This is a genomic window from Paraburkholderia sp. RL18-101-BIB-B (assembly GCF_046026985.1).
Taxonomy (GTDB): domain Bacteria; phylum Pseudomonadota; class Gammaproteobacteria; order Burkholderiales; family Burkholderiaceae; genus Paraburkholderia.
Genome location: NZ_JARESV010000002.1, coordinates 514,289 through 571,959, shown reverse-complemented (window position 1 = coordinate 571,959; position 57,671 = coordinate 514,289). Strand labels below are relative to the sequence as shown.

Sequence of the window (57,671 nt, the reverse complement as noted above, 5' to 3'; positions counted from 1 at the left end):
CCGACGTTCTCCTGAACGCATCGGCCTTGGGTTCATTGAACGAACCGCGTGCATCCACGCCTGGAGAAAAGCAGATGAAGAAGAAATTCATATCGGCGGCACTGGTCGCCGCCGTGTCGGTCGGATTCGCCATGCATTCGCTGACGGCCTCGGCGACCCTCAAGCCGGGCGACGTGGCGCCGGCATTCACCGCGCAGGCTTCGCTGGGCGGCAAGACCTACACCTATTCGCTGGCCGACGAACTGAAGAAAGGGCCGGTGGTCGTGTATTTCTATCCGGCGGCCTTCACCAAGGGCTGCACGATCGAGGCCCACGAGTTTGCCGAAGCCGTCGATGAGTACAAGAAATATGGCGCGACGGTGATCGGCGTGTCACACGACAACATCGACACCCTGACGAAGTTTTCGGTGAGCGAGTGCCGCAGCAAATTCCCGGTCGCGGCCGATGCCGATTCGAAGGTGATCGGCGAGTATGACGCGGGCTTGCCGATGCACGCGTCGATGGCCAATCGCGTGTCGTATGTGATCGCGCCGGATGGCAAGATCATCTACGAGTACACGAGCCTGTCGCCGGAGAAGCATGTCGAGAATACGCTGAAGGCGGTGAAGGATTGGGCTGCGACGCATAAGCAGCCTTAATGCTCAAGCTGGGCGCCGCGTGATTTTCGCAATGGTTTCTTGCGGTGCTCTTGCGGCGAGAGGTGGGCGTCGCTCGTGCTAGGCTGAGTTTTTTGCCTTGTGAGCTTGCGATGCCGATTATCGTTGCGTTGATTGCGCTTATCGCGCTGGGGTATGGCGCGGTGCGGGCGTTTTATGCCTTGCAGGCGGCTTTTGGGCTGGGTGTTGCTATTGGCGTTGCGGTGCTGGCTGCCCTGCTCGTGGTAGCCGCCCTGGCTTATTGGTGGCGTCGTCGGAAAGAAGTCGCAGCGAATGTTCGGGATGGAGACTGGACTCACGAACTCAAGGGGAGTTGGGGGGCGGTGCGGCTCGCTGCCGACAAGCGGCTTTGTGAGATTCGTTTGGGCGAAGAGCAGGGTGCTTATATTTTTGCTGACTTGCTTGGGGCAGAGGTGCAGCGGCCCGGTGCCCAGTGGCAGGTTGTTTTGAAGGTCAAGGATCCTAAGCATCAGGTTTGGGTTTTGCCTATGCGAGATGAGCGGCAGGCTAAACAATGGGCGCGGATTTTGGTGCTTGCTATGGAGCAGAGGCTTTAGGGTTGGGTTTTTTTGGTTGTTTGCTTTGCCGTGTTGGCCATTGGCGGGTTCAACCGGTCGATGCAACACCTAACATTTCCGTCAGTTTTTCGGCGGGGTTCATACATTGCAAGGTCTGATGCGGTCTGCCATTCAGGCGCGCGGCAAGCTTGTTCCCACGGCAGCGAGGCAGCAATGAGAACGCGAATGGTCTTCTGCGACAGTTATCGGTGATGGCAATCGGCGCATGGCTCGCCATTCATACCAGACTCGAAATCAGGCTGCATCCACACTTTGCGCGATGCCCTTGTCGCGCGACGGGAATCCCGCGATCCGTGATCCTCCTGTCGCCTTCGATAATGATATTCGGCTGGACTTCAGGATGCAGCAGGCACTCGACGAGGTCACCCTCGCGGGCCACGCCATGGTTTGGGAGGCTGTGATGACTTCGCCGCCGTGGTCGGTGGTGTCGCCGAGTCGGATAAGGTCAATCATGGGTTTGCACCGTTAGGAGCAGACGGAGCATCGACGAATTGACGCAGTGAAGAACCCGAATAATCAAGGGTTGATCACGCAGTCATCGCCGCAACGTTAGCGACGAACAGGTGCGCGACGCCGCCAATGTCGCTCTGCCATCTTGCTGTATGACACAAACCGGGCTTTTTGCGCTTGCCTTAATCGTCGACCCAGCACACGGAAGATTCGTTTTCACGGTTCCACTGCGCTCTACACATACTGTTCCCGACTGCACAAGGAGCAACTCTTGAGCAACATTCAATTTGTGGTTCTTGAAAGCGTATGTGCGCTCCCACTCTCCATAGGCGTCGGCGCCGACAACCCGAAACTGGCCGGGCGTCAACGTATCAGCCGCCACTGGCAAATATCCAGAAAACTCAACGCCGTCTTTGTCGGCGTAGTACACCAGCATCTGTGCATTGAGGCCTAACTGTCCTGGGTTGGCCATGACGAGTTGGGCACCCGATTCACTGGCTGGCTGCGTTGTCCACGTCACTTGCGAACAATCGTCTGCGTCATCCAAGCGCTGCGGCCCGACTAGCCGCTGATCACCCCCGTGCGCCTCCAACAGTGACACTGCAATGGATTGAGCACCGGAGGCACCGTTGCAGGAGAAAACATACTTCGCGTTTTCAACGGCTACGGTTATAGAAGTTCCTTGAACATCCTGCGCAGATACCGGCAACAAGGGTCCGCAAGCAATCAAAATGCCAATCCATATCTTTTTCATAACAGAATCCCTTTGATTCTCAATGTTTCTGATTGACGCTGATCAAAATGCGCATCTGCCGGAAAGTCGGAAGGCGACTGCGCGTGGTCCCGGCGCACTTTGTTCGTTAGTTGGATTACGTTGTCGCTGTCCGCGATTGGTAAAAGTCGATTGTTGGCCCAGAAAAAACCAGCCGTATCAATTGACGTCAGGGGCTCGTCCGCTACGACCTCTGGGTTGTCAATAACTGGCGGCTTTAGAGATGCGACGAGAGACGCGATCGTGGTCGTGTCGTGAATTGGCAGCAGGTTTGCATGCTGCCCGGACGAGTACGGCGGATTGAATCCCCACCATCGAGGGTCGTGCCACCATCTAGCCCCGACGCTCTGCGGAGCGACCCACCCGCGGTAAGAGAAGTACATCCCATAGTTCGCGCGACCGGTAAGTTGTTTGAATCCTCGCCCCCTGAATTTTCCGCCGTCGTTCCATTCGACGTTACCCAACCAGCCAACATAATTCTTCGCGCGTTCATACCGCCGAAAATACTCAAATGGATCACCGTTATATAGTTCGCTCATGTAGTGGAGTTGGCCGGATTCTACCGACGAATGCGCGAGGAAATGTGCCTGACGCAATCCGCTGCTGATGCGGTACTTGCGGAATGTCTTGTTGATGCTGACAAGATATTTTGCGATCGCGGGAGCATTGGCGGCAGTGTAGATTTTGCCGAACTCGGATTTGCTGAACCATCCGCAGGTTCTGAAATGGCGGATAAACGCCGTCGGTGGAAAATGCCAGATTTCGCTTTCGTGCGGCAGATCGGGATCGCTGCCAGACTGCTGTCCGTAAAGCGCCCGTGGAGGCTAGTGGCCCGCCGGTACAAGTTGTACTCTGCCTCGCTTTCCGCAGGCGTTGCGCCGCAAACGGCCCAACTCCCATCCATATTCTGCCGGTAGGTCGTCAGCGTGCAGTCCTTCTCGTAATGCATGCGGATAACCAGATCGCGACTGGTTCCAGCCGGAACGAGAGGCGCCTGAGGATGCAGCGTCGCAATAGCCGGAAAGCTATCGTCCTCACGATACGGGTGAGGCTCATTCGCAAAGAGCTTTGTGCCGCGAGGGACGAAGAACCACACGTCGCCGTAGACCGCGTCCGTGCGCGCGGGACTGTTGCCCAGCGATCCAGGGGCGCGCCCGATCATCTTCCTCAGATTTGCCTCGTCACAGACGATTTCGAAATGGATCTGTGGAAACTGCCCGTAAATCTGGCCGGGGGTGCCGATAAGGTCCTTGCGGTAAATTTTCTTGCCCACGGCAAGGGACGAAAGCACCTGCTGCATGTGCATGTATACCGAGTAGTAGGTAATCTTCGCGTGATCGCCTTCGCCGATTTCCGTGTCGTGCCGGATGACGACACAGCCATCATCCGTAAAGGTCGATCATAAAGTTGATCCTTGCTTAAATATCGAATGCACGATACTTTGCGACTAGCGGCCGAGGGGCGGGAGAGGGTTTTTCAGATCGGCTGATCGTATCCATCCGGTAATAACGGGATCGCGGGACGACGAAACGGTATTGGGGTTCGCAAACCGGACATAGGTATAGTCCCCGTGCTTCGAAATTATTAGCGCAATATCTCCTCTCAACAGAAATCGATTCTCTTTTCCTGCACCTGGCTTGCGATAGAAAAAGGTTTTTTTATTCGCAATTCCAATCCCGATAACGTCAATTTGCTTCTCGACTGAGAATTGCGTCACAGCGGGATCGTCGGGAGCTTTCCCGAAATCGGCTCCGATGCCGTTGCATGCACCCTGAGGCTTTTTCGTTCTAATAACCCATTTTCCAGACCTAATAAATAAATCTCCCGATACATCGAACAGCTTGTCCCTGTCCTTGTAAGCGAAAGAGGTTCGCTGAAAGTCGAAGCTATATGTTTCAATGTCTATTTGGTTAGAAAATCCTTCATTTATTTTTTTGATTTTACCAATTCCTGAAAAAAGAAATGAACACGAAAATCTTTCATCCCGAGAGTCATAGTATCCATAGATACTATTTCCAGAGTGCATTGCCACCAAGAAAGGGTTGTCGAAAATAAATGCCTCGGCAGATATAGCCGAACTGCAAGCAAGTGCAGCCAATGCCACCGAGCACAGGCGTCCAAATTTACTTATATTTGTCATAATTTTTCTTCATGGTTGCAGCGTAGGACGGGGGGCAATCCGCGCCATTATAGGCTTGCGCGAAACTTTGCCAATTCTTGTGTTTGAGCGCGTCTAGAGCTATTGGGCTGACATATGAAACATAAGCAAAGAATAAATCCAACTGTTCGTTGATGCCGGTCATTACACTATTTGCGAGAGCTTCCGGCGAAGAGTACCCGCACTCCTTGTAGAAGTATCCCATTACCTGAAATGCCCCCCACGAACATGCCATTAATGCGGCGTCGGAATTGAGATTCGCGGCTCTTATCATGCGCTCGTACTGATACATAACGTCTCTGTCGCTATGTGTCCAAGTCCCATCGTCTAAGGGCTCGCCGACGCTGTAGCCTCCTGATTTGGGCCAGGACAAATCAGGCACTTTTGGGAAAGGATTTTTTTGCTTCTGCCAAACGCCACTCGCCCTTTTATTCTCAGGCAATGACGCTCTTAAAAAGTAATGACGCTCGAATCGAATTTTTGGCAACCCATTATCGCAAAATCCTGATCCCGACGATTCAGTCTCGGCGACAGCCCTAACAGCAGCAACTTCACAATTTATTTTCCTCGCAATCTCGGCGTACTTCGCATCAGAAATATCCAAGGTCTTTGGGAAGTTTAACCTGGATGCAAGCAGATTTATGGCAATGGTGCGCGGCATTCCTGTATCGACTACGCGATAATGATGCTCAATCGTGATTGAGGTTTTGGGTCTTTCGGTCGCGGGATCGGTCTGTACTTCCTTTTTTTTCGTCGGAAAGTCCTTTTTCACCTTTCCCTGCTCCGTGACCTTTTGAGCGGACCCTATGTAAGGGCCGAACTCGTTAACCAGTCGATGCATCGTCATGATTTCGCCGTCTTTCATTACCGGAATCGTCAGGTCCTGTTCGAATGCATCCTTGGGCGTAAGTTGCGTTGCTGCCTCCAGGTGATATTCGGGACTAGTGATCGCGTAGGCCACTATGTCCTTCGTCGGCGTTACCGTGGCCTTGAGTACATATTGCCCGTGTCGGTTCCTGACCAGCACATCAAGCGGCTGGTCGCGCGCGGCGTTATGGATCGTTATCGCGTATCCGTCCCCGTCCGTCACTGCGTCGGTACTGTTGGTCACTGTAGCCACGGGTGCAGGGGTATCTGACTCAGGCGCGAACGGGACCGCCGGCTCGTCTGTTTCGGGTCCGATTGTCCAGGCTGCAGCCTGCGGTGCGCCGGTTCCGGCTGCGACCCGAACGGCCAGTCCCTCGATAGGGTGATTCAGTGCATCCCGGAAAACAATAATCACTTCGACAAACGGACTTGGCGGAGCTTTCGGATGCGTCGGCGCATTCCCTTTATGATGCGGTTTATTCACAGATTCCCTCCAGCGCGTTCAACGTTATCGCCCGATAGTTACGCTTCGTCCTGGTCGTCCAGTTCGATGCCGTCATAACCTTGCTCGACAACCCCCCAATCACCCGCGCCAATCTCGCATTTGACTCTTGTGGGCTTGGACGTCTGGACGGCTACCGTAGCGCCTTCCTTCAACATGCCCTGCTGCTGGATCGTGCCGTCTGACAGGTAGATGCGATAAGGCTGGCTCTCCAGCGACGAGCCGATGCTGGTGGCCGGAACGAGCGTGCTGATATCAAAGACCTGCTTATATTGATGATCAGCGGCTTGTGGCAAGGCGCTGAGCGGAAGGGGCGGCAATGGCATCCTCATCGTTGCAGGCCCGGGCACATCCCACGACGCGGCTTTCTCAAGAATCTGGCCAGGCGTGCCATTCTCGATACCATCCGCCGCAATCCGTATGTACGAGCCGCCAGCGCCGATCAACACTTCCTTCGCGGCGGTAATGACAACCCGGCCATCCGTGCTGGTGATCGTCACGTCTTTTAATGCAGTGAGCGCTATCTGGTCGCTTTGCGCCTGAATCTCCACCTTGCCTTTTGCCGCAATCAGTCTCATGCCAAGCTGATACGCGAACAGGGAAACGGCACCACGCACGGTAGCGAACAACGAACTGCCCGATGCAATGCTCACGTCGCGCCCGGTCGTGACCGCGAGGTCATACCTGCTTGCAAGATGGGTGCTCTGCGTCGCCGTCATACCGATCCCCGCCGCGCTCGCGAGCACCAAGTCGGGCCGCGCCAGTTCCGGGAATGGATTGCCGTCCGCTATCGCGTTGCCACGGATGGCATCGTTCTGCGCCTTGATGTTGCCAATGGCGTCGCGCTGGTCAGCGCCGTCCTGCTGGGCGTTGTGCTGCCGTGCGACGTCCGCCATATCCTCATGCAGTTCGCGCGCCTGCGTGAGTCGTTGCACCGTCTCGCCCATGTCCTTGACGGGGGCCGTTGCGCCCGCGCGCGTTTCGGTACTGATGACCATGCCCTGATTGGCGCGCAGCACGCCCCATGCGTCCGTCGCCAGTTCCCAGCCTTCACCCCGCGCTTCCTTGCGCCCCTTGTTGCCGTCGATGCGCGTGTTGTAGCCGACGATCAGCCGTGACTGCGCATGGTCGCTGCTGACCTGAACCTGAAGTTTGCCGGGCGTATCGTCGGCGACGATCTGGTTGGCCTGAAACCCTTTCAGGTCCTGCGTCCGCGTGCCGCTCAGTGCGTAGTTGGCTGGCAGTAACCACGGTGGCTGCCTGAACCGGTTGACCATCCGGTCGGCAATATAGGGCTTGTCAGGGTCGCCTTCGTGGTAGTTGATCGTCACTTCCTGCCCGATACGGGGCACGTAGATCGAGCCGAACGAATTGCCCTGCCACGGCGAGGACACGCGCACCCAGCAGCTCGCATTCTCGTCCTTCGGCCTGTCCACGTCCCACAGATAGCAGATCTTGACCCGGCCGTACGCATCGACCCAGGTCGTCTGGTCCTTGGGACCGACCACCACGGCTGTCTCGGCGTAACAGCGGGGCTTCTTCTTCGGCCTGTTCCTGAAGAACCGGTTAGGCGACTGCAGCACGAAGTCAGTCACGCACTCGAACTGGCCCGCGCCTGGTGTCTTGCCCGATATCGTCGTCTCGGTCACGTTGCGGATATCGAGTGTGGTCGACAGCACCAGGTACTCGGCATTGACATCTGACTCCGGGTGATCCGTGAGAAAGAACGTCCTGCCCGTCTTCAGGCCGAGCAGATTGCCCTGGCCCCTGAGACGTTCGTTGCGCGAGAAAAGCGCATGAGCGCGCACACCCGCAAGATAGTGTGCTTCCTCCAGATAGTTGTTCGGCTGGCCCGACAGACCCGTTGCGCCGGCAAGGGGCTGCGAGTAGTCGCCCCAGTGGCGTTCCTCGGCCTTGTGCAGTTCCCCGAACGCATCATGTTCCTCGACGAACTTCTGCGCTCCACGCGTATAGTCGTAATCGACTACGGTCACTCTGGCCGCCGTGACCCTGCGCGACGCCTTCAGCTTGTGGATATGTTCTTCGTCGATACACCCACCCTCGCGCGCGTGATAGCGGATCGAGTCATAGGCATTCCTGTGCGGCTCGTGGACGCCGGGTCCGTCGCATAACACCAGCCTGTTGTTATCCTCAAAGTAGTAAATGCCCCATTCTCGCCATAGCCGGGTCAGAAAATGGAAGTCGGATTCCCACATCTGCCGGACGAAATCGCGTTCCGGATAGCCGTCTTTCAGTCCGTGAGCGGACACCTTCACATCAAACAGGATCGGGTACTCGCGCAGCACGTCCCGCGTGATATCCAGTACGCTCCTGTTCTGGAATATGCGGCTGCGCGAGGTCTTTGTGGTCAGCCACAGGGCGGGACGCACGACAAGGCGGTAGTACGTGTGGCGATCATCGACACCGGTCATCTCGACTCTGGCGATGATCCCCGTAATCGTCCTGACGCCCGCTCCGACATTACCGGCGCCGCTATCGCCGGGCATCCCCGGAATGAATGTTCCCTTCCCGTCGAACTCGATTGAGATGGTGATGTCCTTGCCGACCAGCCTGGCGGGGACGATCTGAAACCTGGTGTTGTACTGGGAAAGCCCCGGCGAGTACGTTGTCGCCATGTCCAGCGTGTATCTGTACAGCTTGCCGAGCGCCTCCGTACCCCGTAGCCGCACGGGAGACAGGACCGGCACACCGCGATCAACCGGGAACGCCTCGCACGACACGCTCAGGGTGCGTGACTGGCTGGGGCTATACATGGCCCCTCCCTGGACTGACCTGATACAACCGGCTTCCGCATGACTTCATACGCCGCCCCCGTTCAAAAATTCACTTTCTCCATTATCAAAGTGACTTTTATGATGCGTATATAAGACGACTGTAAAATCTGGTCAAACCGATTAAATAGATAGGTACTTCGCATAATCAGGTGACTGGTTGACGGACAGCACGAGTATGGAGAACTATTTAATGTATGACGCGTCGCATACTGACCGGCTGGCGCGGCGGATTCAAGAAAGCATTGGATGAGCGCAGAACAGAAGAACGAAATCTGGAAGATGTGGCGCGAGGGTGAGACGCTGAGTGCCATTGCACGCATGCTCGAGCGGCAGCCGAGTTCGGTTTATCGTGTTGCGAATAGGACCAGCGGCATTGCCCGGCTACCCGCACGATCTGCGGACGGGCTCGGACAACACCTACATTGCCACGCTGATGGAGCGGCACTCGCGCTATGCGATGCTGGTCAAGGTGGCACGCAAGGACACGGCAAGCGTGGTGTCTGCGCTGATAAAGCAGGTCAACAAACTGCCGGCAAAACTACTTCGGTCGTGACATGGGGCCGCGGCACCGAGATGGCGAGCCACAGGAACTTCTCGATTGCCACGGACGTGCAGGTGTATTTCTGTGATCCGCACAGCCCACGGCAGCGAGTCAGCAATGAGAACACGAATGGCCTTTTGCGACAGTACTCCCCGAAAGGCGTACCCGTGGACGGCTATTCTCAGACAGAGTTGAACAAGGTTGCCGCACGCCTGAATGGCCGCTCGCGTCAGACCTTGCAATTTACGAACCCGCCGAAAAACTGGCGGAAACTTTGGGTGTTGCATCAACCGGTTGAATCCATTGGCGCCGCCCCACACAGGGGCGACGCTAATAGACCACTATGATCTCAAGGAAAGGCCAACCTCACACCCAAAAAACCAGCCGCGTAAAAAAACCATCAAGTAGCAGCCGGACCTGCACGCCGCGCCTTCCTCGACTCCCACCTCACCCGAATCCGATCCATATAAAGATACACAACCGGCGTCGTATAAAGGGTAAGCATCTGACTGACAATCAACCCACCAACAATCGCAATCCCGAGCGGCGCGCGAAGCTCAGCGCCTTCACCGCGTCCAAAGGCAAGCGGCAGCGCCCCCAGCAACGCAGCAAAAGTCGTCATCATGATTGGCCGGAACCGCAGCAAACAGGCCTGATGGATCGCATCCCGCGACGACAAACCATGCCGTGACGCTTCAATTGCGAAATCCACCATCATGATCGCGTTCTTCTTCACGATACCGATCAGCAAAATCACGCCGATCAACGCGATGATGCTGAACTCCGTCTTGAACAGCAGCAACGCCAGCAACGCGCCCACACCCGCCGAAGGCAGCGTCGACAGAATCGTCAGCGGATGGATATAGCTCTCGTACAGCATCCCCAGCACGATATACACGGCGGCCAAAGCGGCCAGAATCAAAATCGGCTGGTCGGACATCGACTGCTGGAACGCCTGCGCCGTCCCCTGGAAACTGCCGTGGATAGTCCCCGGCATGCCGATCTGCGCCATCGTGTCGTAAATCGCCTGAGTCGCCGTCGACAGCGAAACGCCCGGCGGCAGATTGAACGAAATCGTCGAGGCCACGAACTGGCTCTGGTGATTCACGGAGAGCGGGGTACTGCCCGGTCCGAAGCTCGCGATCGCCGACAGCGGCACCATGGTTTCCTTCGCAGTCGACACCGCCGCGCCCGACGAAGCGCTCGACTTGCCGCTCGCCGCGATCGAATTGATCGCCTGGTTGCGCGCGGAGTCGGCGGCAATGCTCGCCGCGCTCGATGCGGTCGTGCCCGCCGTGCCGCCTGTCGTTGCGCTCGTGGACGAGGTCGTCGCGGCGGCGGTCGCCGCTGTCACCGTGCCCGCCGGCGCGTTGGTGGTCTGCGCGCCGCTCGCGCTGCCGCCCGACGTGCTGATGTAAATCTGCTTCAGCATGTCCGGACTCTGCCAGTACTTTGGCGCGACTTCCATCACAACGTGATACTGATTCAACGGGTTATAGATCGTCGACACCTGGCGTTGGCCGAACGCGTCGTACAAGGTGTTGTCGATCTGCGCCGGCTTGATGCCGAGGCGCGCGGCGGTAGCGCGGTCGATCGTCACCATCGCTTCGAGGCCGCCTTGCTGCTGGTCGGAATTCACATCCGCGAGTTCGGGGCGCGCCTGCAGCGCCTCAGTGAGTTTGGGTCCCCACAGGTACAAGTCGGGCGTCGAATCGGCCAGCAGCGTGAACTGGTACTGCGCATTCGATTGCCGGCCGCCGACGCGAATGTCTTGCACTGCCTGTAGAAAAGTCCGCGCGCCGGCGACGTCGCCGAGCGGCGCGCGCAGTTGCTGGATCACCTGATCTGCGGATGCCTTGCGCTCGGACTTCGACTTCAATGTCACGAACATGAAGCCGGAATTGGTCTGCCGCCCGCCGGTGAAACCGGCCACACTCTCCACCGCCGGATTCTTGCCGACGATCTCCATCATCTGCGCGAACTTGCCTTTCATGGACTGGAACGAGGTAGCCTGATCGGCCTGAATGCCGCCGATCAGCCGCCCCGTGTCCTGCTGCGGAAAGAAGCCCTTCGGCACGATGATGTACAGCCACACGTTCAGGCCGATGGTCAGCAGCAGAATCGTCACGATCAGGCGCGGATGCAGCAGCGCCCAGCCGAGCGTGCGCTCATAACCGCGCTGCATCGAAGCGAAGCCGCGTTCCAGCCAGCGGCCGAAACGTCCTTCTTCCTTCTGCTCGTGCGGCTCGCGCAGAAGGCGCGAGCACATCATCGGCGTGAGCGTGAGGGAGACGATCAGCGATACGCCGATCGCGAGCGAAAGCGTCAGCGCGAATTCGCGGAACAGGCGCCCGACAATGCCGCCCATCAGCAGAATCGGCAGGAACACGGCGACCAGCGAAATACTGATGGACAGCACGGTAAAGCCGACTTCGCGCGCGCCGAGAAAGGCCGCCTTCATGCGCGGCACGCCGTTCTCGATATGTCTCGAGATGTTCTCCAGCACCACGATCGCGTCGTCGACCACGAAGCCGGTCGCGATGGTCAAGGCCATCAGCGAGAGGTTGTCGATCGAGAAACCGAGCAGATACATCGCGCCGAACGTGCCGATGATGGAGATCGGCACGGCCACGCTCGGAATCAGCGTGGCGCGCCAGTTGCGCAGGAACAGAAACACCACCATCACCACCAGCGCGACCGCGACCACCAGCGTGCGCTCGGTGTCTTTCAGCGACGCGCGGATCGTGGTGGAGCGGTCGGCGGCCGGCGCGATGTCGACGTCCGCGGGCAGCGACGCGTGCAGTTGCGGCAGCATCGCCGTCACACGGTCGATGGTGTCGATGATGTTCGCGCCCGGCTGGCGATACAGAATCACCAGCACCGAACGCTTGCCATTGAAGAGGCCGAGGTTGCGCAGATCTTCGACCGAATCGACCACCTCGGCCACGTCGGAGAGCTTCACCGCCGCGCCGTTGCGATAGGCAATGACCAGGTCCCTGTATTGCGACGCCTTGCTGGCCTGGTCGTTGGTATAGATCTGCACGCGGTTCGGGCCGAATTCGATCGAGCCTTTCGGGCTGTTCGCGTTGGCCGCGGCGAGCGCCGCGCGCACGTCTTCGAGACCGATGCCGTAGTGCGAGAGCGCATTTGGCTCGAGTTCGACACGCACCGCCGGGTTGGCGGAGCCGCTCACATCCACTTCGCCGACGCCGTCCACCTGCGACAGAGACTGTTGCAGCACGGTGGCTGCGGAGTCGTACAACTGGCCGGCCGTGAGCGTTTTCGACGTGAGCGCCAGAATCAGGATCGGCGCATCGGCCGGATTGACCTTGTGGTACGTCGGATTGCTGCGCAAGCTTGCCGGCAAATCGGCGCGCGCCGCATTGATGGCGGCCTGCACGTCGCGCGCGGCGCCGTCGATGTCGCGGTTCAGGCCGAACTGCATGGTGATGCGCGTCGAGCCGACCGAGCTCGACGAGGTCATTTCGGTGACGTCGGCGATCGAGCCGAGATGCCGTTCAAGTGGACTGGCGACGCTGGTCGCCACGGTATCCGGACTCGCGCCCGGCAGCGTGGCCTGCACCGAAATGGTCGGGAAATCGACCTGTGGCAACGGCGCCACCGGCAACTTCGTGAACGCGAAAATACCGGCCAGCGCGATGCCGATCGCCAGCAGCGTGGTGGCGACCGGGCGGGAGATAAACGGACGCGACAGATTCATCGCTCAGTTCCCTGCATCGGTGACGGGCGGCGTAGGCTTGCCCCGATTGAATCGCTCACGCGCGCGACGGCCGAGCGAGTCGAACGCGAGGTAGATCACCGGCGTGGTGAACAGCGTCAGCAACTGGCTGACGATCAATCCGCCCGCAATCGCGATACCGAGCGGACGGCGCAATTCCGAACCGGCGCCGGTGCCGAGCATCAGCGGCAGCGCGCCGAGCAGGGCGGCGAGCGTGGTCATCAGAATCGGCCGGAAGCGCAGCAGACACGCCTGGTAAATCGCTTCGCGCGGCGGCTTGCCTTCCTCGCGCTCGGCATAGAGCGCGAAGTCGATCATCATGATCGCGTTCTTCTTCACGATACCGATCAGCAGCACGATACCGATGATGCCGATGATGTCGAGATCATGCCCGGTGATCAGCAGCGCCAGCAACGCGCCGACGCCGGCCGAGGGCAGCGTCGAGAGAATCGTGATCGGGTGGATGAAGCTCTCGTACAGCACGCCCAGCACGATGTACATCGTGACGATCGCCGCGAGAATCAGGAACAGCTCGTTCGACAGTGACGCCTGGAACGCCAGCGCCGCGCCCTGATAGCGGGTCTGGAACGACGCGGGCAAGCCGACGTCCTTCTCCGCCTGGTCGATCGCCTTGACCGCCGCGCCGAGCGACGAGCCCGGTGCGAGGTTGAACGACACGGTGGTGGCCGGGAACTGGCTCAGGTGTGTGACCAGCAGCGGCGCGGGCTTCTCGATGAAGCGCGCGATCGACGACAGCGGCACCTGGCCGCCCGTGGACGTGGAAGAGGGCAGATAGATCGACTTCAGCGATTCGGTGTAGTGCTGCATCTCCGGCTGCGCTTCCAGGATCACGCGATACTGGTTTGACTGCGTGAAGATGGTCGAGATGATGCGCTGGCCGAACGCGTCGTACAGCGCGCTATCCACGGTGGCCGGCGTGATGCCGTAACGCGACGCGGTGGCGCGGTCGATTTCGATGTAGACCGACTGGCCGTTGTCCTGCAGATCGGTGGCGACGTCGGCGAGTTCAGGCGACTGCCTCAATCGGTCGATCAGCTTCGGCACCCACGTGGTGAATTCGCTGATGTTCGGATCGGTCAGCATGAACTGATACTGCGTCGGACTCACGGTCGAGTCGATCGTCAGATCCTGCACAGGCTGCATGTACAGCGACGCGCCGGGAATGTGCGCCACGTCCCGCTGCAACTGGCGGATCACTTCACTCGCGGTGTTGCTGCGGTCGTCGCGCGGCTTCAGGTTGATCAGCATGCGGCCGCTGTTCAGCGTGATATTGCTGCCGTCCACGCCGATGAACGAGGTCAGGCTCTCCACATCCGGGTTCTTCAGGATCTGCGCGGCGAGTTCCTGCTGGCGCTCGGCCATCGACGCATACGACACGGACTGCGGCGCCTGTGTGATCGCCTGGATCACGCCGGTGTCCTGCACCGGAAAGAAGCCCTTCGGAATGAAGACGTACAGCACGCCGGTCAACACCAGCGTGAGCACCGCAACGACCAGCGTGGAGCGTTGCCGGTTCAGCACCCACGTAAGCGCGACCGCGTAACGCGCGATCACCCAGTCGATCGCGCGGTGCGCCTTGGCTTCGAAACGATGGCTCTCGTGCGGCGGCGTGTGGCGCAGCAGTTTGGCGCACATCATCGGCACGAGCGTGAGCGACACGACCGCCGAAATCACGATCGTCACGGCAAGCGTAATGGCGAATTCGTGGAACAGGCGGCCGACCACGTCGCCCATGAAGAGCAGCGGAATCAGCACGGCGATCAGCGACACCGTCAGCGAAATGATCGTGAAGCCGATCTGTTTCGAGCCCTTCAACGCGGCTTCGAGCGGCGCTTCGCCTTCCTCCACGTAACGCGCGATGTTCTCGATCATCACGATCGCGTCGTCCACCACGAAGCCGGTTGCGATGGTCAGCGCCATCAACGATAAGTTGTCGAGCGAAAAGCCGCACAGGTACATCACGGCGAGCGTGCCGATCAGCGACAGCGGCACCGAGAGACTCGGAATGATGGTCGCGTAGACGTTGGCGAGGAACAGGTACATGACCAGCACCACCAGCACGACCGACATGGCCAGTTCGAACTGCACGTCGCGCACGGAAGCGCGGATCGTGGTGGTGCGGTCGGTGACGATCTGCACCTCGAGCGCGGCGGGCAGCGCCTGCTGCAATTGCGGCAGCAGCTTCTTGATGCTGTCCACCACCTGGATCACGTTCGCGCCCGGCTGGCGCTGCACGTTCAGAATGATCGCGGGCGTGCCGTCGACCCACGCGCCGAGCTTGGTGTTCTCCGCACCCTGCACGATGGTGGCGACGTCGGTCAACATCACCGCGCGGCCGTTCTTGTACGCGACCACCGCGGTCTTGTACGCGTCGGCGTCGGTCAACTGGTCATTCGCGTTGATCGTGTAGTTGCGCGTGGGACCGTCGAAGTTGCCCTTCGGCGTGTTGACGTTCAGGTTCGAGATGGTGGTGCGCAAGTCGTCCAGATTCAGGCCGTACGCGGCGAGCGCGCGCGGGTTCGCCTGAATCCGCACGGCCGGACGCTGGCCGCCTGACAGGCTCACCAGACCCACGCCCGCCACCTGCGAGATTTTCTGCGCGAGACGCGTGTCGGCCAGATCCTGCACCTGGGTGAGCGGCAGCGTCTTCGAGGTGATCGCGAGCGTGATGATCGGCGCGTCGGCCGGATTGACCTTGGCGTAGATCGGCGGCGCGGGCAGGTCCGACGGCAGCAGGTTGCCGGCCGCGTTGATGGCGGCCTGGACTTCCTGCTCGGCGATGTCGAGCGGCAGGTCGAGGCTGAACTGCAGCGTGATGATCGACGAGCCGGCCGAACTTTGCGACGACATCTGATTGAGCGACGGCATCTGCCCGAACTGGCGCTCGAGCGGCGCGGTAACCGACGACGTCATCACGTCCGGGCTCGCGCCCGGATAGAAGGTCTGCACCTGGATGGTCGGATAGTCGACTTCGGGCAGCGCGGAGAGCGGCAAAAAGCGCAGCGCGACGAGACCGACCAGCATGATCGCCGCCATCAGCAGCGCGGTGCCGACGGGACGCAGAATAAAGGCGCGGGATGGATTCATGCGGTAAGTGCCGTGCCTTTATTGCGAGGCTTGCGCCGCGTGTTTGCCATGATGCGCGTGAGCGCCGGAGGCGCCCGACGCGGCGGCCGCGCCGCGGGCACCCGAGGCGCCGCGCGGCTTGTCGGCCGGAATCGTGATTTTCGCGCCTTCCTTGAGCCGGTCCGAACCGTCGATCACGACGCGCTCGCCCACGGTCAGGCCGGACTGGATGCTGGTGCGCTCGCCATCCACGGGGCCGACCTTGACCGGCCGCACGGTCACGGTGTTGTCCGCCTTCACGACGTACACGAACGGGCCCATCGAGCCGTTGAGCACGGCCGGTGTCGGCACGATCACGGCGTCCTTGATCGTATCGACCAGCAGGCGCGTGTTCACGAACTGATTCGGGAACAGCAGACTCTTGCTGTTCTGGAAGATCGCGCGCAGCTTGACCGTGCCGGTGGTGGTGTCGATCTGGTTGTCCAGTGTTTCGAGCATGCCGCCTTCGAGCGACGTGGTGTTGCTGCGGTCATACGCGGTGACCGAGAGCTTGGCGCCCGACTGGGTCTGCTGGATGATCTGCTGCAGATTGTCTTCGGAGGTGGTGAAGATCACGCTGATCGGCTGCAGCTGCGTAATCACGACGAGGCCGTTGGTCAAGCTCGGTGTCACGTAGTTGCCCGGATCGACCTGGCGCAGACCGACGCGTCCCGACACCGGCGCGGTGATGCGCGCATACACGAGGTCGAGCTTGAAGGTGTCGATATTGGCCTTGTCGGACTTCACCGTGCCTTCGTATTGCCGCACCAGCGAGGCTTGCGTATCCACTTGCTGGCTGGCGATGGAGTCCTGCGAGAGCAGCGTCTGATAGCGCTTCAGGTCGAGGCGGGCGGTTTGCAGCAGGGCCTCGTCGCGCGCGAGCGTGCCTTGCGCGTTGTCGAGCGAGATCTGATAGGGACGCGGGTCGATCTGGGCCAGCACGTCCCCCTTCTTGACCATCTGGCCCTCCTTGAAATACACGTCCTGCAACACGCCGCTCAACTGCGGCAGCACGGTGACGTTGGCGAGCGGCGTGACCGTGCCGAGCGCGGTGATCACCACCGGCATTTCGCCCTGCGTCGCGGCCGCCACGTGAACCGGCTGCGACATATTGGCCATGGCACCGCCGCGGCCCGCGCGCCCGGCCCGCGCGCCGCTCGCGTCGCTGGCGCCGGCCGCGCCGCTCGCGCCGCCGCCGGGACCGCCCCACGGATGCCAGCGCCACAGCACCACCCCGAGGATGACCAGCGCCGCGATGATCAACGCGATATTGCGGCCGCGGTGCCGCTTCACCATGCCTGGCGGCTGGTTCGGTGTGCCGGCGGGGCCGCCGCTGGAGGACGGTTGGGAAGCCGGAGGAACAGGGCGTGTGGTTTCCGAATGCTTTTGTTGTTCGTCCATCGGTTCGGTCAGGTGACTGGCTTGGATGTGAGCCGCTCGCGCGTTCGTGCCGTTTCGACAGTTCGGCGGACCGGCACGCGAATGGCATGACAGGCGGTTTCGACAACGGGTGCCCCGCGCTCGTTCAGCGCGATGCTACCCGAGGCGCGGGACAGAGATGTTAACGCAATGCGGCATCGAAACAGGCGGCCGGAACGTTATCAAAGGGGAAAACGGCAGGCCGGGCGTGCGTCCCGCGACAGGAAGGCATGATCCTACGTCGCGGGCTCTGTAACAGTCCACCCGCGTATTTTTCTTTTGATTACGAAGGTTACAGGATGCCTTGCAATAACCTTGGCCGCCGACCGGCGAAACCGCCGCCGGTTCAGGTATCCAGGCGGCGCCCCGGTGTGCCGCCGATTTCCAGCACGATTTTGGCGACGCACTCGAGCAGCGCCGGCGCCGCGCGCGAGATCAGCCAGTCGCGCGGGCACTGGTCGGCGGAGCCGCCGCAATTGACCGCATAGCGTTCGCCCGACGGTCCTGTGAAACCCAGCGCGATCGCGTTGAGTCCGTCGTACCATTCGCCCGTGGCAATCGCGAAGCCGCGCTCGATGGTTTCCTGTAACGCGCTCTCGAGCCGGCTGCTGACGTGGCCCCAGTCGTCGCCTTCAGCCGCCTGCAAGCCGATCAGCAATTTTTCCCGCTCCGGCGCTTCGAGCGCGGCCAGATAGGCGCGGCCGATGGCGGTGCGGCTCAGATTCATGCGCGAGCCGATCTCGAGGCGCGACACCAGCACCGCCGAACGCGGCCGGATCGCGTCGATCACCACCATATCGAGCCGGTCGCGCACGGCCAGATGCACGGACAGCGCCGTGCGTTCGGCGAGTTCGATCAGGAACGGCCGCGCGCGAGCGCGGATGTCGAAGTTGCGCAGAAAGCCGTTGCTCAGTTCCAGCACCGACGAGGTCAGCACGAAACGCTCGCTGTCGGGGAGGCGGAACAGGAAACCCGCGCTGACCAGCGTGGCGGTGATCCGCGACACGGTGGGCTTGGGTATGCCGGTGAGCTCGGTCAGTTCGCGGTTGCTGAGCGGCGCGTCGGCGGCGGCAATGGAGCGCAGCACGGTCAGGCCGCGCGCGAGGGCGGTCACTTCGTCGCCGGAGCCGTCTTTGTCTTTGACCGGGTCTGCGGCGGTTCGGGGGGGCGTGGGTCGGTTCATATGTTTTTCTGGAACTTTATTTCAATATTTTTCTTCGCAGCCTTGCTGGCACCGTCTCTCAAAGCGCCAGCGGCGGCCCCAAAATGGGGCATCAAAGTCATTTTTCATCAGAACATTCATTGTATCGGAATATTTTGCCGCAACGAATGGAGCCTCTTTAGATTTTGCTTGACTTAGTCAGCATAACCATAAAAAATGGAATCTCATTTCGAAAGACGGTTTCAGGTTCTGCATTTTGAAGTTTTCGAACCTGCCGTGGCCCGCACAATGTCTGTGTCGAGTGTCTTCTCATAGTCCACCGTAACAGTCCATGTCGCGCACCGTACAGGCGCCGCCTCGCAGGCCAAACTTTCGAATACCGTCTCTCAGGTTCTAGCACGGCCCTCGGAATGGCTAGAACTTTTTAAGGCGTCACGGCAACGTGACGCCTTTTTTTTCGGCTAATCAAGCACAACAAAGTTTGCTCCATACGGAAATGCCGGGATTTCCGCCCGCGACTTTCCCTCAGTCCTGGCTCTCCACAGACGCCGCCACGCGCACGGTCAACTGTGCATCAAGCTGTCGCAATCCAAGCCTGGCAACGATTTTCCTGGCCCCACGCTAGTTTTTCTACTCCGCTGCGCGAGTTCTTCTCATTTGTCCGACTTCGTTCCAAAAGCCATATTGCATCCATCGAGGACGCACAACGGTTCTCGTCACCTAACCCTCGAAGGAGAACGACATGAAGCTGCAAAACAAGGTTGCTTTTATCACCGGTGGCACCTCGGGCATTGGCATGGAAACCGCGAAGCTTTTCCAGGCTGAAGGCGCGAAAGTCATTGTCACGGGCACCAATCCGGGACGCCTTGAAGCTGCAGGAAAGGCTTTGGGCGACAATGCGCTCGTGCTCTCGGTCGACCTGCGCAAGCCCGCTGAAATCGAGCGTGCGGTCGAAGAGGTGCGTGCCAGATACGGTCGCATCGATGTCGTCTTCGCGAACGCCGGTGCTGGCACAGCCGCGCCGCTGGAATCCGTCACGCCGGAACAGATTGACGAGCAGTTTTCCCTGAATGTCAGTGGGCTCTTTTTCACGATTCAGAAGACCGTGCCTCTCATTCCGAAGGGAGGCAGCATCGTGGTGACAACGTCGTTTCTGAATGCTGTCGGCACACCGGGGCTGTCGATTCTGTCAGCGACAAAGGCAGCGATTCGCTCCCTCGTGCGCTCCCTCGGCGCTGAACTCGCGCCGCGCGGCATTCGGGTGAACGCTGTTAGCCCGGGCCCGATTGCGACTGCGTTCCACACCAAGCTCGGGCTGACCGACGCGCAATTGACGGAAACGGCGACTGCCATTCAGGCTCAGGTACCGCTGCAACGATTCGGCGAAGCTGTCGAAATCGCCAGGACGGCATTGTTCCTCGCGAGCGACGATTCGTCCTTCACGACGGGCGCAGAAATCGTGGTCGATGGAGGCTTAACGCAATTCTGATGTCATCAAAGCGCCAGACTGTGCGAGCCCTCGAAGCTGAAAACGGTGGTTACGAACTGGCGCTAACGCACACTTCCAGAAACGACGAAGCTTGGACTGTTTGCGTTCAGGAGCGCATGTTGATACGCCCACGATCGAGCGGTGATATCGCGCAACTTTAGTCCAAGCCACCGCAGTGTTGACGATAAATTGCAGCGCTGGGAAGATGGGTCAACCGGACTTGAGCCCATCAAGCAACATGCGTGCACCGAACAACCTGAATGCACTCCGTGCCTTTGAAGCAGTATCGCGTCATCTGAGCTATCCGTCGGCCGCCGAGGAGCTCAACGTTACGCCTGCTGCCGTTGGCCATTTGATACGCGGGCTCGAAGACACTCTCGACGTCGAGCTGTTTCATCGCGCGACGTCGGGGCCAACCCGGCTGACCCTGACCGACGCTGCACGGTCAGTCCTGCCAGCACTGCAGGCGGGATTTGACCTGTTGTCCGAAGCCGTTGAGCAATTGAAAGCGAGCAAATCGCGCATCGCTTTCACCGTGACGATACCCGGCGCATTCGCTGACAAGTGGTTGTTGAGACGCGTCGAGCGGTTTCAACAGAGGCATCCGTATTACGACCTTCGCATAGACACCAGCAACCGGCTTCTCGACTTCACCGCTGACAGGATCGATGTCGGCATTCGCTATGGCTCGGGCGTATGGCCAGGCCTGGTATCGACCTTTCTCATGCGAGACGAGTTCTTCCCGGTATGCAGTCCCGCGCTTCTAATGGGCAAACATCCGCTCAGGACGCCTGCCGACCTGGAGCATCATCTGCTCATTCACGATGTATCGATGCAAACATCCGGTGTCTTCCCGACATGGCGCTCCTGGTTGCAAAAAGCCGGCTGTCGCAACGAAGTCGATTGCAATCGCGGCATCCAGATTGACGACTCCGCGGCAGCACTCCAAACAGCGATTTCAGGGAACGGTATTGCGCTCGGCAGGACCACGCTGGTCGAACATGACCTCGAAGAGGGGCGGCTTGTGCGTCCATTCCAGGAATCACAAAGCTGCAAACTAGCGTACTACCTCGTCCACAAAAAAGAAGGCGAGAACTCTGCGCCAGTAGTCGCTTTCAAAGAATGGCTGATTTCAGAGGCAGGCGCCCGCTAGGGCTCACACGCGAACGCCTGTCTCAGGCTTCAGCGGATGGACGACGGGTGGCGCGCGAGCGCTTCCACCTTCATCGTCATATACGGAAACAGCGGCAGACCTGAGAGGATGGTGTGCAGTTCGTCGTGCGAGTCGACGTCGAAGACGCTGTAGTTCGCATACTCGCCCACAACGCGATGTAGTTGCTGCCACTTGCCTTGGCGCTGAAGCTCTTGTGAGTACGCCTTTTCTCGTGCCTTGATTTCGTCAGCCTGAGCCACGGGCATGTCGTGTGGCAGGTGTACATCCATTCTTACGAGATATAGCATGTGTTTCTCATTCGAAAAAGTAGGGGTCTCTCAGGTTCGCCAGCACAATAGTTGGAGTGGGTCGATATGCCCGGTGCCGGATTGACTGCGCTCAGCTATTTTTGTCGCGACGATAGAAAGCGAGCTTGTCCTCATCGATATGCAGGCCCAGGCCCGGCCCTTCCGGCAGGTGAAGGTCGAAGTCCTGATAATGGGGGCGAGCAGTGACGATGTCGTCTTTCAACAGGAGTGGTCCGAACAACTCCGTACCCCAGGCAAGTTGCGGGAGCGCGGCGAATCCGTGTGCCGATGCAATCGACCCGATGCTGCCTTCAAGCATCGTGCCGCCATAGAGGGACACGCCGGCTGCATCCGCAATGGCGGCCGTACGCATCATTCCGTAGATTCCGCCGGACTTCGCGATCTTCAGCGCAAAGACGTCCGCACATGCGCCGCGCACAAGTTCGAGGGCATCTTCCGGGCCTGTCACTGCCTCGTCGGCCATGATGGGCACGATGAAACGCGATGCAAGCCTGGCGAGTGCTCCGCGCTGCTCTCGCGGAGTCGGTTGCTCGATGAGGTCAATGCCAGCAGCTTCAAGCGCTTCGATTCCCAATGCGGCGTCAGCCTCGTTCCAGGCCTGATTTACGTCGACGGTGACTTTGGCGCGGTCGCCGAGCGCAGCTTTGATTTTCGATACATGCGCTACGTCATCGCGAACGCTACGCCGGCCAATCTTCAGCTTGAAAGTATTGTGGCGACGTTCGGCGAGCAGTGTTTCCGCTTCATCGATGTCGCGTTGGGTGTCGCCACTTGCGAGCGTCCACAGGACCGGAAGCGTCTTTCGCACAGCGCCGCCAAGAAGCGTTGAAACCGGAACGCCCAGGCGCTTGCCCTGAGCGTCCAGCAAAGCCGTCTCGATTGCGCACTTGGCAAACCGGTTCCCGCGAGCAACCTTGTTCAGCTTGAGCATTGCGTCGTTGATGTTGGTCGCGTCTTGCCCAACGATCGCAGGTGCAAGATAAGTGTCGATGGTCAGCTTGATGCCTTCGGGGCTTTCGTCGCCGTACGACAGACCGCCAATCGTAGTCGCTTCGCCAAGGCCCTCGATGCCATCGCTCGAGCGCAGACGGACGATCACTAAGGTTTGCTGCTGCATCGTCGCCATGGCTAGTTGATGCGCGCGAATGGTTGGGAGGTCAACCAGAATCGCTTCGACGGAGATGATTTGGGCGTTCATACCTGGAATGTTGGAGTTAAGGGGTTGATGAAGTATTGCGTGCCCAATAAGCCCCTGTCCAACACCGTCGACGTCTAGCCCCATACCTCATGGGTATAGAAAATATCACCGCCCAAAATCGTTGGGAGGTGCATGGGGTATCTTTTCCTCCTCGTACAGCCGATAGATGAGTTCGAGCATTTCCCGAATGTCCCGCGACTCGTCTAGTGCGCGCATGCTCATGATGATTGGCGAAACCAGAGTAGGGTCGTCCAGTTCCTTGTAACTCACATCGTCTCGCTTCAGGCCGTACACACTACTCGGGACGACAGAAATTCCTTCCCCCGCTGCTACGAGGCCCAGCGCGATCTGCAACTCTCGTACTTCATATATCCGGCGAGGCTTGAGACCGCGGTCTTCGAATGCCGACAGCACCTGGTCTGCATAACTAGGGCGCGGCGTCTTAGGAAAAATAATCAGGGTCTCGTTGACCAGGTCGCTGAGAGCGAGGACGGGCTTGGCCAGCGAGAGCGGATGGCCCTCTGGGAATGCAACGATCATCTTCTCCTCGCGAAGAATCACCCGACGGATGTTCGCGTCCTCATGCCGAATGCGACCGAACCCGACATCGATCTGACCGTCCTTCAGCGCTCGAATCTGGTCCATCGTCGACATCTCGTGGAGGCTGAGTTCGACTGTCGTGTTCTCATCGCGGAAGCGCCGGATGATTTTGGGCAGCATGCCGTACAACGTCGAGCCCACGAAACCGACAGAGAGACTGCGCTCGATGTTGCCTACGCGCCGCGTCATGGATTCGAGTTCCGACGTTTGAGCCAGCAACTGGACGGCATGAGCGTAGAAGAACTTACCCGTCTCGGTGAGCTTCAACGGGCGCGAGTCGCGCTGGAATAGCTGCACCTCAAGAATCTCTTCAAGCTGCTGTATCTGACGGCTCAAAGGCGGCTGGGCCATGTTCAGTCGCTGTGCCGCGCGCGTGAAATTGCGTTCCTCGGCTACGGCGACGAAATAGCGAAGATGCCGCAGTTCCATTTCAATACCTCGTGGATATAGACCGATACTAAATCAGTGTTGGACGAGGCCTTCTGACGTCCATTATTCTGCATTCACACTCTGTTTCAGCACCCATTATACCTCTCAGGCATATTCGAACGGGCGCTAAACCAAGGGTTTACCCCATCAGAAAATAGAGATTCAGGAGCAGACATGAGCGTCAAAGTGTTCGATACGAAGGAAGTGCAAGACCTGCTGAAGGCTGCGGCTAACGTGGGTAGCCAGGACGGCAATGCTCGCGCAAAGCAGATCGTCGATCGCCTTTTGGGCGACCTGTTCAAGGCGATCGACGACCTCGACATGACGCCCGATGAAATCTGGGCTGGCGTCCACTACTTCAACAAGCTCGGCCAGGACGGCGAAGCTGCGCTGCTTGCTGCTGGTCTCGGTCTGGAGAAATATCTCGACATCCGCATGGATGCCGAAGACAAGGCGGCTGAAATCACCGGCGGCACGCCGCGCACCATCGAAGGTCCGCTCTATGTCGCCGGCGTGCCCGTGCGCGATGGCGTTTCGAAGATCGATATCAACCCGGACGAGGATGCCGGCCCGTTGGTCATCCGCGGCACGGTAACCGGTCCAGATGGCAAGCCGGTTGCAGGGGCGCTGGTCGAATGCTGGCACGCCAACTCGAAGGGCTTCTATTCGCACTTCGACCCGACTGGCGCGCAGAGCGAGTTCAATCTTCGCGGCGCGGTCAGCACCGATGTCGATGGCAAGTACGAGTTCCGTACGCTCATGCCGGTCGGCTATGGCTGTCCGCCGCATGGTGCGACTCAACAGTTGTTGAATGTGCTTGCCCGCCATGGCAACCGTCCGGCACACGTGCACTTCTTCGTCACCACCGACAAGTACCGCAAGCTGACGACGCAAATCAACATCGAGGGCGACCCGTTGATTTGGGACGACTTTGCCTACGCCACCCGCGAGGATCTGATTCCCCGTGTGGTCGAAAAGACCGGCGGCACTGCGCTGGGAATGAAGGCCGACGCGTATAAGGAAATCGAGTTCGACATCGAGTTGACTCCGCTGATTCAGGGCAAGGATAACCAGGTCGTCCATCGCCTGCGTGCATCTGCTACCGCCTGACCGCTAAACGCGGCCGCTGCGTCGTACCCCTGCTGCCGCTCAATCCTTCGCAAGAATCTTTCGACACCGATGCGCGTGCCCCATAACCTGGAGCACGCGTAGGAGAGCACTCATGTCTGCAATTATCGACAAAGCCTCGCAACTTGATGAACTGCTGCACACGGCCGTTCAGGACGACAAGCAAAACGGTGTATTCCGTTGCCGCCGCGACATCTTCACGAACACGGATCTGTTCGAGCTCGAAATGAAGCACATTTTCGAGAGCAACTGGGTCTACCTCGCGCATGAAAGCCAGATTCCCGACAACAACGACTACTACACCACCTGGATTGGCCGCCAGCCTATCGTGATCACTCGCGACAAAAGCGGTGAACTGCATGCGGTCATCAATGCCTGCGCGCACAAGGGCGCGATGCTGTGCCGTAAAAAGCACGGCAACAAAGGCACTTTCACGTGTCCTTTCCACGGCTGGAGCTTCGCCAACACCGGCAAGCTGCTGAAAGTGAAAGACGTGAAGACCACCGAATACCCGGTGCAATTCAATACCAACGGCTCGCATGACCTGAAGAAGGTCGCACGCTTCCAGAGTTATCGCGGCTTCCTGTTCGGCAGCCTCAACGCGGACGCGATTGCACTGGAGGACTACCTCGGCGAGACCAAGGTCATCATCGACCAGATCGTCGACCAGGCCCCGGACGGGCTGGAAGTGTTGCGCGGCAATTCATCGTACATCTACGACGGTAACTGGAAGATGCAGATGGAGAACGGCTGCGACGGCTACCACGTCAGCACCGTGCACTGGAACTACGCTGCGACGATGGACCGGCGCAAGGTCGAGGGCACCAAGGCCGTGGATGCGAACAGCTGGAGCAAGTCGGTAGCCGGCGTGTACGGCTTCGACCACGGCCACATCCTGCTGTGGACCAAGACGATGAACCCGGAAGTGCGACCGGTCTATCAATACCGCGACGAAATCAAGGCACGCGTGGGCGAGGTGAAGGCGGACTTCATCGTCAACCAGACCCGCAATCTTTGTCTGTACCCGAACGTGTTCCTGATGGACCAGTTCAGCACGCAGATTCGCGTCGTGCGTCCAATCAGCGTGGACAAGACCGAAGTCAGCATCTTCTGTTTCGCTCCGAAGGGCGAGAGCGCCGCCGACCGGGCTACCCGCATCCGCCAGTACGAAGACTTCTTTAACGTCTCGGGTATGGGCACCGCGGATGATCTCGAAGAGTTTCGCGCCTGCCAGGCTGGCTATGCCGGCACCACTGCGTTGTGGAACGACCTTTCGCGCGGAGCGCCGTTGTGGGTCGAAGGTCCCGACGCAAATGCGAAAAGTATGGGCCTGAAGCCGCGCATCTCAGGCGAGCGCAGCGAAGACGAAGGCCTGTTTGTGTGTCAACACGAATACTGGGTGCACCAGATGCGCGACGCACTCAAAAAGGAACACGGGGAGGCCCTGGCATGAGCTTCGACTACCAGAAAATTTGCGCTGTACTGTTCCGCGAAGCGCGTCTGCTCGACGACCGAACATGGGACGGGTGGCTTGCCTGCTATACCGAGGACGTTACTTACTGGATGCCGGCGTGGGACGACGACGATCGGCTCACCGACGACCACGAGAGTCAGATCTCGCTGATGTACTACCCGGACCGTGGCGGCCTCGAAGACCGTGTGTTCCGCATCAAGACCGAACGCAGTAGTGCCTCGATGCCTGAACCGCGAACCAGTCACAACGTCACCAATGTGGAAGTGCTGGCCGAGCGCGAGAGCGAAGTGGACGTGCGCTACAACTTCAACACGCTCAGCCACCGTTACAAAACCACCGACCAGTTTTTCGGCACGATGTTCGTCACTCTGCGCAAAGTCAACGATGAACTGTTGATTTGCTATAAGCGCATCGTGTTGAAGGACGACTACATCCGCCAGGTGCTCGACGTCTATCACGTTTGAGTGCAAACATCCGCGGAAATGAGAAGTACAGGAGGCAAGATGTCCAGCTACAACATTGCACTGAATTTTGAAGACGGCGTGACCCGCTTCGTGACATGCAAGGCGGGCGAGAAGGTACTCGATGCCGCCTTTCGCGCAAAAATCAACCTGCCGATGGATTGCTCCGACGGCGTGTGCGGTACCTGCAAGTGCCGAGCCGAGAGCGGCAGCTACGACCTGGGCGACGATTACATCGAGGATGCGCTGACCGAGGATGAGAAGGACGGCGGTCTCGTACTCACCTGCCAGATGGTGCCGGAAAGCGATTGTGTCATTGCGGTGCCGGCATCTTCCACTGCATGCAAGACTGAGCAAAGCAAGTTCGCCGCGACCGTATCGAAGGTCGAAGCGCACAACGATGCGGCCATCGTGCTCGAACTGGATGTGTCGGCGAGCGTGCCGGTATTCCTGCCGGGCCAGTACGTCAACATTGACGTTCCTGGCAGCGGTCAGCACCGTTCATATTCTTTTTCGTCCGCACCGGGCGAATCGAAAATCAGTTTTCTGATCAAGAAGATTTCCGGCGGCGTGATGAGCACGTGGCTCGAATCCGCACAGGCAGGCAACAAGGTGGAATTGACCGGACCACTCGGCAGCTTCTATCTGCGCGCTGTTGAGCGGCCGTTGCTGTTCCTCGCCGGCGGTACGGGCCTGGCGCCGTTCCTGTCGATGCTTGAAGTGCTGGCTCGTGCGAATTCGCAGCAAAAAGTTCATCTGATTTACGGCGTAACGCGCGACCTCGACCTCGTGCAGGTCGATGCAATCGAAGCCTATGTGGCGAAGTTGCCGAATTTCACTTACAGCACCGTCGTGGCCGACACGGATTCGACTCATCCTCGCAAGGGGTGGGTAACGCAGCACATGCCGGCGGAGGCCGTCAACGATGGTGACGTGGACGTGTACCTGTGCGGGCCGCCGCCGATGGTCGATGCGGTGCGTAAGCATTTCGACGACAACGGTGTGAAGCCCAACAGCTTCCACTACGAGAAGTTCACACCTAACGCAGCGCCGAGGACGGCATGAGCACGCAACGATTCGCTGGCAAGGTCATGGTGGTCACCGGCGCCGCGCAGGGCATCGGGCGCGCGGTAGCGCTTCGCGCAGCCGCCGAAGGCGGCAGGGTGCTGTTCGTAGACCGCGCCGACTTCGTGTCGGAAGTCGCCGCCGAAGCGCACGGTGCGGACACAGCGGGGTTTGTCGCCGACCTCGAGACGTACGATGGCGCTGCGTCGGCGATGGCCTTCGCCGCGCGCACTTTTGGCGGCATCGACATTCTGGTCAATGGGGTGGGTGGCGCGATTCGCATGCGTCCCTTCGCCGAGTTCGAGCCTGCACAGATCGATGCGGAAATCCGTCGCTCTCTCATGCCGACGCTGTACGCCTGCCATGCAGTCTTGCCGTACCTGCTCAAGCGCGGAGGCGGGACTATCGTGAACGTGTCCTCGAATGCCACTCGCGGCATTCGCCGCGTTCCATATTCGGCGGCGAAGGGCGGTGTCAACGCGATTACGCAGTCGCTGGCGATGGAATACGCAGAGCACAACATCCGCGTGGTCGCCACCGCGCCGGGTGGGACCGATGCGCCGCCGCGACGCGTGCCGCGTAACTCTGTCGGTGATAGCGAGCAGGAAAAAGTCTGGATGGGTGAAGCGGTGAAGCAGGTCACTGAATCGACTTTCTTCAAACGCTACGGCAGCATCGACGAGCAGGCGGCGCCGATTCTGTTCCTCGCTTCGGACGAGGCAGGTTATATCACTGGCACTGTATTGCCGGTAGCCGGCGGTGACACGGGCTGATTCGTAACGCTGGAAGACCGGTGGCACGAAGAAACTCTCCACGCTATGCACCGGCGTGGGCAACCTATTGAGCTTTCCTCTTTCGTAGGAGACGTATGCATGAGCAAACGCGAAGCCATCATCCCTGCGGGGATGGAAGCGGTGTACGAGAAGATTCATTACGCTCCTGCGGTGAAGGTCGGCAACACGATTTACGTGTCCGGCCAGATTGGTCGAGATACGGCCATGCAACTGGTCGAAGGCCGCGAAGCGCAGATAGTCCGGGCATTCGAAAACCTCAAGCTGGTTCTGGCGGCTGCGGGTGCATCATTGAGCGATGTGGTTGACGTGACCACGTACCACACTGACATGCGCGACCTACCATTGTTCATGAAGGTGCGCGACCAATACCTGACTACGCATCCATTGCCGGCCTGGACGGCGGTCGGCGCGCACATGCTTGGCGGTGCGGCGGGTTACATTGTTGAGATCAAGGCGGTCGCTGTATTGCCTGATTAACTTTTGAAAAACCGACTAACGCTGACGGCGGATGGATGCTCGGCGCGGCCCGGTGACTGTCGAATGTCACACTTCGCTCAGCGTTCGTGTCATCGTGTCGCAGAACCATTGCTGAGCCGTTCGGACCGCTACCTCCACCGAATATCTGAATGACGCGATTAGGCCCCCGATCGCCTGGGGACATTTCGACTACGACTTGAACTCGACAGTTCGCTTGGCGCGCTCGTCGACGGACAGCGAGAACACGTCGGGCCGCGAGTAATGGCCCACCACGTCGAAGTCATATCGTGCGCGGACGAGCTCATCGGTGTCGATTTCAGCGACCACCAATCCGGTCTCGCCGCGGAGCGGACCTGCCAGAACTTCGCCCAAAGGGCCCACGATGAGGCTGCCACCGTTGATGAGCGGCCGGTTTTCATCCCACCCCGGCACTTCTATGCCGAGTTGTGCTGGCGAAGGTTGTACCTGACATGCGCTGATAACGAAGCACCTACCTTCGTGAGCGATATGCCGCATCGAGCACTGCCAGATGTCCCGCTCGTCCACCGTTGGCGCACACCAAACCTGCACACCCTTTGCATACATGGCCGTGCGCAGGAGCGGCATGTGATTTTCCCAGCAGATTGCCGTGCCCGCCACGCCGGCTTCGGTCTTCACGGCAGGCAAGGTCGAGCCGTCGCCTTGTCCCCAGATGAGTCGCTCCGTGCCCGTCGGCATCAGCTTGCGGTGTTTTGCCACCAGCCCGTCGTCTGGGTTGAAGAACAACGCCGTGCAGTAGAGGGTATTGCCCGCTCGTTCGATAACACCGATGACGATTGAAGCGCCGCACCTAGCCGAGAGGTCAGCGAGCGCTTGGGTTTCCTCGCCCGGCACGTCAATGGCGTTGTCGTAGTACCGCGCGAAAGCCTCGCGACCTTCCGGCAACCGGTAGCCAAGACGGGTGCCGAAAATTTCGCCCTTAGGGTAGCCGCCCAGCAACGCCTCAGGCATGACCACGAGCTTGGCGCCGGAGGCGCGAATCTGCTCTTCGAAAGAGAGGATGTGCTGCAGGGTCTGGGTTTTCCCTGCTGCAGAGGAACCGATTTGCAGCGCGGCGACTGTTGACTTGGACATGGCGTTTTCCTCGAGGAACGTTTGAGCCTGCATCTTTACCCGGATGTAAAATCGTGTGAATGCATATCGCCACTATTTGATATGAACAAGATTGATATCGATGCCGTCGACCTGAATCTCTTCAAGGTCTTTGAAGCTTTGTTCGAGGAAGGCGGAGCAAGCCGAGCTGCCATTCGGCTCAATCTGACCCAATCCGCGGTGAGCGCGGCGCTCGGACGGCTGCGCGAAGTGTTTTCCGACACCCTGTTCGTACGCACCGGACGAGGTCTTGCGCCGACATCGCGTGCAAAAGAGTTGAAACCACTGGTGAGCGAAGCGCTCGGCAAATGCCGTCAGACCGTCGCTATCGCCTGGCCCGATGCAACCTCGTTTCACGGCCGCTCGGTGTCGGTTGGGCTGTCCGATGACTTTGAGATTGCCGTGGGACGAGAGTTGATTGAACGCCTCGCGCAGAGCGCGCCGGGACTAAGGCTCATATTCCGGCAAACCCATAGTCAGATTGCCGGCGACGCGCTGGCAAATCGCGAAATGGACCTCGCATTGTTTGCGGGTGCATCGTCCGGCCGAGGGCTCAACCATTGGGTTGTGGGTGAAGGCGATTACGCATGTCTGCTGGATGAGAAGCGCCGCGCGGCGTCTACTTTGACGCTTGATGAATACGTGTCTCGCGGACACATTCTCGTCTCTTCGGGCGGGGTAGTGGGGATAGTGGATGAGGGGCTGTCGGCACTCGGTCGACGGCGTAACGTCATAGCCTCAACAACACATTTTGCTTCCTTGCCGCATCTGCTGAAGGGCTCGCGTGCAGTCGCGACCATTCCGAGGCATGCAGCGCTGGCGATTTCCAGACTGACCGGGCTGATGCTTATCGAGTGCCCTGTAAAACTCCCGATTTACCCCATCGTACTTGCATGGCGGAGCAGCTCGATGCGCGATTCCGCGGTGGTCAAGGTCCAGTCCGCGATTCAGGAAAGCTTTCCTCTCATCGTCTGATGGCAAGACGCGGTCAGAGTATTCGTCGAAGCCCGCGTCCTGGTTCCATCGGCATAAGCGCATCCGTCGGGCTAACGTGACTCGTGAGACGACGCCTCCTCGGGGCTCTCATAAATGTACGTGGCGACACTGCGCCGCTGCAGCGCGTCCCCCAATTTCATTCGAAGGAAGCTGCTTGTCGTGTATCGAGTCACGTCCGAGTAATATCGGGCGACCAGGCCAGTCACCATTTCGGAATAGGCATCGATGACTTCGGGCGCTATCGAGAAATTGTCGTAGTTGACGATTGCGTGAGGCCGGACCTTGAGGCCCGACACCGCCCGTTCGACCTCGGCTCTGACTGCTTCAACGTCGTCAACAGTCGTGACCTTGTGGCCTTCGAAGTTGATAAACAACATGTTTTTATCGGCGTCGTAGCTGAATCGCTCACTGAGTGTCAGCCTCAACAGCATTGCTCGCAAGCCCATAGGCTTATTGTCGAAAATGCGGGCGTCCATCAGGCGCGGCGGCGATTTGATGACAGGAGCGAAGCCCATCTGGGAAACGATGTCTCGCTGGAGATCGATCCCCGGTGCGATCTCGACGAGTTCGAGTCCGTCAGGCGTCAGGGTAAAGACGCAGCGCTCCGTAATGTAGAGCACGGGTTGCTGCCGTTCGTTGGCGTAGCGACCGCCGAAGGTGCGATGTTCCACTGCGTCCACGAATTTTTGACTGACGCCATCCTGAAGAATTTGCAGGCGCCCATCTTTGATATTCACTTCCAGCTTGCCGGCGTTGAACGTTCCGACAAACACAACCCTCTTCGCCGCCTGCGAGATGTTGATAAACCCACCCGCGCCCGCCAGCTTTGGCCCGAACTTGCTCACGTTGAGGTTGCCTTCCCGGTCGACTTGCGCGAGCCCGAGAAATGCAATGTCCAGGCCACCGCCGTCGTAAAAGTCGAACTGGTAGGGCTGGTCGATGATGGCGTCGGTATTGGTCGCGGCGCCGAAATTCAAGCCCCCGGCAGGGATACCCCCGATGACGCCCGGCTCGGTTGTCATCGTGAAGAGGTCGCAGACATTTTCTTCGTTCGCGACGCTGGCAATCCCTTCCGGCATGCCAATCCCAAGGTTGACGACGCTATTGGCCATCAGCTCGAACGAAGCGCGCCGTGCAATGACTTTCCGCTCAGTCAATGCCATGGTCGGAATCGAACTTGTCGCAATGCGAAGCTCGCTCGCAAAGCCGGGGCTGTACGACTCGGCGAAGGTTTGCCAGTGGTTTTCCTGTTTTGCGACCACCACGCAATCGACCAGAATCCCGGGTATCTTGACCTGTCGTGGATTCAAAGTCCCTGACTCGGCAATGCGCTCGACCTGAACGATCACGATGCCACCCGAGTTGCGTGCGGCCATTGCGATGGCAAGCGACTCGAGGGTCAGCGCTTCCTTTTCCATCGTCACATTACCGTTTGCATCGGCAGTGGTACCACGCACGATGGCTACGTCGACCGGAAATGTTTTGTACAGAAGGCAGTCAGCGCCGTTGACCGATATCAGGCTAACCAGGTCCTCGGTCGTGCGGGCGTTGAGCTTGCCGCCGCCGTTGCGCGGGTCGACGAACGTATCGAGTCCGACTGTGGACAAGTGACCTGGCCGATGCGCGGCGATGTCCCGAAACAGCTGGGAGATAACGCCTTGCGGGAGGTTATAGGCTTCGATGAGGCCTTCAACGGCCAGACGTTGAAGGCCCGGAACGAGTCCCCAATGACCACCAATTACCCGCCGAACCAGACCTTCGTGAGCCAGGTGATTCAGGCCCTTGCGGGCGCCGTCGCCCTGACCGCCCGCGTAGACTAGCGTCAGATTTCGGGGCGCGTCGCTATCCTCAGCCGTTGAGTCGAGGAACAACTGTTCAAGTGCGACGGCGATTTCTTCCGCAAAGCCAATGCCGACGAAGCCGCCCGTTGCCACCGTGTTGCCCGGACGAATCAGCCTGACGGCCTGCTGGGCACTGACGATTTTGCCTCGCTCGACGCTGTTCGCAGTGGCGAGAAACGGGTGTTGAAAGCCTGCGCTCATGATGTCTCCAAACCGCACCGTGGAGCCCGGCTCCGGCGCTATGTAGTTATTCGGACCTGCTGCAACTCGACTACGGGTTCTATGCGTTGGGTAGTGTGAAGGAGATTCATCGCCGGTGGGGAGCCGGCTTCGGGAATGAATTTGTGGCTCAATCGTAAGGGTACACGCCTCGCGCCGTCTATTTCGAACGTTGACGGAGGTACTGCGCGATGTACGCGTTAATCGTTGCCATCAAAGTCATCGATATCAAATGTAGCGTTTATGGAGCCAGCCGAAGCACTGGCAGATTACAGAAGCGGCAGACGCTGGCACGCGGCGCAGCACAGAACGGGTGCCGCGTTGTTCATTTTCGTGCATCCGACCCGCGCAACTGCCCCGACCAGAACCAATAGCAGGTGCAAAATGAGCAAAAGACCGGCTATCGGTCGTTTGCTCATCCGGCATGCAACTTGCCTCTCAATATGCGGTGTCGTCAGTAACCCTAGTTTTCGCCGCCGGCTCGACGGGTTGATGCAAACGTCCGGGCCATGTTCGTTTTCTTCGGGAGAGCTAGCACACGAGCATCCACTTTAGGCAATCGGAAACCGCAGGAGGGCTTTATGTTTCGATCCACGCCAGTAGTTGCCAGCAAAACTGTCGGCGGCGAAAAGATTCACGCTGAATTCCTCTGCGATACGGGACGACTGCGAATTATCGGCGGCGTAACAGTGCGGGCAGAATGGTTTCCGCCGCATTCCTGGTTCGCCATTGCATCTGTTGCGGGATATAGCCGTTGGGGCACGCGGCCGGACGAGACGGACTTGCTGCGGCTCATCGAGAACTTCATGCGGTTACCAGGGCGGTCAGCTCTATGAGCAGACGGGCCGCAGACTTCCGTACCTGACGTAGCGAGCGCTTGCGAACCTGTTGCCGGGCGCGCAGACCATGAGTCTTCTGGCGCCGGCAAACTTTCAAGCAGTTACTGCCCAGTTTTTTTAGACATACTGCTGTCGTCGGGCGTCATGCCGGGCATATCTCTATGAGCCGTGTCCGCGCTCTTGCTCATGTCGCCAGGAACCCGATTCCAGGGGCTCGAGATGGGTTCGCTGTGATACGTCATCCCTGCGGTTGCGGCACCGTGAGCGCCGCCGCTGCCATTTCCACCATTGCCATTCCCGCCGGCCTGCGCAAGCGTCGCGGCGCACGCGCAGAGTGACGCGACAGCGACACGCGCGAACAGAACTTTTGTCGTCAACTTTTCCATGGTATTTCTCCTTTGATGCAGGCGCGTGCGTCAGCCACGCCAAAGTCTCGTAAGCCGCTAAACGCTGACTGGTTGCGCAGCGGCATATCGCAAGCAGCCACTCCAATGCAAACAGGGCAGACATTTGCTGCGCCCAGATGCGAGGCATGCGAGTGAGTCGGAGCCCGGCACCGAAAATGACGGCGTTACGCTGAATTCCAGCGTCTGACGCTGAGCGCTTCTCTTATTACTTCGGCATCAGAACCTTGTCTACGACCATGATGACGCCGTTGCTCTGGGTGACGTCATAGGTGGAAATGTCGGCAGTGTGGCCACTGGCATCCATTACTACGATGTTGTGCGGACCGTTCTCCGTGAATGTCAGTTCTTCTCCATTGACTGTCTTCAGTTCCGCCTTGCCGCCGCCCGCCTTGATGGCCTGGTCGAGCTTGCGGAAGTCATAGCGCCCCGGAATGACGTGGTACGTCAGGATGCTGGTCAGCGTCGTCTTGTTTTCAGGCTTGACGAGCGTATCGACCGTACCGGCGGGCAACGCAGCAAAGGCCTCGTTCGTCGGTGCAAACACCGTGAACGGGCCCGCACTCTTTAACGTCTCGACGAGACCTGCGGCTTTGACCGCGGCAACGAGCGTGGTGTGGTCGGCCGAGTTGACCGCGTTGTCTACGATGTCTTTGCTCGGGTACATGGCCTGACCGCCGACCATGACCGTGTCACTGGCTGCAAAGGCGCCTGATACCGCGGCAGACAGCGCGATAGCGACGAATATAGTCTTGTATTTCATGGTGTACTCCTCCAGAGTCGCCACGCGTAATTGCGTGGGTCTGACCGCATATACGGGGAATACTCGCGACTGGATTCGAAAACGGGATCTCGCGACGACGCAGCCTGATGTGTCCCAGCCTTGATGCTGTCGGGAGGTCGGGCGCTGTTACTTCAACAAATCACGTCCAGTTGCAATCGGGGCGCGTCGCACCCGGAGCGTCCACGCGAGCCGAGTCGCATCATTGAATGGGCAACGCGATGCATTGTCACAATCAGTTGATATACAGGACGGGCGATCCGCGAAGGAGATTGATTTGAGCGTCCGAAAGTCAGCGTTACACGTCGAGAGCGCAACGAAACATCCATTTGAGAGCTGCTTCGTCGACCTTGGTGGGCACTCCGCGGAGCGAGCCCTCACTGTGCTCACTGCAGCGGGGCATGCTGCTCAACGTGAAATGAATGCCTTTGATTGGATTACAAGCGCACTTCCGGGTGCGACTCTCAAACCAGCTTTGGCATTCGGCACGGTGGGCGAACTGTATCGGTCATACACGAGACCTGCTGAGCTGGGACGCTTGAAATTAGTGCTGCGCTCCTGACCGCTGTCTGGCATCGAGGTCGCGGTAGCTCGCACGGACTGAGCGGTGCATGTCGCCGGTTTCTCGCTTGTTTTGTGGCTGACGGTTCAATCCATGGCTGCGACACGCTTCACATAAGCGTCAATTTGCATGTCAATTAGCGGTGTCACAGTCACTGCGACGGCTACGTCATCCGACGCAGGCAGTAACCCGGCAAATGCTGCGATGCCGGTCCCGCAGACCACCGCAACAGCGATAGAAGCGACGGCGACAAGTGAAGACGCACGCGCTGGAATGGAATTAGCGAAACCCTGCAAGCAGCTCATCATGGCAATCTCCCGTTGAGGCAGCCATAGTTGCAACGACCGTGCCGACGGAGATAGAAGTTTTCGGGCTGCCAATCCAGCCGGGCTGCCCGCCTTGTTGATGCCCGGCGTGAGCGTGCGAGCGGACGACTCGATGTTGGGTTCAGACAAACATTTCAGCTTATATGCCGTCTCCAAAGCCAACACTTCCGCGAAGCGGGCTAGGTTAGGTCAGTAATCGCCATTCATGCAGCGCGGAAGTACGATTTCGGGGACGTATGCAGGTCGGGTAGGGAAGAAAGGTTCGCTACGAGCGACCTGTGCACGCATTTCGAATGCGCTGGAGTTGTGCGGAGACAGTCACTCGTGCGCTCTAGCGTCGCCACCCCGGATGCCCGTAGTAGCCACGTCCATAATAACCACGTCCATAGTACCCACGGCCGTAGTACCCATGGCCGTAGTAACCGCGGCCGTAATAGCCTCGATATCCGCCGTACCAATAGGGATAACGATAGTACCCGGGCCAGGGGCGCGGTCCAAATATCACCGGCGGACCGTAGATGACGGGCGGCGGCGCATAGATAACCGGCGGACCGGCATACACGGGGCCCGCCACACCAATGCCGACGCCCACAGACACACCGCCCGCCTGCGCGAAGCCGGCCGCACCCGCGCCTAGCCCGACAGCGACCAGAAAACGAACGAACCTGTTCATTTGCGTTCTCCTCGCCTCGCGGCCCGTTCGAACGACTAGCGACGGCGCAACGAGGCATGGACAAATAGCGCTGAGTCCGCTTTCTATGGAGTTCAACACGCAGAGGCTCATACGTGAGGCCGGGTGGCCCCTTGTCTTTAGAGTCGACAGTTCCGAAGTCGTTCAAAGAGGACTGCAATGCGCGATTTTCCCGGATCGATGCGCGCATCACGTCGAAACGCCTGCGATGCTGCGCCCGGGCAAATCGGGAACGGCACCTTTCGCGACGCCGGCCAGATAAGTTACCGATGACGTTGTGCGAAGGCGTCCCAGTGACATCCCCGCGAGGTCACAACATAAACATGTAATTACGGCGTCGGCCCCGCCTTGCTACCATCGCTCCTCCGAAGAGCCATGTTCAACGCAATCAGGGCTGCATGAATGCCAGTCACGACAACCGAATCGAGCACTGCCTTGAACGGGGCGCGTCCTCACGGGGCCTCCGCCGATGTCGATTTTTCTTTGGTTCGCAACGTAGAATCGCGCCTTGTCAGAGCGCGCGCTGCCTTGCTGAGGGAGTTGAATCAGGCTTTCAGCAGCCTCGGCCTCAGCGCAAATGAAGCGACCGTCCTGATGGCAATCGGTGAAAGTGTCGCCGACACACCTACGGGATTGTCTGAGGTGCTAGGCGTCGACTCGGGATTCATGAGCCGGTTGTTGGGCCGATTGGAGAAGAGGCTGTTGCTGCAGCGTTCCCGAGGCGTGGAAGACCGAAGAGTAGTAAGAGTCGCGCTGACGGAAGTGGGTGCCAGTATGTACACCCGTCTCGAGCAGATGACGCCCAGTCTATTGAGTGGACGATTCGCCAGACTCTCGCTTGCAGACTGGTCGAATTGCATGGTCTGCTTGGAAAACTTATCGGCGAATAGAAAAGCGGCCACGGCGCAACCTGTGCACTGGCTCAGCCGCCACATCGCCACTACGCGATGTCGGCGTGCGACTCCCAGTCGTATGCGCGGGTTCCCTTCGACGCCGAAATCCATCCTGCAACAATGTATTGCGAAGTTGCAACATGTGGCATCGAGGCAAGCATAAACACAGCTCAAACCTAAGCGGGATGGGCACTCGACGCCTGACACGTCAGTCATGGAATCGCCGTCCGCCATGTGCGCTTCGCTGAAACCCCCTATGACTTGCCTCTATGATGCTGCCTTCGTTATCCAAAGGAAGAATTGCTGTGACACTCGATGAAATCCGCGCAAATGCCTTCGCAATGCCGGTGCACAACCCGGCCTATCCGCGTCCACCATTTCGATTCCTCAACCGCGAATACTTCATCATTTCGTACGAGACCGACATCGATGCGGTTCGCGCGGTCGTGCCGGAGCCTTTGACGGTCGACAATGGTCTGGTCCACTACGAGTTCATCCGGATGCCGGATTCATCCGGCTTTGGCGACTACACAGAGAGTGGTCAAGTCATTTCGGTCCTGGATGAAGCCGGCCGGAAAGCCAGCTATACGCACGCGATGTACCTCGATGACGAAGGTCCGATCGCCGGCGGCCGGGAGATTTGGGGTTTCCCGAAGAAGCTCGCTTCACCCCGTTTATCCGTCGACGGAAAAGATACGTTGCTGGGCACACTCGACTATGGGACGCAACGGGTCGCTACCGGCACGATGGGCTACAAGTACCGCCCGCTCGATATCGAATCTGAACGCAAGAAACTCGCGGACACACCCAATTATCTGTTGAAGGTCATCCCTCATGTCGATGGCTCACCGCGGATTTGTGAACTCGTACGTTTCTACTTGCGCGACGTTTCTGTGCTCGGTGCATGGGAAGGCCCTGCTGCGCTCGATCTGCACGCACATGCGTTGGCGCCGGTTGCTGACCTGCCTGTCAAAAGGGTAGTGGCCGCCAGGCACGTCATTGCAAATCTCACTCTCGATGTGGGCGAAGTCGCTTTCGACTACCTCGCCCCGGCGGAAGCGCTGAAGCTCGCCGTGAACCAATAATTCAACAAGGAGAAAATTATGTCGTTGCAAGGAAAAGTCGCGCTCGTGACGGGCGCCGCAAGCGGTATCGGTGAGCAATGCGCGCGCAAGCTGGCTTCGGACGGCGCGGCCGTCGTCATTGCGGACCTGAATCTGGCAAACGCGCAGCAGGTCGCGGACAGTATCGTCGCCGCAGGTGGGAAAGCACTGGCCGTGTCGATGGACGTGACGAGCGAAGAAGCGGTCAACGCTGGTATCGAAGAAGCAGTCGGCAAACTCGGCAGCATTGACGTGTTGGTGTCGAACGCCGGTATTCAGATCGTCAACCCGATTGAAGACTACGAGTACTCCGACTGGAAGAAGATGCTGGCCATTCACCTGGATGGCGCATTTCTGACCACGAAGGCCGCTATCAGGCACATGTACGCATCCGGCAAGGGCGGCTCCATCATCTACATGGGCTCGGTCCATTCACACGAAGCCTCGAAGCTGAAGTCGGCTTACGTCACCGCCAAGCACGGCCTGCTGGGTCTTGCGCGCGTGGTCGCGAAAGAAGGTGGCTCGCGCGGTGTGAGAGCGAATGTCGTATGTCCGGGCTTTGTTCGTACTCCATTGGTCGACAAGCAGATTCCGGAGCAGGCGAAAGCGCTCGGTATTTCGGAAGCCCAGGTCGTTAAGGACGTGATGCTGAAGGAAACTGTCGACGGCGAATTCACCACCGTAGCCGACGTTGCCAAAACAGTCGCCTTCCTGGCGGGATTTGAATCAGCTGCACTGACGGGACAATCGATTGTGGTCAGCCACGGTTGGTTCATGCAATAAGGAGCCGACAATGCGCCGCAGTCAACGCAATACATTAAAGCAACCGAATCATCTTGAGCTACCTTCCTACGACGAAATCGGTTTGGTCCTGCAGGGCGGTGGCGCGTTGGGTTCCTATCAGGCCGGCGTGTATGAGGGGCTTGCTGAAGTGGGTGTCGAACCCACCTGGATTTCGGGCATCTCGATTGGCGCCCTGAACACCGCCATCATCGCCGGCAATGCACCGGAGGACCGCGTAGAAGCATTGCGCGGCTTCTGGAGCACCATCTGTCAACCAGCGGACTTGCTGGGGCACGTCGGCGCTTTGGTGCCGACAGCGTTCGGATTTCCAGACGTTGCCCGAAAATGGTCGAGCATGTGGGCTGCCGCTCGCGCTTTGACCGAAGGTCAGAAGGGCTTTTTCTCACCGCGCTTTTCCGCACACATCGCCAGCATTGCAAAGAAGCCGCCGACCGAAGTGAGCTTTTACGATACGACGGCCTTGCGCGCGACGCTCCTCAAGTACGCCAATTTCGACCGTATCAACGACGGTGACGTTCGCGTCTCCGTCGGAGCGGTCAATGTTCGCACGGGCAATCTGGTGTACTTCGACAACACGCAGACTCGCCTCGAGCCGGAGCACTTCATGGCGTCTGGCGCGTTGCCGCCAGGCTTTCCGGCGGTGGAAATCGACGGAGAATATTACTGGGACGGAGGTCTGGTCTCGAATACGCCGCTTACGGAAATCGTTCGGGAATGCCAGCACAAGGACGCGCTGGTTTTCCAGGTCGACCTGTGGAGCGCAGGAGGAACGCAGCCCGGCGATTTCCTCGATATCGCCGAAAGGGCCAAGGACATTCAATACTCGAGCCGGACCCGCGCCATCACGGCTTTCGTGTCGCAGAGCCAGAAGCATGCTCGCCTGATCAAGGAACTGCTTGAACACATTCCGGAGAAAGTGCGGCGGACACACCCGCTAGTCAAGCAGGCACAGAAAGTGGCCGACGGTGGTGCGGTCAATGTCGTGCACCTCATCTACAAGAACAAGTTTTTTGAAGGTCACTACAAGGACTACGAATTCAGCAACGACACCATGGGAGAGCATTGGGCGAGCGGCCTCGAGGACATTCGCCGCTCGTTCGGCAACCCCGATTGGTTCGAGATTCCAAGTCATGACCTCGGCTTCGTTACGCATGATGTCCATCGCCACGAGACTGGCCCGGTTCCAGTTTCCGATGCGTCCCAATCCGCGCCGCAAACGCCGGAGTTAGTTGACACGGTGACGAACGAACCGTCAGACGCCCATTAGAGTCGGCAAATGAGCGTCACGGGTGAGGATGCAGGCGGTTTTAAGCTGCTCGACGCACACGGAGACGCTCCTGTTTGCTGCGGATATAGTGGGCGCCGACCCAGGCGATTCCGCGATGACGATTGTTTTCGGCCAGGTATGGCCGAACATGCCGCAACCCTCTGGGCGCGAGAGGCGGCACGGTGAGATAGACTATCTGTCGGCGGCTATCGTGCTGCCTTCGATTTCAATCAGGTTCTCTGACTCATGGGGCAAGTGTCATGGACCGCACTAAATTCCTCCAAGCCACGCGACAGCTGGCGGCAGCCGCCGAGATTCTAGCCAGGTCCGGTCCTAAGGACTCGCGATTCGATGCGTCCCAAATGCTCGCATTTTTTCGCCAATACGACCGTCCTGGTCTCGACGTGAGTGTCGTCGCGACATCTGACGACGAGCTGTTCGAGCGCACAGGACAAGCCGCACTGACTATGGCTGGACGCAATGAGTTTGCCGCGTCACACGCTCTGCTTGAACAGGCGAGGTCGCTTCTGCGGTTTTCGACGGATTAAGCATCAGCTATTGCTACCGAGGTAAGCGCGCTCTGTTGAGGGTACGGGAACTATGAGGTCACAACGAGCGGTGGCTGGAATCGATATTGGCGGCGACCGGAAAGGAAATCATCTGGTTATCCTGCGTGACACCCAGATTGTGTGCAACCTCCGGTCGCAGGCGCCGGAACAAATGGTCGAAAAGTGCCTCCAATTCGAGGTAGGAGCGGTGGGCATCGATGCTCCCTGTCTGTGGCGAGTCGGCGAAGCCGGAAGGCAAGCCGAGAAGGAGCTCGCGCGGCAGCGAATCTTTTCGTTCGCCACACCGACTCGCGCAACAGCCATGGCCAGTAAAAGCGGATTCTACGAGTGGATGTTCAACGGCGAGCTTGTCTATCAGGCATTCGCACCGCATTTCCCCCTCTTCAACAATGGCGGAGAACTCGGTGATCGAGTCTGCTTTGAGACGTTCCCCCACGCTATCACCAGCGCTTTTCTAGGGGCCACGGTCGCGTCCGCGAAGCAGAAACGAACTCAGCGCCGAGAAATTCTTCAAGATGCTGGAATTGACGCGACGTCGCTGAAATCTATCGACGAAGTCGATGCGGCGCTGTGTGCCTTGACAGCACATTGCTTGCTTGACGAGAGATTCGTGGTGTACGGCGATGAGCTCGGTGGGTTCATTGTTGTGCCGGCTCCTGCTGGCACACTCAAAGGATCCAGCGAATACCGTTTTCGCGGTTAGCGTGGCACGCCCCGTGCGACGGCACGATCGGGGTCTCGTGATCCCGTTGTAGGCGCATAGGATTTCGCTCACGAGCGACCGTAGTCTTAGCAAAGCAACCATCTTCAAGGAGGGCCGGTGCATCTAAAGCGAATTTGGCCAGTGCTGCTATCAATGGCGGCTTTCGATTCAACCGGAGCATGGGCAAGCGATATTCAATGCGCCACCACGCGACAACCGGCTGAACGCGTCATCTGCGACCACGCCATCCTGAACAATGAATACGACGATATCTCCGCGCAACAACAGGCTCTCCTGAGCAGTGGAAAGCTTTCACCCGAACGACTCGCTCAGTGGAGGCAATCGCGAAACGCCTGCACCGACGTTCACTGCATTGATACGGTATTCGCCAAGTGGAAGGCGTTGGCCAGGTCTGCCGAAGCCAGTCCTGCCGCTGCACAGGCTCCGGCAATGGCTTCATCCACTGACATGGCTCCCGTCGGTCCGGTGCCGGAGGTAGTTCCCTCTATCGCATCTCAGGCCTCCCCAACGTCGGAGGCTTCTCTTGTTCGCCAGGGGAGTGCCGCTGGCGTAGCGCTCCCGAAGCCGGTTGAAACGCAGAGCTCTTCACCTGCTGTGGCTTCCGCTGCGTCCGGTCCGGTTGACAAGCGCGGCACGACGGGCATGAGCGCGGTTCTGATGGTGGCCTTGCTTGTCGCGATTGGATTCGGTGTACTCTTCAAGCGGCGAACGAAGGGTGGTGGAGGACCGAACGACCATTAAAGAACATTGACCAATGCGCAAGTCTGGAGCGGCCCCAACGATAGGCGAGGGGCGCAAATTTATGATGACGGGAACCGCCCTTACTCCGAGCATCGATTTGGCGCCTGACCGCTCGCAATACTCTGAAAATGGCGACGGACCTTGGATTCAGCCCTGCGTGGGCGCGCTGGCTTTTAATCTCCGCCACCGTCGTAGGTTCTGCCACCTCCATTGCGCGCACACGAAGACCGATGGGCAGGAATCGCTCACGTCAGGCGTAAAAAAATAATGGCGATCGCTAACGCCACGGAATACCATCGTCGGATCGCCGCGCTCATACCCAAGTCAATGATTTCGACCGAGGACCTGCATTTTTTCATTACGCTTGCGAGCGCTTTGTCGCTAGCGGATGCCGCACGCAAGCTCGATGTCACGCCGCCCGCGGTCACACAGCGGCTTCGTCTTCTGGAGAACCGGTTGGGCATGCGGTTGATCGATCGATCGGGCCGGCGCATGGTGCTCACCGACGAAGGCGAACTGCTTGCGGTCCACGCGCGCCGGATCTGCGATGACATTGGCAATTTGTCAGACACGCTGGCATCGCGGCGCGGCACGGTGGCCGGCCATCTGCGCGTGATTGCGCCGCTCGGTTTCGGGCAGCGTTACGTCGCGCCTGTCATTGCGCAATTTCGTGCCCTCTACCCGGAGGTGAGCGCAAGTCTGATGCTGTCCGATCGCCCCGCGCGCATCTCGGATGACATGTGGGACCTGATGGTGCATATCGGCGAGTTGCGCGATTCGTCGCTCGTCAGCCGGCGTCTCGCACCTAATCGCCGTATCCTGTGCGCGGCGCCGAGCTATATGGCGCGTCGCGGTGAACCAAAGCATCCGGAGGAACTGCTCACGCATGACTGTATCGCGCTGCGCGAGAACGATGAAGACGTGACCATGTGGCGTTTCACGCCGAGAGACCAGGGCACACCGGCGAACGTCAGAATCGAGCCGATGCTAACGAGCAATGATGGCGGCACCGTGCGTGATTGGGCGCTTGCCGGGCTTGGCATAATTTCGCGCTCAGAATGGGACGTGGCCGAGCATCTGCACGCGGGGCGGCTCGTCCCGCTGCTCGAAGCGTGGACGCAGCCGGACGCGGATATCGTCGCGCTGATCAACTCGCGGCATGGACGCTCACTGCGCGCTCAGCGTTTTCTCGACCTTCTGCATGCGTCGACGTTGCAACAACCCTGGTTGCCGGGCGACAGCGAACAATCCAGGAGCGGCAAACGTGCACAGGGCTCTGGTGCTGCCGGATCGACGGCTCGCGCGAGCGCCGGCTGACCGGATGTGGCCGCGACCCCGCACCGATCTGAGCGGCGCGCGCCTGGTCTGACTACCGGTGAAGCGGCGAACCTACCAGGGCCACGATAGTGAGGTGGCCGTACCCGTTTCGCACGCACGCTCGTAAAGCAATCGCGCGACTGTCAGATCCTGCAGGGCGATACCGGTCATGTCGAACAGGGTGATGTCGTCAGGATGCCGATCGATCCGAACCTGGCCGGTGATCAGATCGCCGATCTCGATACATGGCGTGTCAGGCGCCCATTGTGTTTCGCCGATTTCGCGCGCCTGGGTTCGATCGTCGACAAAAAGGCGGACGCGCGGCAGCAAATCTTCCGGAAGTTCGCGTTTGCCTTTGGTGTCCGCGCCGACGCAGTTGAGATGAGTGCCGGGTTGCACTGCATGCGCGTCGAAGAGTGGCCCTTTGCCCGGCGTGGCCGTGACGACCAGATCGCTGTCAGCCACCGCGGCGTTACGGTCGGTCGCATGCAGGACTTCGCAACGTCCGGCGAACCGGGCTTCAAATGAAACGTCGCGCTCACCGTTCACGGTGACATAGCGAACACAGGAAAGCTGCTCGAGCACGCGCATCGCGAATCCGACCTGCACTTGTGCTTGTACGCCCGTGCCAAATACGCATAGACGAGCACTGTCCGTACGCGCGAGGAGAGTCAAACCCAAGCCGCCGGCAGCGCCCGTGCGCATGGTCGTGATTGCATTACCGTCGATCACGCACACGGGCCGGCCGGTTTTCGGATCGATCAGGAGAATGGTGGCCTGGTGCGGTTCGCCGCCCAAGCCGCGGTTTGAAGGCCAAAACCCCGCGGCCTTGAATCCGAGCAGGCCTTGCGACTGCACGTCGCCCGATTTGATTCCGAACACGCCCCCTGTCACGAGTGGCTCTCGGACAACAGGAAACACACGGCCCTCGCCCCGGCTGTGAAGAGCGAATGCTTCCCGTACCGCGTCGACTACATCGTCAGGCTTCAGCAAGGCCTCGACCTGGTGTTTGTCGATCAGGATCAGCTTGGCATCATTACGCATTGTGGTACACCTTGATTCTTGAGAATGGCAAACGCAGTGTGTCCGGCGTCAGGAGGCACTGCCTTGCGGCGCGCTCGCTGGCTGCAATGCCGCACGGTTTGCGCGTTCTACGAACAGCACCATCGTCGCGGACAGGCACATGAGTCCCGCAACACCGAGCATCGGCACGCGATACGAACCGGTAACGTCGTGCAGCCAGCCGGTAGCGTAGGGGCCGAGGAACCCGGCCAGCGTGCCGATCGTATTGATTAGGCCGATGCCCGATGCGGCCGCGGCGTTGCTGAGATAGCGCGGAGGCAGCTGCCAGAACGAGGCATGCGGGGTGTAGACGCCGACCGCGCCGAGCGTAAACGCAGCCATGGCCTCGTATGGCGACGAAAGGAACAGCGCAGCGGCGAACGACAAACCGCCGATCGCCGTTGGAATCGCAACGTGCCAGGCGCTGAGCGCGGTACGTCGAGCATAGTGTCCCCACAACAGGATGGTCACCGCCGACACCGCGAATGGCACAGCGGTAATCAGTCCAACCTGGAAGACCGAATATTTGACAGCGTACAGGTGGGAGAACTCCGCGACCATCTGCGGCAAGAAGAATGACAGTGCGACGACGCCGATATTGATCCCGAAGTAGATCAGTCCGAATGCGAGGACTCGCCGGTCGAGCAACGCAAGCCATGCGCTTTTCGGCGACACCCGTTGGGCTTCCTGCCTCTCCACCGCGAGCGCATGGCTCAGTTCGGCGCGCTCTTCGACGGTCAACCACCGGGCGTCGTCGGGCCGGTCTTTCATGACGATGAACGTGACGACACCGAGCGCGATCGCCGGCAATCCTTCTATGAAAAACATCGAGCGCCAGCCGGACCAGCCGAACAGATGCGTATGCTCCATGACGAAAGTTGAGATCGGTGCGCCCAGCATGTTCGACAGCGGAATGGCGAGAAACAGCAGCGACATCAGCCACACCCGCTCCTGCCGCGGCAGCCAGAACGTGACATACAGAATCATCCCCGGAAAGAATCCTGACTCTGCAATGCCGAGGAGAAAGCGCAGCGCGTACAGCATGTGAGGGCTGTTGACGAATGCGGTCAGCGAAGCGATCAAGCCCCAGGTGACGAGAATACGCGTCATCCACAGCCGTGCGCCGAATCGCGCCAGCAGCAGATTGCTCGGCACCGCAACGAGAATGTACCCGGCGTAGAAGAGGCCGGCGGCCAACCCGAACTGGGAGACCGACATGCCGAGTTCGCGATTCATCGTCAACGCCGCGTAGCCGACGTTCGCCCGGTCCATCTGGTTGACCATGTAGAGCAATATCAGCAGCGGCGCCAGACGCCAGATGACCTTCCGGGCGGTCTGTGGTCTGACTCGCGTCACGTCTAGCGTATCGTTCATTGGGAATATCCTCTGTTGCAATGGTGCGTGCCTTGCGCGTGCTGTGAAGACAGCAAGTCTTCGCGGGGTAATTCGTTCATCGCGGGTCGCTCCTTGGCAGAACGGTGCGGACCGTCGGACTCCACGTGGAAATGTCGTCCAGCGGTATGACGGGCCGCGGCAGCTTCTTGAAATCGAATCGCGCGAGGATCGGGGAAGTCAGACCTGGCGCATCGACGCTGACGATCTGTGCGTCGGAAAAGAACTCGTCGAATGCCGCCCTGAAATGGCCGCGCGACTTCAATACGACGACGCGCGCACGCGCAATGTCGATGCCGAACATCTCGAAGAACATCGGCTCATGACACTGATGTCGCTTGCTGATGACGATGACCGTCACGCCGCCGATCTGCAGCGCCGCGCACGGTCCAAGGTCGAAGCTGCAGCCCGCCAGTTGTCCGCGTCGGCCGACACCTTTGCCGTTGTGCAGTTTCAACACGCGGGCCGGCGCGTTGAACGGCTCCGAATACACGGTGGTTTCAGCACGATTGAAGCGCGCAACGAGCGTTTGCCCGGTGCCCGCCACGTGGGCGTCCGCCACCAGATCCGGATCGGTGACGACACCGAGGATCGCCCCTTGCACCTCCTGCTGGAGCAGCGCCTTGAGCACGAACGGCGTGTTGCCGCGCCCGCCGCCGCCCGGGTTGTCAGCCACGTCGGCGAGTAGCAGGGTCGCTAACGAAGGATCGTCGCTGGTCGCTTTGGCGAGGCGCACCGCGTCGTCGAGGGGCGTCAGCGTCGGCGTGAATGCGGCACGCTCTTGCCACGCATACGACACAAGATCGATGGCCACTTGATGTGCGAGCGGTGCATCTCCGCGCGTGGTCACGAGTACCGTCAAGCCGTTCTTCGGCGTGTCCGCGAACGCAAAGCCGCCGACAATCGAGACATTCACGATCCGCGGGTCGTCCAGCGCTTCCGCGCGCCGGATCATTTCCGCATACGGTCCGGTTCCCGGGGCGGTCAGCAACTGGGTGGGTGGCGCGCAGACGGGCATGCGTACATGCGCGACAGTCGTGCGCATGCCATTCAACAATTCGCTCAGGATGCGGGCGGCCTCGGCGCCGCGCTCGGCCATGTCGGTGTGAGGATTGCGGCGGTATGAGACCAACGCGTCGACGGTGTTCACCATCCGGTCGGACACGTTCGCATGCAGGTCGACGGTGGCGACGATCGGCACCACGGGTCCGACGATATTGCGTACGAGCGTGAAAACCGCGCCGTCGGGATCGTCTTCTTCGGTCGTGATGGCGGCGCCATGCTCACAGATATAGACAGCGTCGAGCGGCAGTGCCGCACGCAACCGCTGTTCGAATTCGCCCAGCGTGTCGGCAAAGAATGCGTGTTCGACCGGGCCGCCCGACTCTGCGTTGGCAAAGAGGATCGGGACAGGTGTCCACTCAGAGGTCGCATCCATCGTTCGAACGAATGCGGGAATTTCCGGCGTCATCACCGGCGCTTCCTTGCGTGCGTCGTCCAAGAGCGCGGTAGCTTGCAAGTAGGCACGCGATACGAAATCGGCGCGCGTGGACACCGGCGCAAACCGGTTCGATTCGATCGCGAAGCCAAGAATGGCAATGCGCGGTTTTTTCATCAGTCACTCCTCAGCGCCGGCGTCACCCGGATCGGCATCGCACGTGGGGGGTCCCGGCGGATCATTGCGTTGCTTTCGACGACGCGGCGATTGACCGCGAGCATGCAAGCGTCGATATCTGAATTCGCATGCTCGTGAAAAGTATTGGTTGCCAAAATGCCATGCGGGTTAACGTCGACTGATTGCTTCATTCACATTGGAGTTAACCGTCTCGCACGAAAGCAGTGGACGCGATCGGTCGCGGGCATGCATGCGGGACGTTCGAAGAGCCATGGGCACCGCAAGCGTGTGTGGCGCCGATCTCGGCAAGCCATGGGGAAGTGGGCCGCGCCTTGTGAGCGCAAGAAGCAAACTTGTGACAAATCGTCGATGGACCGTGCGGTCCGTGCGGCTGAGAATGAATGCTTCAATCAGCACGAAGGAGCATGTCATGGGTCACGCGGAAGTCCGCGAGTTGCAGATTCCGAAGCCAATTGGCGGACGCTTGCCGGAGCCGCCTGTATTCGCCAGCCTCGACGATGAGCGGCAACATCGCAAGCTCAAACTCGCTGCCGCATTTCGCATCTTCGCGCGATTCGGGCTCGCCGAAGGTATAGCCGGACATATCACGGTACGCGACCCGGAGTTTCACGATCGGTTTTGGGTCAACCCGTACGCACAGCATTTTTCGTCGATTCATCCCGACGATCTCGTTTGCATCGACGAGGATGCCAACGTTTATCACGGGACCGGACCGGTCAACGCCGCGGCGGCCGCGATTCACTGCGGCATCCACGGCGCGAATCCCGATGTCGTTGCAGCAGCCCATACACACACGACTTTCGGTCGCGCATTCTCTGCGCGCGCACGGCTGCTTGCTCCGCTCAATCAGGAAGCCTGTCTCTTCCATGAGGATCACGTGCTATTTCGTGGCGACGTAGTGGTGCTCGCCACTGAAGAGGGTCGCCGGATCGCGCAGACGATGGGCACGAAGCGCGCCGCGATTCTGCTCAATCATGGGCTGCTGACGGTCGGCTCATCCGTCGATGCCGCAGCGTATCGTTTCATCGCGATGGAGCGTTGCTGCCAGGTGCAGTTACTGGCCGAGGCGGCCGGCCCGATCGAGCCGCTCTCCGACGAGGAGGCGCAGGCCACGCGCGCGCAACTGGGATCCGACTATGTAGCATGGCTTGGATTCCAGGGACTCTATCAGCAACTCCTGCGCGACAATCCTGATCTGCGCGAACTCGCCTGACGCGGATGTTGCTAGTGTGACGCAAGCGTCGCTTCGATAGCTGCCGCGCGGTCGCGGCAGCCGTCACGATAGTCGCGAACCGCGGCGCCTAGCCATTGATCGAAGCGTTTGAGCGGCTCCCACTCGCGTTTCTGCTCTGGAAACGAGTAGTAGACGGTCTCCGGATTCGGGATCGAATGAGGGTGGATCTGGACGAGTGCACCGCTGCGCAATTCCCGTTCGATCAGGATGTGCGGAAGCAAGGCCACACCCAGTCCGGAAATCGCGGCGTTAATCGCCATGATGAACATGTCGTAGTGCTGGTTCGACGTGCTGGGTTCGATGACCTGGGCGCACGCCGTTTCGGACCATGCAAGCCATGCGCGCGGTAGATCGCGGGTGTGGATCCAGGGCAGCGCGCTGATCCTTGCGCCGCTCAACGTACCGCGCGTACCGATCAACGAGGGCGCGCAGACAGCGAGAATTTCATCGTCGCTGACGAGCGGCTGTCCTGGCATTGCAGGCCACAAGCTCTGCGCAAAATAGATCGCGGCATCGAAACTCGAATCGTCGAAGAAAGTCGGCTGGTCGCGACCCATGATGTGGAGTTGCAGATCGGGATTGGACTCGTAGAAATCATGCAGACGTGGAATCAGCCATTGAGATGCAAATGTGACGCCGACGGCCAGCTGGAGCTTCACTTCGCTTTGCTTGCGGACCAGTTCGAGCGTATCGCGTCGAATCTGGTCGAGATGGACGCGGATCCGCCGTGCGTACTCCGCGCCCGCCGCGGACAATACCAGCCGCTGACGGACTCGCTCGAAGAGCGTGATGCCCAGATGCGCCTCGAGTTCGTTGACCTTCTTGCAGACCGCGCCGTGCGTCTGCGACAGCTCGGCCGCGGCCTTCGAAAAACTTTCATGACGCGCCGCTGCTTCAAAAGCTTGCAGGGCGCTGAGACTGGGAACACCGCGGCGCATCGATAATCCTTGCTGGCGAAAAGGAATGGGCAATGGATACGCCGATGATAGCCCTTCGTGCGGCGAGGCGCAGGCGACGCCTATTCGCTCGCCAGCCGGCGCAGGCCGACCTCGCGCCAGCGCGTTTCGAGCAGCATGACCACGATGGAAGCGAGCACCATCGTCGCTGCAATGCCGACGAACGCAAGCACGAACGTGCCGGTCGTATCCTTGACCCACCCGATAAAATACGGCAGCAAAAATCCTGACGATACGCCGATACTCGTGATCAGCGCGATGCCGGCCGCCGCAGCCCGATCCGTGAGTATGCGGCTGGGCAACTGCCAAAAAGTCGTGATGCTGCAAAAGCAGGCCGACGCGCCAATCGAAAGCGCAACGATCGACTGGTAGGGAGACTTCAGCAGTAGCGCCACCGAAAGCGCGGCTGCGCATACCAGCAGCGGGCCGGCCACATGCCAGGCCCCGACATTGTGGCGGCTCACCAGACGGCCCCAGATCAGCATCGCGATGACAGCGACGCCGAATGGAATCGCCGTGATCAGCCCGACGTCCGTGAGGCTGTACTTCACCCCGAATGTGCTTTCAAACGTCTTGATGACTTGCGGCAGGAAATAGAGCAAGCCGATGATGCCCGCGTTGGTGCCGAAATAGACGATGCCGAGGGCCCAGACTTTCGGATTTCGAAGCGCTCGCGAGACGTCGGACGACGACGTGGCGGTTGCTGCCTGAGCCCGTTCGGCAGCCAGCGCGGCGGCGATTTCGCCCTTTTCAGCGGCGGAAAGCCACTGCGAGCGGGAAGGGTCGTCCGTCAGCCAGAAATAGGCGACCACGCCGAGAATGATCGCGGGCAATCCCTCCAGCAGAATCATCGCGCGCCAGCCGGTCACGCCGAACACGGTCGCGTGTGCCATCAGCCACGTGGACACGGGTGCGCCGAGCACACCGGTCAGCGGGATAGCGGTGACGAACAGCGACATCATCCAGACGCGATTGCGCGCGGGCATCCACAGCGTAAGGTAGTACACCATGCCCGGAAACAGACCCGCCTCGAATGCGCCAAGAAAGAAGCGGGCGATGTAGAGCCAGCGGGAGTCGGGGACGAAGCTCGTCAGCGAGGAGAGCAGACCCCAGCTCAGCAGGATGCGCGTCATCCACAGCCGGGCGCCAAACCGATGCATGCACAGGTTGCTCGGTACTTCGAAGAGAATATAGCCAAGGAAAAACAGGCTTGCCGCGAAACCGTATTGCGCCGCTGTCATATGCAGTTCGGCGTTCATGGTCAGCGCTGCATAGCCGATGTTTGCGCGGTCAAGCTGGTTCGCAATGTACATCAGGATCATCAGCGGCGCGAGCCGCCAGGCGATCCGTTTCATCAACCGATCGGAAATCGCGGGTTTGAGCGCCTCAAGGTCCATGGTTTTCCCCAGATCTACGCGTTGCGGGTTGCTCTCAAGGGAGATTAAGCGCCGTGACCGGTGGGAGGACAATGCACGAAAAATATTGACTTTGTGAGCAAACGTCACAGGATGGAACTGGCGCCTTTTTGCAATCGCGTTTCCGGCCGATCCCGAAAGATCGGCGCCATGGCTGAAATCGCTGCCGTTGTGATGTGCCGCTCCGGCGGATTGGCCGCCGCGGTCGAGCGCTTATTCGAATCGATAAAGCGTGCGCGCCGAGCTCGTCAAAATAGACTCGCGCTGCGCCGCGTCCGGAACCCACAGATCGAGCGCACGACGGGTCGCGGTGTAATCGACGAGTTGCTGATGCTGCGTATGCGGCCAGTCGCTGCCCCACACCAGTCGCGCGGGTGTGTAAGCGTCGAGAAGCTGGCTCGCGAGAGCGGTGCCCAATGCTGTGCCGTTGTCGTTCACCGCGCTCCGGTAAGCCGCCGACAGCTTCACCCAGACGCGTCCGGTAGCGGCAAGCGACAGCAGATACGTGAAGCCTGGATCGTCGGCAGCAGTGCGCGGATCGGGCCGGCCGAAGTGATCCACGACCACCGTGCAGCCCTGCTCGAGCAGCGGCCCGACAACGGCATGCAAATCCACGGCTTGACGGTGAACCTCGACATGCCAGCCGAGTGCGTTGACACGCGCGAACAGCCGCCGCCAGTCGGGTGTGGTCAGTTGAGGAAGCTTCAGGCCGACGAGGTTCAACCGGATACCCACTACGCCTGTGGTATCGAGCAGCGCGAGCTCGTGATCGGTGACTGCGCAATCCACGACCGCCACCCCACGAAAACGCCGCGGATAGCGCTTTGCCACATCGAGGAAAAAGGAATTGTCGGTGCCGAGAAAACTGGGTTGTACGAGCACGGCGTGCGAGACGCCGTTTAACAGCAAGTGACCGGCGTAGGCGTCCACCGTTGCGTCGTAATCCGGCGCATGGCGACGCTGCCGCGCAAGCGGCAAGCCGCGTACGAACACGTGGGCATGCGCGTCGATTGCGACGATTCGCTGATCCTTGGTGTGATACCACTGGTCCGCCACCGCAGTGTCTTGCGTCTGCATCGTTTGAATCTGTTCGTCGATCATGTGTTTCCCCGTTATGCGCGGCTCGCGGCGTTGGCCGTTACCGTCGCGATCCGGCGGTTCTTCGTTTCCGGCAGCATGAGCGCGGCCACGACCACGAGTCCGTAGGCAATGCCGGCATCGATGCCGAGCGCCGAGCCGAGCGGCATCGAGTTGCCCATGTGTCCGACGAGCACCGGAAAACCCGCCGAGACGATCCGTCCGAAGTTGTAGCAAAAGCCCACGCCGGTACCGCGAATGCCTTGCGGATAGAGTTCGTTGAACAGTGCGCCGAGCGTGGCGGGGATGCCGGCTGCAAAGAGGCCCAGCGGAAAGCTGAGGAACAGCATGGCGGTGTCGCCCATCGGCAGGAAGACGTAGAGATTGACCGTCGCGATGCAGCACACGGCGAACAGAATCACGTTGAGCCGGCGGCCGATGCGGTCCTGCAGCCACGCGCTCACGAAGCAGCCGCAGATGAACGCCGTAATGATGACGGCAAGATACCCACCGGTGCCGAGCACTGACAGATGCCGCTCGGTCTTGAGATAAGTCGGCAGCCATGTCGTGATCGCGTGATAGCCGCCGTGCGCCCCGACACCGATCAGCGCGCCCACGATCGTCGTGCGAATCACCGACCGGTCGAAGATATTCCGTGCGGCGGGGAGCGCCTGCCTCGGCGACGCGACCGGCGCGGCGGCGCGTGGCGGTTCGACCACGTTGCGGCGCAGATAAAGCACGAGGCCGGCCGGAATCACGCCGATGCCGAACAGCAACCGCCACGCCCAATCCGGCGGCACGAACGAGAAAACCAGCGTGTACAGAAGCACTGCGCCCGCCCAGCCAAAACCCCACGCGCTTTGCACGATGCCCATCGCCTTGCCGCGATGCTCCGCGCGCATGGTCTCGCTCAACAGCACGGCGCCAGCGGTCCATTCGCCGCCAAAGCCCACGCCTTGCAAAGCCTTGAGAACAAGCAACTGTTCGAAGTTCTGCGCGAAGGCGCTGAGAAAGGTGAAGAGCGAGAACCAGATCACGGTGATCTGCAACGCGCGCACGCGGCCGTACCGGTCCGACAGCATGCCCGCAAGCAGTCCGCCCAACGCGCCGGCGACTAACGTTGCGCCGCCGATCAAGCCCGCCTGGCCTTTGCCGATGCCCCAGGTTACTAGCAAGGTCGGGATCACGAGGCTGAACAGCTGCGTGTCCACGCCGTCGAGCGCCCATCCGGCAAAGCAGCTCCACAGCGTGCGTTTTTCGAGCGTCGATATTTCGCGGTACCAGTTCATCTTTGTCTCCTGTCGACCCGAGTTGGCGCTTTGGCGCCTGACTCTGGTCCCATCCAAGGCTGTCGATATTTTCGTGACGACGGTCTGCTTGCTCATCGCACGTGGAGGCATTCTAGTGAGCGGGTGGATAAAGATATATGATGCAAATGATCATTTTTCATATCGTTCTAATATGGACATGCGCAACCTGAAGTACTTCCTCTGCGTCGCCGATGCAGGCAGCGTCACGCGCGCCGCTGAACGGCTGAACATCGCGCAACCCGCGCTGAGTCAGGCGCTCACTCGCATGGAGAAGGACCTGGGCGTCAAGCTGTTCAACCGGACGCGGCGTGGTGCGGACCTTACCGCCGCCGGGCTGGCGATCGTCGAGGACGTGCGGATGAGCGTCGCGAGAATCGACGCCGCCTCACACCGCGCTCGCGAAATCGGCGCGCAACGGGCAGGGCGTCTGACGGTGGGCTTCGCGTCGGCGGCGCTGTTCGAGGTGCTGCCGCGCGCTATTGCGGCGTTGCGCGCATCGGTGCCGGATGTCGAGTTGGTGCTGCGCGAGATGAGCAACGCGGAGCAGGCAAGCGCGCTCGAGAAAGGGGAAATCGATATCGGCTTGCTGCATACGCCGGTGGCGGTCGCGGGCAAGATGCGGGAGAAGCTAATCGCGCGGGAGCAATTGGTCGCGGTGTTGCCGGCGACGTTTCCGTTGCAGGCCGGCGCGACTGTGTCGTTACGCGAGCTCGCGCAGCACGGGCTCGTATGGTTCCCGCAGGGCCAGTTACCCAACATTCGCGCGGGCATCCTGAGCGCGTTCCGGCAGGCGGATTGCGAGGTGGAGATCGTGCAGGACGCGAACCGGTCGCTGACCGTGCTCGCGTGCGTCGCCGCGGGGTGCGGTGTGTCGCTGCTGCCGCGTTCGGTGCGGGCGCTGCAATTTAGCGGAGTAAGGCTGTGCGAGATCGTCGACGGCGCCGCGCTGCCGCGTTTCGAACTCAGCGCGATCTGGCCGGCACGGGCAAGGCAGACGCTTGCAGACCGTTTCGCTGAATTGATTGAGCCTTACCCTGCAAGCTCACTGGCGTAGACGGAAAGCCAATGGGTTCATGCGGTGGCACTGCGACTGAAAGTCTTTGGCAGGCGAACGGTTTCAGAAGTGCGTGCATTGGCATGCGGCTGTGCCGTTGCTGAGAGTGGGTTCTTTTAGCGATTGGCCGATTCGGCGAGCAACATGCCGTCGACCTCAATTAGGGGCGCCGCGCCGAGCGGATGTAGCGCCTTCACACGACGATCGATTCGACCGCTGGCCGGGCACAATGCGACCAGACACGGCTGGTCGACTCGTATGCGGTGGTATTTTAGGCGCTGATATTGATAACCGAGCCGACCGCTGTCGTACCGGAACCGGTAGTGGCTCGCGCTGACGATGGCGACCGATCCGCCAATGCGCTTACTGCGCCATGCGCGTGAAGGTGATGGACGCTTTTGCCTAGACTGCTCGGTGACGTTGCCGCCTTCAGATGTGCTGCAAAACTCGGCTGGCTCGATTCACTCGTGGAGCTTTGGCCTGTCAGCTTCGACAGCCCGGAACCGATGGCGCTGCTCACGCCGCTGAGTACTGTGGCTGCTACACCGATTGGTATCATATCGACATCCTTCAGAATGGGGCAACCGAAATGCCCGCGCTTTCGAACTATACCGAGTTTCCCCACGTCACGGGCATGTCGGCCTCCATATGTTATCGAAATAACGGCTATGGCTGACGCTGGAGGCATCCGGCGATCGGACTTGACGGCTCTTCGGGTGGCCTGAGGGAACGCAATCACCTGTTGCAGAGTGACCCGCGTCAGGCGGTTCGATGCACAGCTTGGAAAGGTGCTTGAAAAATCGTCGACCGCGAGTCGCCTATCGTCAACTCGTAAGTTTCACGCGGTGTATGCAGATTGCATCGAGCAGCACCGGGCCACATCCGGCCGTATGGACGATCAGGTTACGGGTGCCTTGCAATTTTTCGACCTTCTCGATGGCCTTCAACGCTAGAGTTTGGCGTCAAGCGGGCGGCGCCTGCTGGCACTCCGCCTGGAACCAACTGTCGACCCGGCGCTGTGCCGCCTGTAGATCCTCCGGGTAGTACGGGTCGAACCACCTGGATGGATCGTAGCCAGCTTTCCTTAGAGCCGCCAGTTCGCTGCGGTTTCGCTCCGGAGTTAAAGGGGCGTTGTTCTTGAGCGCGGCCAGGTCGCTGCATTGCGATGTGCTCAAGTGCGCCGCGCTTTGCGGGCTGCCGCCCGCCGCGCAGCCGGCGAGCGATAAAACCAACACGCAAAGCATCGGCCACTTGTTCGATGGGTTCTCCATATCGCGTCTCCTTCCATTCAATCGACACTGTACAACGGCGACCCGAATGACGGCATGAGCCGGTTAGTCCGGACGCTCACTTCACGAGGAAGCGCTCGTTCGCTGCCTGTCGTCGATGGAGTCGCGGCGATAAACGCAAGGGCTGAATACCGGCTCCGGACAAGACGGCGGCCGCCCAATCGCGGTGTAGTATTCGACCATGTACGCGTGCTTACCCGGCCTCGACGGCGTGTAGATTCGACGCATCCATGGCGTTGACGGCAGTCCGGTCAAACGGCCTGGAAACCGCGCCAACGAAACGCATGGTGGCGTCGGCTGTGGCAACGGCATTGTTGGGAATACATCATGTCAACCGAGTGGAAACGCCGCGCCAGGCTCTTTATTCAGCGTTTCTGGCAGCCGACCAGCGCGTGCATGACTTGCATGCCGGGAAGTTGGGGCAATGTCATGAGCCTTGCCCACTGGACGATTGCATTCCATACCGGTCTGCTTACCGGACTCCTGGCCGTACTTTTGACCTTCACACCTGTGGAGAAACTCTACGCGCATCGATACGGCAATGCGCTTGTCGTCGGCGTCCTGACGACGGTAGGCGACGCCTATTCGCACGCGAGTCACTACCGCATCCCGTATCTCGAGCACATCGTGACGGGTGCTATTTCAGGCCTCCTGGCGCTGATTGCGTCATATCTCT

Annotated in this window: 49 protein-coding genes and 2 pseudogenes (1 of these 51 cut by a window edge); 22 read left to right on the top strand and 29 right to left on the bottom strand. The window is 59.7% G+C overall.

Annotated elements, in window-relative coordinates:
• Nucleotides 1-74 precede the first annotated feature (74 nt).
• On the top strand, nt 75-638 hold the full coding sequence (locus tag P0D73_RS05580; protein WP_132375034.1) for a peroxiredoxin: 564 nt from the start codon (nt 75-77) through the stop codon (nt 636-638).
• Nucleotides 639-748: 110 nt separating this feature from the next.
• Nucleotides 749-1,213 carry a hypothetical protein gene (locus P0D73_RS05575; RefSeq protein WP_408179277.1) on the top strand — a complete coding sequence of 155 codons (465 nt, stop codon included), beginning with the start codon at nt 749-751 and terminating at the stop codon, nt 1,211-1,213.
• Between the two features lie 238 nt (nt 1,214-1,451).
• Here the strand turns inward: P0D73_RS05575 and P0D73_RS05570 are convergent.
• From P0D73_RS05570 to P0D73_RS05540, 7 genes and pseudogenes are all read right to left on the bottom strand, one after another.
• Nucleotides 1,452-1,687 (bottom strand): annotated as a pseudogene (locus tag P0D73_RS05570) (PAAR domain-containing protein).
• 82 nt (nt 1,688-1,769) lie between these two features.
• On the bottom strand, nt 1,770-2,438 hold the full coding sequence (locus P0D73_RS05565) for a hypothetical protein (protein WP_408179276.1): 669 nt from the start codon (nt 2,436-2,438) through the stop codon (nt 1,770-1,772).
• Entirely contained in the window at nt 2,435-2,995 is a 561-nt protein-coding gene (locus P0D73_RS05560; RefSeq protein ID WP_408179275.1) for a hypothetical protein, read from the bottom strand. The genes P0D73_RS05565 and P0D73_RS05560 overlap by 4 nt, the downstream gene beginning before the upstream one ends.
• Before the next feature lie 20 nt (nt 2,996-3,015).
• On the bottom strand, nt 3,016-3,756 hold the full coding sequence (locus tag P0D73_RS05555) for a hypothetical protein (protein ID WP_408179274.1): 741 nt from the start codon (nt 3,754-3,756) through the stop codon (nt 3,016-3,018).
• A gap of 147 nt (nt 3,757-3,903) precedes the next feature.
• On the bottom strand, nt 3,904-4,596 hold the full coding sequence (locus P0D73_RS05550; RefSeq protein WP_408179273.1) for a hypothetical protein: 693 nt from the start codon (nt 4,594-4,596) through the stop codon (nt 3,904-3,906).
• Nucleotides 4,580-5,965: an N-acetylmuramidase family protein gene (locus P0D73_RS05545; RefSeq protein WP_408179272.1), complete on the bottom strand. Its 1,386-nt coding sequence runs from the start codon at nt 5,963-5,965 to the stop codon at nt 4,580-4,582. Before P0D73_RS05545 ends, P0D73_RS05550 begins: the two co-directional genes overlap by 17 nt.
• 38 nt (nt 5,966-6,003) lie before the next feature.
• Nucleotides 6,004-8,757, bottom strand: a complete 2,754-nt coding sequence (locus tag P0D73_RS05540; protein WP_408430204.1) for a type VI secretion system Vgr family protein — start codon at nt 8,755-8,757, stop codon at nt 6,004-6,006.
• Nucleotides 8,758-9,148: 391 nt separating this feature from the next.
• On the opposite strand from P0D73_RS05540, the pseudogene P0D73_RS05535 reads away from it, so the two are divergent.
• A pseudogene (locus tag P0D73_RS05535) lies at nt 9,149-9,666 on the top strand (IS30 family transposase); the annotation flags it as partial.
• Between the two features lie 53 nt (nt 9,667-9,719).
• On the opposite strand, the gene P0D73_RS05530 reads toward P0D73_RS05535, so the two are convergent.
• From P0D73_RS05530 to P0D73_RS05515, 4 genes are all read right to left on the bottom strand, one after another.
• Nucleotides 9,720-13,040 carry an efflux RND transporter permease subunit gene (locus P0D73_RS05530; RefSeq protein WP_132375025.1) on the bottom strand — a complete coding sequence of 1,107 codons (3,321 nt, stop codon included), beginning with the start codon at nt 13,038-13,040 and terminating at the stop codon, nt 9,720-9,722.
• Nucleotides 13,041-13,043: 3 nt separating this feature from the next.
• Nucleotides 13,044-16,166, bottom strand: a complete 3,123-nt coding sequence (locus P0D73_RS05525; RefSeq protein ID WP_408179270.1) for an MdtB/MuxB family multidrug efflux RND transporter permease subunit — start codon at nt 16,164-16,166, stop codon at nt 13,044-13,046.
• An 18-nt stretch (nt 16,167-16,184) separates the two neighbouring features.
• Nucleotides 16,185-17,585, bottom strand: a complete 1,401-nt coding sequence (locus tag P0D73_RS05520; protein WP_408179269.1) for an MdtA/MuxA family multidrug efflux RND transporter periplasmic adaptor subunit — start codon at nt 17,583-17,585, stop codon at nt 16,185-16,187.
• 364 nt (nt 17,586-17,949) lie between these two features.
• The gene (locus tag P0D73_RS05515) at nt 17,950-18,786 is read right to left on the bottom strand and encodes an IclR family transcriptional regulator (protein WP_408179268.1); all 837 of its coding nucleotides are present in this window, start codon (nt 18,784-18,786) and stop codon (nt 17,950-17,952) included.
• A 721-nt stretch (nt 18,787-19,507) separates the two neighbouring features.
• Here P0D73_RS05515 and P0D73_RS05510 point away from each other — a divergent pair.
• Both P0D73_RS05510 and gcvA read left to right on the top strand, forming a co-directional pair.
• On the top strand, nt 19,508-20,254 hold the full coding sequence (locus tag P0D73_RS05510) for an SDR family oxidoreductase (protein WP_408179267.1): 747 nt from the start codon (nt 19,508-19,510) through the stop codon (nt 20,252-20,254).
• Between the two features lie 238 nt (nt 20,255-20,492).
• Nucleotides 20,493-21,407, top strand: coding sequence for a transcriptional regulator GcvA (gcvA, locus tag P0D73_RS05505; RefSeq protein WP_408280335.1), 915 nt, complete (start codon nt 20,493-20,495; stop codon nt 21,405-21,407).
• Between the two features lie 29 nt (nt 21,408-21,436).
• Here the strand turns inward: gcvA and catC are convergent, their stop codons facing one another.
• The 3 genes from catC to P0D73_RS05490 form a co-directional block, all read right to left on the bottom strand.
• Nucleotides 21,437-21,715, bottom strand: coding sequence for a muconolactone Delta-isomerase (gene catC, locus P0D73_RS05500; protein ID WP_408179265.1), 279 nt, complete (start codon nt 21,713-21,715; stop codon nt 21,437-21,439).
• A 91-nt stretch (nt 21,716-21,806) separates the two neighbouring features.
• Nucleotides 21,807-22,934 carry a muconate/chloromuconate family cycloisomerase gene (locus P0D73_RS05495; protein ID WP_408314995.1) on the bottom strand — a complete coding sequence of 376 codons (1,128 nt, stop codon included), beginning with the start codon at nt 22,932-22,934 and terminating at the stop codon, nt 21,807-21,809.
• Nucleotides 22,935-23,039: 105 nt separating this feature from the next.
• Nucleotides 23,040-23,963 carry a LysR family transcriptional regulator gene (locus P0D73_RS05490; protein WP_408179263.1) on the bottom strand — a complete coding sequence of 308 codons (924 nt, stop codon included), beginning with the start codon at nt 23,961-23,963 and terminating at the stop codon, nt 23,040-23,042.
• 174 nt (nt 23,964-24,137) lie between these two features.
• Between P0D73_RS05490 and catA the strand changes: the two genes are divergently transcribed.
• From catA to P0D73_RS05460, 6 genes are all read left to right on the top strand, one after another.
• A complete protein-coding gene (catA, locus tag P0D73_RS05485) occupies nt 24,138-25,073 on the top strand; it encodes a catechol 1,2-dioxygenase (protein ID WP_408179262.1) in 936 nt (311 codons plus the stop codon).
• Between the two features lie 112 nt (nt 25,074-25,185).
• A complete protein-coding gene (locus tag P0D73_RS05480; RefSeq protein WP_408179261.1) occupies nt 25,186-26,544 on the top strand; it encodes a Rieske 2Fe-2S domain-containing protein in 1,359 nt (452 codons plus the stop codon).
• A complete protein-coding gene (gene benB, locus P0D73_RS05475) occupies nt 26,541-27,029 on the top strand; it encodes a benzoate 1,2-dioxygenase small subunit (RefSeq protein WP_408179260.1) in 489 nt (162 codons plus the stop codon). The genes P0D73_RS05480 and benB overlap by 4 nt, the downstream gene beginning before the upstream one ends.
• 39 nt (nt 27,030-27,068) lie before the next feature.
• Entirely contained in the window at nt 27,069-28,091 is a 1,023-nt protein-coding gene (benC, locus tag P0D73_RS05470) for a benzoate 1,2-dioxygenase electron transfer component BenC (protein WP_408179259.1), read from the top strand.
• The gene (gene benD / locus P0D73_RS05465) at nt 28,088-28,864 is read left to right on the top strand and encodes a benzoate diol dehydrogenase BenD (protein ID WP_132375013.1); all 777 of its coding nucleotides are present in this window, start codon (nt 28,088-28,090) and stop codon (nt 28,862-28,864) included. Before benC ends, benD begins: the two co-directional genes overlap by 4 nt.
• Nucleotides 28,865-28,963: 99 nt before the next feature.
• A complete protein-coding gene (locus tag P0D73_RS05460; protein WP_408315002.1) occupies nt 28,964-29,362 on the top strand; it encodes a RidA family protein in 399 nt (132 codons plus the stop codon).
• A 189-nt stretch (nt 29,363-29,551) separates the two neighbouring features.
• Here P0D73_RS05460 and P0D73_RS05455 read toward each other — a convergent pair whose 3' ends face one another.
• Nucleotides 29,552-30,475, bottom strand: coding sequence for a carbon-nitrogen hydrolase family protein (locus P0D73_RS05455; RefSeq protein WP_408280658.1), 924 nt, complete (start codon nt 30,473-30,475; stop codon nt 29,552-29,554).
• Between the two features lie 81 nt (nt 30,476-30,556).
• Here P0D73_RS05455 and P0D73_RS05450 point away from each other — a divergent pair, with 81 nt between their 5' ends.
• Entirely contained in the window at nt 30,557-31,468 is a 912-nt protein-coding gene (locus P0D73_RS05450) for a LysR family transcriptional regulator (protein WP_408430198.1), read from the top strand.
• A 71-nt stretch (nt 31,469-31,539) separates the two neighbouring features.
• Here P0D73_RS05450 and P0D73_RS05445 read toward each other — a convergent pair whose 3' ends face one another.
• The gene (locus tag P0D73_RS05445) at nt 31,540-33,531 is read right to left on the bottom strand and encodes an acyl CoA:acetate/3-ketoacid CoA transferase (RefSeq protein WP_132375011.1); all 1,992 of its coding nucleotides are present in this window, start codon (nt 33,529-33,531) and stop codon (nt 31,540-31,542) included.
• Between the two features lie 599 nt (nt 33,532-34,130).
• Here P0D73_RS05445 and P0D73_RS05440 point away from each other — a divergent pair.
• Nucleotides 34,131-34,385 (top strand): hypothetical protein, encoded by a 255-nt coding sequence (locus tag P0D73_RS05440; protein WP_132375010.1) that lies wholly within the window; start codon nt 34,131-34,133, stop codon nt 34,383-34,385.
• A 104-nt stretch (nt 34,386-34,489) separates the two neighbouring features.
• On the opposite strand, the gene P0D73_RS05435 is transcribed toward P0D73_RS05440, so the two are convergent.
• The 4 genes from P0D73_RS05435 to P0D73_RS05420 all read right to left on the bottom strand — a co-directional run bounded on the left by P0D73_RS05435 (nt 34,490) and on the right by P0D73_RS05420 (nt 37,134).
• Nucleotides 34,490-34,774, bottom strand: a complete 285-nt coding sequence (locus P0D73_RS05435) for a hypothetical protein (protein ID WP_408179255.1) — start codon at nt 34,772-34,774, stop codon at nt 34,490-34,492.
• 226 nt (nt 34,775-35,000) lie between these two features.
• Nucleotides 35,001-35,555, bottom strand: coding sequence for a fasciclin domain-containing protein (locus P0D73_RS05430; RefSeq protein WP_408430271.1), 555 nt, complete (start codon nt 35,553-35,555; stop codon nt 35,001-35,003).
• 666 nt (nt 35,556-36,221) lie between these two features.
• Nucleotides 36,222-36,590: a hypothetical protein gene (locus P0D73_RS05425; protein WP_408179254.1), complete on the bottom strand. Its 369-nt coding sequence runs from the start codon at nt 36,588-36,590 to the stop codon at nt 36,222-36,224.
• Nucleotides 36,591-36,792: 202 nt separating this feature from the next.
• The gene (locus P0D73_RS05420; protein WP_408430195.1) at nt 36,793-37,134 is read right to left on the bottom strand and encodes a hypothetical protein; all 342 of its coding nucleotides are present in this window, start codon (nt 37,132-37,134) and stop codon (nt 36,793-36,795) included.
• 420 nt (nt 37,135-37,554) lie between these two features.
• On the opposite strand from P0D73_RS05420, the gene P0D73_RS05415 reads away from it, so the two are divergent.
• From P0D73_RS05415 to P0D73_RS05390, 6 genes are all read left to right on the top strand, one after another.
• Nucleotides 37,555-38,208 (top strand): MarR family winged helix-turn-helix transcriptional regulator, encoded by a 654-nt coding sequence (locus P0D73_RS05415; RefSeq protein ID WP_408430192.1) that lies wholly within the window; start codon nt 37,555-37,557, stop codon nt 38,206-38,208.
• Between the two features lie 142 nt (nt 38,209-38,350).
• Entirely contained in the window at nt 38,351-39,130 is a 780-nt protein-coding gene (locus P0D73_RS05410; RefSeq protein WP_408430189.1) for an acetoacetate decarboxylase, read from the top strand.
• Nucleotides 39,131-39,148: 18 nt separating this feature from the next.
• On the top strand, nt 39,149-39,931 hold the full coding sequence (locus P0D73_RS05405; protein WP_408280364.1) for a 3-hydroxybutyrate dehydrogenase: 783 nt from the start codon (nt 39,149-39,151) through the stop codon (nt 39,929-39,931).
• Between the two features lie 10 nt (nt 39,932-39,941).
• Complete coding sequence (locus P0D73_RS05400) at nt 39,942-41,219, top strand: DUF3734 domain-containing protein (protein ID WP_408430268.1); 1,278 nt, start codon at nt 39,942-39,944, stop codon at nt 41,217-41,219.
• A 600-nt stretch (nt 41,220-41,819) separates the two neighbouring features.
• Nucleotides 41,820-42,491 (top strand): DUF429 domain-containing protein, encoded by a 672-nt coding sequence (locus P0D73_RS05395; protein ID WP_408430187.1) that lies wholly within the window; start codon nt 41,820-41,822, stop codon nt 42,489-42,491.
• 1,029 nt (nt 42,492-43,520) lie between these two features.
• A complete protein-coding gene (locus P0D73_RS05390; RefSeq protein ID WP_408430184.1) occupies nt 43,521-44,570 on the top strand; it encodes a LysR family transcriptional regulator in 1,050 nt (349 codons plus the stop codon).
• A gap of 72 nt (nt 44,571-44,642) precedes the next feature.
• Here the strand turns inward: P0D73_RS05390 and P0D73_RS05385 are convergent, their stop codons facing one another.
• The 4 genes from P0D73_RS05385 to P0D73_RS05370 form a co-directional block, all read right to left on the bottom strand.
• Nucleotides 44,643-45,614 carry an ornithine cyclodeaminase family protein gene (locus tag P0D73_RS05385; RefSeq protein ID WP_408430182.1) on the bottom strand — a complete coding sequence of 324 codons (972 nt, stop codon included), beginning with the start codon at nt 45,612-45,614 and terminating at the stop codon, nt 44,643-44,645.
• 48 nt (nt 45,615-45,662) lie between these two features.
• Entirely contained in the window at nt 45,663-47,006 is a 1,344-nt protein-coding gene (locus P0D73_RS05380; RefSeq protein ID WP_408430180.1) for an MFS transporter, read from the bottom strand.
• A 76-nt stretch (nt 47,007-47,082) separates the two neighbouring features.
• Entirely contained in the window at nt 47,083-48,639 is a 1,557-nt protein-coding gene (locus tag P0D73_RS05375) for a M81 family metallopeptidase (protein WP_408430178.1), read from the bottom strand.
• Nucleotides 48,639-48,830 carry a hypothetical protein gene (locus tag P0D73_RS05370; RefSeq protein ID WP_408430175.1) on the bottom strand — a complete coding sequence of 64 codons (192 nt, stop codon included), beginning with the start codon at nt 48,828-48,830 and terminating at the stop codon, nt 48,639-48,641. The genes P0D73_RS05375 and P0D73_RS05370 overlap by 1 nt, the downstream gene beginning before the upstream one ends.
• Nucleotides 48,831-49,069: 239 nt before the next feature.
• Between P0D73_RS05370 and P0D73_RS05365 the strand changes: the two genes are divergently transcribed.
• Nucleotides 49,070-49,873: a class II aldolase/adducin family protein gene (locus P0D73_RS05365; protein ID WP_408280383.1), complete on the top strand. Its 804-nt coding sequence runs from the start codon at nt 49,070-49,072 to the stop codon at nt 49,871-49,873.
• 11 nt (nt 49,874-49,884) lie between these two features.
• Here the strand turns inward: P0D73_RS05365 and P0D73_RS05360 are convergent, their stop codons facing one another.
• The 4 genes from P0D73_RS05360 to P0D73_RS05345 form a co-directional block, all read right to left on the bottom strand.
• Entirely contained in the window at nt 49,885-50,832 is a 948-nt protein-coding gene (locus P0D73_RS05360; RefSeq protein WP_408430172.1) for a LysR substrate-binding domain-containing protein, read from the bottom strand.
• Between the two features lie 80 nt (nt 50,833-50,912).
• Nucleotides 50,913-52,247, bottom strand: coding sequence for an MFS transporter (locus P0D73_RS05355; RefSeq protein WP_408430169.1), 1,335 nt, complete (start codon nt 52,245-52,247; stop codon nt 50,913-50,915).
• A gap of 231 nt (nt 52,248-52,478) precedes the next feature.
• Nucleotides 52,479-53,366 (bottom strand): amidohydrolase family protein, encoded by an 888-nt coding sequence (locus P0D73_RS05350; protein WP_408430166.1) that lies wholly within the window; start codon nt 53,364-53,366, stop codon nt 52,479-52,481.
• 11 nt (nt 53,367-53,377) lie between these two features.
• Nucleotides 53,378-54,631, bottom strand: coding sequence for an MFS transporter (locus P0D73_RS05345; protein ID WP_132374991.1), 1,254 nt, complete (start codon nt 54,629-54,631; stop codon nt 53,378-53,380).
• Nucleotides 54,632-54,803: 172 nt separating this feature from the next.
• Here P0D73_RS05345 and P0D73_RS05340 point away from each other — a divergent pair, with 172 nt between their 5' ends.
• Nucleotides 54,804-55,706, top strand: a complete 903-nt coding sequence (locus P0D73_RS05340; protein WP_132374990.1) for a LysR family transcriptional regulator — start codon at nt 54,804-54,806, stop codon at nt 55,704-55,706.
• A 962-nt stretch (nt 55,707-56,668) separates the two neighbouring features.
• Here the strand turns inward: P0D73_RS05340 and P0D73_RS05335 are convergent.
• Nucleotides 56,669-56,977: a DUF4148 domain-containing protein gene (locus P0D73_RS05335; protein ID WP_408179236.1), complete on the bottom strand. Its 309-nt coding sequence runs from the start codon at nt 56,975-56,977 to the stop codon at nt 56,669-56,671.
• Nucleotides 56,978-57,322: 345 nt separating this feature from the next.
• Between P0D73_RS05335 and P0D73_RS05330 the strand changes: the two genes are divergently transcribed.
• Nucleotides 57,323-57,671: the 5' portion of a hypothetical protein gene (locus P0D73_RS05330; RefSeq protein ID WP_408430163.1), read on the top strand. The gene runs 53 nt beyond the window's last position; the window shows 349 of its 402 coding nt (coding positions 1-349); the start codon lies at nt 57,323-57,325; its stop codon lies off the right edge, out of view.

Coding starts and splice junctions, on each gene's coding strand:
- P0D73_RS05580 (WP_132375034.1), top strand. CDS start 75: ATGAAGAAGAAATTCATATCGGCGGCACTGGTCGCCGCCGTGTCGGTC.
- P0D73_RS05575 (WP_408179277.1), top strand. CDS start 749: ATGCCGATTATCGTTGCGTTGATTGCGCTTATCGCGCTGGGGTATGGC.
- P0D73_RS05565 (WP_408179276.1), bottom strand. CDS start 2,438: ATGAAAAAGATATGGATTGGCATTTTGATTGCTTGCGGACCCTTGTTG.
- P0D73_RS05560 (WP_408179275.1), bottom strand. CDS start 2,995: ATGAGCGAACTATATAACGGTGATCCATTTGAGTATTTTCGGCGGTAT.
- P0D73_RS05555 (WP_408179274.1), bottom strand. CDS start 3,756: ATGCAGCAGGTGCTTTCGTCCCTTGCCGTGGGCAAGAAAATTTACCGC.
- P0D73_RS05550 (WP_408179273.1), bottom strand. CDS start 4,596: ATGACAAATATAAGTAAATTTGGACGCCTGTGCTCGGTGGCATTGGCT.
- P0D73_RS05540 (WP_408430204.1), bottom strand. CDS start 8,757: ATGTATAGCCCCAGCCAGTCACGCACCCTGAGCGTGTCGTGCGAGGCG.
- P0D73_RS05530 (WP_132375025.1), bottom strand. CDS start 13,040: ATGAATCTGTCGCGTCCGTTTATCTCCCGCCCGGTCGCCACCACGCTG.
- P0D73_RS05525 (WP_408179270.1), bottom strand. CDS start 16,166: ATGAATCCATCCCGCGCCTTTATTCTGCGTCCCGTCGGCACCGCGCTG.
- P0D73_RS05520 (WP_408179269.1), bottom strand. CDS start 17,585: ATGGACGAACAACAAAAGCATTCGGAAACCACACGCCCTGTTCCTCCG.
- P0D73_RS05515 (WP_408179268.1), bottom strand. CDS start 18,786: ATGAACCGACCCACGCCCCCCCGAACCGCCGCAGACCCGGTCAAAGAC.
- P0D73_RS05510 (WP_408179267.1), top strand. CDS start 19,508: ATGAAGCTGCAAAACAAGGTTGCTTTTATCACCGGTGGCACCTCGGGC.
- gcvA (WP_408280335.1), top strand. CDS start 20,493: ATGCGTGCACCGAACAACCTGAATGCACTCCGTGCCTTTGAAGCAGTA.
- catC (WP_408179265.1), bottom strand. CDS start 21,715: ATGCTATATCTCGTAAGAATGGATGTACACCTGCCACACGACATGCCC.
- P0D73_RS05495 (WP_408314995.1), bottom strand. CDS start 22,934: ATGAACGCCCAAATCATCTCCGTCGAAGCGATTCTGGTTGACCTCCCA.
- P0D73_RS05490 (WP_408179263.1), bottom strand. CDS start 23,963: ATGGAACTGCGGCATCTTCGCTATTTCGTCGCCGTAGCCGAGGAACGC.
- catA (WP_408179262.1), top strand. CDS start 24,138: ATGAGCGTCAAAGTGTTCGATACGAAGGAAGTGCAAGACCTGCTGAAG.
- P0D73_RS05480 (WP_408179261.1), top strand. CDS start 25,186: ATGTCTGCAATTATCGACAAAGCCTCGCAACTTGATGAACTGCTGCAC.
- benB (WP_408179260.1), top strand. CDS start 26,541: ATGAGCTTCGACTACCAGAAAATTTGCGCTGTACTGTTCCGCGAAGCG.
- benC (WP_408179259.1), top strand. CDS start 27,069: ATGTCCAGCTACAACATTGCACTGAATTTTGAAGACGGCGTGACCCGC.
- benD (WP_132375013.1), top strand. CDS start 28,088: ATGAGCACGCAACGATTCGCTGGCAAGGTCATGGTGGTCACCGGCGCC.
- P0D73_RS05460 (WP_408315002.1), top strand. CDS start 28,964: ATGAGCAAACGCGAAGCCATCATCCCTGCGGGGATGGAAGCGGTGTAC.
- P0D73_RS05455 (WP_408280658.1), bottom strand. CDS start 30,475: ATGTCCAAGTCAACAGTCGCCGCGCTGCAAATCGGTTCCTCTGCAGCA.
- P0D73_RS05450 (WP_408430198.1), top strand. CDS start 30,557: ATGAACAAGATTGATATCGATGCCGTCGACCTGAATCTCTTCAAGGTC.
- P0D73_RS05445 (WP_132375011.1), bottom strand. CDS start 33,531: ATGAGCGCAGGCTTTCAACACCCGTTTCTCGCCACTGCGAACAGCGTC.
- P0D73_RS05440 (WP_132375010.1), top strand. CDS start 34,131: ATGTTTCGATCCACGCCAGTAGTTGCCAGCAAAACTGTCGGCGGCGAA.
- P0D73_RS05435 (WP_408179255.1), bottom strand. CDS start 34,774: ATGGAAAAGTTGACGACAAAAGTTCTGTTCGCGCGTGTCGCTGTCGCG.
- P0D73_RS05430 (WP_408430271.1), bottom strand. CDS start 35,555: ATGAAATACAAGACTATATTCGTCGCTATCGCGCTGTCTGCCGCGGTA.
- P0D73_RS05420 (WP_408430195.1), bottom strand. CDS start 37,134: ATGAACAGGTTCGTTCGTTTTCTGGTCGCTGTCGGGCTAGGCGCGGGT.
- P0D73_RS05415 (WP_408430192.1), top strand. CDS start 37,555: ATGCCAGTCACGACAACCGAATCGAGCACTGCCTTGAACGGGGCGCGT.
- P0D73_RS05405 (WP_408280364.1), top strand. CDS start 39,149: ATGTCGTTGCAAGGAAAAGTCGCGCTCGTGACGGGCGCCGCAAGCGGT.
- P0D73_RS05400 (WP_408430268.1), top strand. CDS start 39,942: ATGCGCCGCAGTCAACGCAATACATTAAAGCAACCGAATCATCTTGAG.
- P0D73_RS05395 (WP_408430187.1), top strand. CDS start 41,820: ATGAGGTCACAACGAGCGGTGGCTGGAATCGATATTGGCGGCGACCGG.
- P0D73_RS05390 (WP_408430184.1), top strand. CDS start 43,521: ATGGCGATCGCTAACGCCACGGAATACCATCGTCGGATCGCCGCGCTC.
- P0D73_RS05385 (WP_408430182.1), bottom strand. CDS start 45,614: ATGCGTAATGATGCCAAGCTGATCCTGATCGACAAACACCAGGTCGAG.
- P0D73_RS05380 (WP_408430180.1), bottom strand. CDS start 47,006: ATGAACGATACGCTAGACGTGACGCGAGTCAGACCACAGACCGCCCGG.
- P0D73_RS05375 (WP_408430178.1), bottom strand. CDS start 48,639: ATGAAAAAACCGCGCATTGCCATTCTTGGCTTCGCGATCGAATCGAAC.
- P0D73_RS05370 (WP_408430175.1), bottom strand. CDS start 48,830: ATGAAGCAATCAGTCGACGTTAACCCGCATGGCATTTTGGCAACCAAT.
- P0D73_RS05365 (WP_408280383.1), top strand. CDS start 49,070: ATGGGTCACGCGGAAGTCCGCGAGTTGCAGATTCCGAAGCCAATTGGC.
- P0D73_RS05360 (WP_408430172.1), bottom strand. CDS start 50,832: ATGCGCCGCGGTGTTCCCAGTCTCAGCGCCCTGCAAGCTTTTGAAGCA.
- P0D73_RS05355 (WP_408430169.1), bottom strand. CDS start 52,247: ATGGACCTTGAGGCGCTCAAACCCGCGATTTCCGATCGGTTGATGAAA.
- P0D73_RS05350 (WP_408430166.1), bottom strand. CDS start 53,366: ATGATCGACGAACAGATTCAAACGATGCAGACGCAAGACACTGCGGTG.
- P0D73_RS05345 (WP_132374991.1), bottom strand. CDS start 54,631: ATGAACTGGTACCGCGAAATATCGACGCTCGAAAAACGCACGCTGTGG.
- P0D73_RS05340 (WP_132374990.1), top strand. CDS start 54,804: ATGGACATGCGCAACCTGAAGTACTTCCTCTGCGTCGCCGATGCAGGC.
- P0D73_RS05335 (WP_408179236.1), bottom strand. CDS start 56,977: ATGGAGAACCCATCGAACAAGTGGCCGATGCTTTGCGTGTTGGTTTTA.